We start from the raw sequence: 56459 nt of genomic DNA, 5'->3' as shown, positions 1-56459 counted from the left end.
CGCCCAGGGGTCCCTCCGGCCTCAGGGCCGAGGGTCGGGAACTGCTGCGGCCTGCGGACCGACCCCGGACCGGGCGCGGCGGTCGCCGGTGCGCAGTACCCCCGCGAAGACCGCGAGGCCGCTCGCCAGGACGGTCACCAGCACGAACGACACCACCAGGCTCGTCGCCTGCGCCACCCCGCCGATCAGGCTCGGCGCGATCAGGCCCGAGGTGTAGGTGATGGTCGCGACGCCCGCGATGGCCTGGCTCGGGTTCGGGCCGCTGTGGCCCGCCGCCGCGAAGCACAGCGGTACGACGACGGCGATGCCGAGACCGAGCAGCGCGAAGCCCGTCATGGCCACCGCCGGATGACCCGCGAGGACGATGAGCAGCCCGCCGAGCACGGCGAACCCGCCGCCCGCCCGCACCGTGCGGACCGCGCCGAAGCGGTTCACCACCGCGTCGCCCGCGATCCGGGCCAGGGCCATGGTGAGCATGAAACCGGTCGTGCACGCGGCCGCGAGGCCCGCCGAGGTGTCCAGCTGGTCGCGCAGGAAGACCGCCGACCAGTCGAGGCTGGCGCCCTCCGCGAACACCGCGCAGAAGCCGACGGTGCCGATCAGCAGCGCGGACTTCGGCGGCAGCGCGAACCTCGGCGGCGGCTCCTCGTCCTCGGCGGGCTGCAGGTCGAGCACCCAGGTGCAGGCCAGCAGGCCGAGGAGGGTGAGCGTCGCCGCTGCCAGCGCGAAGTGCAGACGCGCGTCCGAACCGAGGTGTGCGGCGAGCGTGCCGCCCGCCGAGCCGATCAGGGCGCCCGCACTCCACATGCCGTGCAGACCGGACATGATCGACTTGTTCAGCTGGTGCTCGATCTCGACGCCGAGCGCGTTCATCGCGACGTCGGCCATGCCCGCGCTCGCGCCGTACACGAACATCGCCAGGCACAGGGTGAGCATGTTCGGCGCGAGGGACGGCAGGACGAGAGCCAGCGTCCACAGCGCGATCAGTCCGCGCAGCGCCGTCCGGCTGCCGAAGCGGTGGCTGATCCGGCCGGCCAGCGGCATGGAGCAGGAGGCGCCGAACGCCGTGAAGGCGAGCGCGAAGCCCAGTTGGCCCGCGCTCAGCCCCGCGTGGTCCTGGATCCACGGCACACGCGTCGCGAAGGAGCCGGTGACCGCGCCGTGCACGGCGAACACGGCGGCCACGGCGTACCGTGCCCGCCTCACCTCGCGCAGGTCGTAGACCACGTCGCCCATTCTCGGCCCCCTCCGGTTCCCGCTCGAATGTCTCCGGTTCTCACTCGCGTCGCGTAAACTATCAGGGACCCTGCCTGATAGATAGAGGATTAATGGCCGCACGGCCGCGGGGGCCGGGCTACCGGTCACCCGCCGCGCGGCTCCGCCGATCTGGAAGGATCCCGGCATGCCCGCATCACCGAGCACCGCCCGGGCCATCAACGACCGGCTCGCCCTGCGTCTGCTCCAGCAGGAGGGCCCGTTGACGGCAGGACAGCTGAAGCAGCTGACCGGCCTGTCCCGGCCGACCGTGGCCGACCTCGTGGAACGCCTCACGGCGTCCGGTCTGATCACCGTGGTCGGCGAGGCGGGCGAGCAGCGGCGCGGGCCGAACGCCCGGCTGTACGGCATCGTCGCCGACCGCGCCCACCTCGCGGCGCTGGACGTACGCACCGAAGGCGTCTCCGTGGTCGTCTCCGACCTGGTCGGCGGGATGCTCGCCGAGGCGTCCGTGCCGATCGGCGGCGACATCGGGACCGGACCCGCGGTGGAGCAGGCGGTCGCGCTGGTCGAACGCGTGGTCAAGGAGGCCGGCGCCGACCGGCTGCACACCGTGGGCATCGGTGCCCCCGGCCTGATCGATCCGTCCACCGGTGAACTCCGCGACTCCTCGGGCCTGCCGGAATGGCACCGCCGCCTGTGCGCAGCCCTTCAGGAGCGCTTTCCCGAGACCCGCGTCAACGTCGAGAACGAGACCAACCTCGCGGCACTGGCCGAACAGCGCGACGGCGCGGCCCGCGACCGGGCCACGTTCGTGCTGCTGTGGCTCGGCCACGGCACGGGAGCCGCGGTGGTCCTCGACGGCGCGCTGCGGCGCGGCGCCTCCGGCGGCACCGGGGAGATCGGCTTCCTGCCGGTGCCGGGGTCGAGCGGACTGCCCTCGGCGACGGACTGCGAGGGTGGCTTCCACTCGCTGGCGGGTTCGGCGGCGATCGTGGAGCTGGCGGGGGAGCACGGGGTGGTGGCGGAGGGTGTGGAACGCGAGCCGGTCGCCGCAGCCGTCGTACAGGCGGCGGTGGCTGCTGTTTCGGCGGCCGATGCGGTGTCCGTTGTTCCGGGTTGGGATGCAGCGGGCGCTGTGCTCGTCCCCGGTGCCGGTTCCGCAGCCCGTTTCCTGGATGCCCTGGCCGACCGGCTCGCCGTGGGGGTCGCCTCCGTCGTGGCGATCCTCGACCCCGGATGCGTCGTCCTGGGCGGCGAGGTCGGACAGGCCGGCGGGGACGAACTCGCCGCACGCGTGGAGGAGCGGGTCCGACGGATGTCGCCCCTGCCCACCGAGGTCCGCACCGGCGACCTCGGCGGCGGCGCCGTACTGCGCGGAGCGCTCCTCACCGCACGGGACCGCGCTCAGGACGAGCTGTTCGCGCCTCCCGAACGCTGACCCGCCGCCTGAGGTGGCTCACCCCTGCCGCCTCGCCAGGTACTCCTCGAACGTCCCCTTCCCCACGGCGTGTTCGGGCGTCAGATGTCCGCCACCGCGGAATTCCCGGTACGCCCTGCCCCACAGCGGCACGTTCACCACCGCCCGCCGGCGGCCCGTCGCCTTGAGGTAGGCGCGGGCCAGCGACTCGAAGGTGCGGATCTCCGGCCCACCCATGTCCTCGACCCGCCCGGCGGGCTCGCCCACCGCCAACTCGGCCAGCCGGTCCGCGACTTCGGCCACCTCGATCGGCTGGTCCCGCACACCGGCCGGCAGCAGCACGACCGGCAGCTTCGCGAGCGCCTTGAACAGCATCACCGGCAGATCGTGGAACTGGGTCGTGCGCAGCACCGTCCAGCCCAGCCTCGACTCCTCGATCATCTTCTCGATGGCGAGCTTGGCCTTGTAGTAGCCGAACGGCACCCGGTCGACACCGACGATCGAGATGAAGACCAGATGGCCCACCCCGGCCCGGCGCGCCGCCGCGATCAGACGCGCGGCCGCCTTCTCGTCACCGCCGGTCTGCGTGGTCGCGCAGTGCACGATCGTGTCGACGCCCCCGACCGCCGCGTCCAGCTTGGCACCGCCCTCGCGCAGATCGACGGCGTACGGCTCACTGTGCCGGCTCAGCACCCGCACGTCGTGCCCGTCCGCCCGCAGCCGCGCGGTGACGAGCCGGCCGAGGGTTCCGGTACCGCCGGTCACCAGGATCGTGGTCATGCCGTTCAGCTCCTTCTGATGCGGGGTGCTCCCGGGTGGAGCGCCCTGCGTGAGCTGAGACCTTTCAGCCCGGGTCGAATGTGACAGGCCACTGCGGGTGGTATGTCACATATCACCCGCGTGTGGAATGTGACATACCACTACGACCGCGCGAGCTGACCGCGCACGTAGCCCAGCTTGTCCGGATTCACCACGGCCCGCACATGCGCGACAACACCGTCGCGAACCTCGAACGCGAGCACGGCGACGAGCGTGTCGCCCCGCCAAGCGGCCAGCCCGGGCCCGCCGTTGACTTCGGTCGTCGTGAAGTCCAGGCCCACGGCGAACTTCTCGGCACCGCCCACCGTGAGCCGGGCGACCTTGTCGCGCCCCTCGACCGGCCGCCGGGCCGCGCTGACCTTGCCGCCGCCGTCGCTCGTCCAGGTCACATCGGCCGCCAGCAGCTTCTCCAGACCGGCCAGATCACCGTCCCGGGCCGCCGTGAGGAACGACTCGACGAGCTCCTCCTGCAGCTCCGGCGCCGACTCGAACCGGGGCTGCGGCTCGCCCACCCGCTGCACCGCCCGCCGGTACAGCTGACGGCAGTTGGGCTCGGTCAGGTCCAGGACGCCGGCGATCTCGCGGTGCCCGTAGCCGAACGCCTCCCGCAGCACGTACACCGCGCGCTCGGTCGGGGTGAGCCGCTCCAGCAGCACCAGCATCGCCATCGACACGGCGTCGCGCTGCTCGGCCGACTCCAGCGGGCCGAGAGCACCGTCCGAGGTGATCACCGGCTCCGGCAGCCACGCCCCCACGTACTGCTCGCGTCGGGCCCGCGCCGAGGTGAGCCGGCTGAGGCAGAGGTTGGTGACGACCTTGGCGAGCCAGGCCCCCGGGTACTCGATGCCCGCGCGGTCGGCGCCGCTGAAACGCAGATACGCGTCCTGTACGGCGTCCTGCGCCTCGTCGGCCGATCCCAGCATGCGGTAGGCCAGGCCGAACAGGCGCGGGCGGTGACTCTCGAACTCCTCGGCGAGCGCAGTCGTCATACCCATCACCCTGCCAGAGCCCACCCGGACACGGATGATGAGGCCCGGCGGCGGGCAAGGGCCGTCGTCACCACCGCCGGGCCGGTCTGCGCAGCCCCCGAAAGGACTAGACCAAAGCGTCCACCAGGTGAGGCGGGTTGAGAAGTCCAGTGACGTCCCTTGTGAGCCACCCCACACAGTTCACCCGTATGGACGTCGATCAGGCGTGGCACACTGGCTCTGTACCAGAAGCAGCGCACTCCGGGGTCGGTGAAAGTCCGAACCGGCGGTTACAGTCCGCGACCCGGCCGCTTCCAGCGGCCGGTTGACCAGGTGAAATTCCTGGACCGACGGTTAAAGTCCGGATGGGAGGCAGTGCGCGGCGGGCGGGCATTCGTGCGCGCCGCCGTATCGGTCCGTCCTGCGGGACGGGTGCGTCCGGCGTCGCCCCCGGTGTCCCTGCTCGTACATTCTGTCGTCATCGACAGCCCCGGAGTCCGTGCCCCAATGAGGCAGGAGGACCCGGGAAGTGTTCACCGGAATCGTCGAAGAGCTGGGCGAGATCACCGCCGTCGAGAACCTCGGCGACGCCTGTCGCTTCCGAGTGCGCGGCCCCGTCGTCACCGAGGGCGCGAAGCACGGTGACTCCATCGCGGTGAACGGCGTCTGCCTCACCGTCGTCGAGCACGAGGGCGACGAGTTCACCGCCGACGTCATGGCGGAGACCCTCGACCGCTCCAGCCTCGGTGCCATCGCCGTCGGCTCCCGCGTCAACCTCGAGCGCCCCACCGCCGTGGGCGCACGCCTCGGCGGCCACATCGTGCAGGGCCACGTCGACGGCACCGGCCATGTCCTCGAGCGCAGGCCCTCCGACAACTGGGAGATCATCAAGATCGCCCTCCCCGCGGAGCTGACCCGCTACGTCGTCGAGAAGGGCTCCATCACCGTCGACGGCATCAGCCTCACCGTCGTCGACGCCGGCCCGGACTACTTCACGGTCAGCCTCATCCCGACCACCCTCGCTCTGACCACGCTCGGCATCAAGCAGCCCGGCGACCCGGTCAACCTCGAGGTGGACGTCGTCGCCAAGTACGTCGAGCGCCTGCTGACGAGCAGTCAGGGGGCGGCCAAGTGAACTGGCTGAACTCCGAGGCGTTCACCCTCCTCGACCAGCGCATCATCTGGTCGGACATGATCGGCAACATCCTCGGCCTGATCACCCTCGCCCTCGGCTGGCGCCGCTCCCTGCTGACCTGGCCGGTCCAGTTCCTCTCCGGCCTGGTCCTCTTCATCGCCTTCTACGGCCACTTGGCGGGCAGCGCCGGCAAGCAGGTCGTCGTCATGGTCGTCGCCCTGTACGGCTGGTGGCAGTGGAACCGCAACAAGGATCAGTCGGAGGACGGTCACATCGCCCCGCGGTTCGCCACCTGGCGCGAGCGCGGCGCGATGATCGCCGCCGCCGCGGTCGGCACGGTCGCGGTCGCCCTGCTCTTCAAGGCCTACCCGTCCCTGTCCTGGGACCCCTGGCCGGACGCCTACATCTTCGTCGGGACCATCGTCGCCATGTACGCCCAGGCGCGCGGCATGGTCGAGTTCTGGATCGCCTGGCTCCTCGTCGACCTGGTCGGCGTCCCCCTCAACTTCGCCAACGGCTACGCCTTCTCCGGCTTCGTCTACGTCATCTACGGCGCACTCGTCCTGTGGGGCATGCGCGACTGGTGGCTGCGCTCCCGCAGGACGTCGCAGCCCGTCCTGGAAGGAGCGCCGGCATGACCTCGGCACCGATTCTCTACAGCACCGACGGCATCGAGGACTGGTCGCTCGACCCGATCGAGCAGGCCATCGCCGACATCGCGGCCGGCCGCCCGATCGTCGTCGTCGACGACGAGGACCGCGAGAACGAGGGCGACCTCGTCGTCGCCGCCGAGAAGGTCACCCCCGAGATCGTGGCCTTCATGATGAGCGAGTGCCGCGGCCTGATCTGCGCCCCCATGGAGGGCGAGGAGCTGGACCGGCTCGAACTCCCGCAGATGGTCCAGGACAACACCGAGTCGATGAAGACCGCCTTCACGGTCTCCGTCGACGCCTCCGGCGCGCACGGCGTCACCACCGGGATCTCGGCCGCCGACCGCGCCACCACGCTCCAGCTCCTGGCGAGCGGCGACGCCGAGGCGACCGACTTCGTCCGCCCCGGCCACATCTTCCCGCTCCGTGCCCGGGCCGGCGGCGTCCTGACCCGCAACGGCCACACCGAGGCCGCCGTCGACCTCGCCCGCCTCGCGGGCCTGCGCCCGGCCGGCGCGATCGTCGAGATCGCCGGCGAGGACGGCCGGATGCTGCGCCTGCCCGAGCTGATCCCGTTCGCCCGCAAGCACGGCCTGACGATCATCTCCATCGAGGACCTGATCGCCTACCGCCGTACCAGCGAGCCCACCGTGCGCCGCGAGGCCGAGACCCATCTGCCCACCGCCCACGGCGAGTTCAAGGCCTACGGCTACCGCTCCACCGTCGACGGCGTCGAGCACGTCGCCCTCGTCCACGGCGAGATCGGCGACGGCGAGGACGTCCTGGTCCGGGTCCACTCCGAGTGCCTGACCGGCGACATCTTCTCCTCCCTGCGCTGCGACTGCGGCCCCCAGCTGGACGCCTCCCTGGAACGCATCCAGGCCGAGGGCAGGGGAGTGGTGGTCTACCTGCGCGGCCACGAGGGACGCGGCATCGGCCTGCTGTCCAAGCTGCGCGCCTACGAGCTCCAGGAGCGCGGCCGCGACACGCTCGACGCCAACCTCGAACTCGGCCTGCCCGCCGACGCCCGGGACTACGGCGCCGGCGCGCAGATCCTGGAGGACCTCGGCGTCCGCAGCGTGCGCCTGATGACCAACAACCCCGACAAGACCGATGCTCTTGTCCGCCACGGCCTCAAGGTCAGCGGCCGCGAGCCGATGCCCGTACAGGCGGGCGAGCACAACCTCCGCTACCTGCGCACCAAGCGGGACCGGATGGGACACGACCTGCCCTGGCTGGACGCCACCCCGGTGTCCACCTGCAGCAACCAATAACAGCACCTCGAGGAGAGAAGAGAACGTGAGCGGCAAGGGCGCACCGGAGCTGTCCGTACGCAACGTCGGAGACCTGCGGGTCGCCGTCATCGCGGCGCAGTGGCACGAAAAGGTGATGGACGGCCTGGTGGACGGCGCCCTGCGCGCCCTGCACGACCTCGGCATCGACGAGCCGACCCTCCTGCGGGTCCCCGGCAGCTGGGAACTCCCGGTCGTCGCCAAGGTCCTCGCGGGCCGCGGCTACGACGCGATCGTCGCCCTGGGCGTCGTCATCCGCGGCGGCACCCCCCACTTCGAGTACGTCTGCCAGGGCGTGACCCAGGGCCTCACCCAGGTGTCCGTCGAGACCGGCGTCCCCGTCGGCTTCGGCGTACTGACCTGCGACACCGAGGAGCAGGCCCTGGACCGGGCCGGCATCGAGGGCTCCAACGAGGACAAGGGGCACGAGGCGGTGACCGCTGCGGTGGCCACCGCAGCGACCCTCCGCTCAGTATCTGAACCGTGGCGCTGACGAAGGTGTCATTTGGCATAGGCTGAGCGACACCATGTCCAATAAGACGTTCGAGGAGCTCTTCACCGAGCTCCAGCACAAGGCCGCCCACGGCGATCCCGCCACTTCCCGCACCGCAGAACTGGTCGGCAAGGGCGTCCATGCCATCGGCAAGAAGGTCGTCGAAGAGGCCGCCGAGGTCTGGATGGCCGCCGAGTACGAGGGCAAGGAAGCGGCCGCCGAGGAGATCTCGCAGCTGCTGTACCACGTCCAGGTGATGATGGTCGCCCGCGGGATCTCCCTGGACGACGTCTACGCCCACCTCTGAGCCGTAACCCGCACACCAGCACCGTACGCACGAACAAAGGAAGCCGACCTCATGCTGCGCATCGCCGTCCCCAACAAGGGTTCCCTGTCAGGCCCTGCGGCGGAGATCCTGCATGAGGCCGGCTACCAGCAGCGCCGCGAGTCCAAGGAGCTGCGCATCGTCGACCCGGTCAACGACGTCGAGTTCTTCTACCTCCGGCCGCGCGACATCGCGATCTACGTCTCCTCCGGCCAGCTCGACATCGGCATCACCGGCCGCGACCTGCTGATCGACTCCGGAGCCAACGCCGAGGAGATCCTCCCGCTCGGCTTCGCCCGCTCCACCTTCCGCTTCGCGTCCAAGCCGGGCGCGGCGAGCGGCGTCGAGGACCTGAACGGCAAGACCGTGGCCACCTCGTACGAGGGGATCGTCGCCAAGCACCTGGCCGACAGCGGCATCGACGCCTCCGTGGTCCACCTCGACGGTGCCGTCGAGACCGCCATCGAGCTCGGTGTGGCCGAGGTCATCGCGGACGTCGTCGAGACCGGCACCTCGCTGCGCAACGCGGGCCTGGAGGTCTTCGGCGAGCCGATCATGAAGTCCGAGGCCGTCGTCATCCGCCGCACCGGGGCGGACGGCGAGGAGCCCAAGGTGCAGCAGTTCCTGCGCCGCCTCCAGGGCGTCCTCGTGGCCCGGACCTACGTGATGATGGACTACGACTGCCGGGTCGAGCAGCTCGAGAAGGCCGTCGCCCTGACCCCGGGTCTCGAGTCCCCGACCGTCTCCCCGCTGCACAACGAGGGCTGGGTCGCCGTCCGCGCGATGGTCCCGGCCAAGGAGGCCCAGCGGATCATGGACGATCTGTACGACCTCGGCGCCCGCGCCATCCTGACCACGGCCATCCACGCCTGCCGTCTCTGAGCGACACCGATCCGATAGACACCGAGAGATGTCCGATCTGCCCACCCTCCCCGTCACGTTCCGGCCGGGCCGCACCCGGGCCGTCCTGCTCACCGCCGGCGTCGCGATCTTCGTCGTCATCACGACGGTCGCGTTCCTGCTGGAGCAGCTCAGCCCGGGCGAGCGCCTGAGCTTCATCTTCACGGCGGCACTGCTCGCCGGGGTGCTGGCCCTGCTCGCCCGAGTCAAGGTCGTCGCCGACGAGTCCGGCGTCACCGTCGTCAACATCGCCAGCAAGCGGCGCCTGGACTGGGCCGAGATCATCCAGGTGAACCTCCGCCCCGGCGACCCCTGGGTGTTCCTCAACCTCAGCGACGGCACCAGCCTGCCCGCGCTCGGCATCCAGCCGGGCATCGCCAAGGAGCGTGCCATCGCCGACGCGCGCACCCTGCGCGCGCTCGCCGAGGCTCGCTCGACAAGGGATCTGCCGTAACGGCCCATGTCTTGATTAATCTGTTGGCGGAGGCGTTTTCGTCGCGCCTCCGCCGCTGATGTTCCCGCCGGGCCACAGCGGCCCCCTGCAACCCGAGGAGTGACTCCCTCCAGCGATGGACGGATCGTCCTGTAGTACCTGCGCCGCCCCCTCACGACATACCGAGGCGGCGGCATCATGACCACCCCCCTGCTGCTCCTCGGAGCGGCCTTCCTGCTGATCCTCGCCAACGGCTTCTTCGTGGCCGCCGAGTTCGGCCTGGTCACGGTCGAGTCGACGGACGCCGAGAAGGCCGCCGCCGAAGGCGACAAGCGAGCCCTCAGGGTCGCCGAGTCGCTCAGGGAGCTGTCCTTCCAGCTCTCCGGCACCCAGCTCGGCATCACCATCACCTCCCTCGTCGTCGGCATGCTCGCCGAGCCCGCGCTCGCGGAGCTGCTGCACGGCCCGTTCACCGCGATCGGCATCCCCGAGGGCGCCGTCTCCGGCGTCGCGGTGGTCGTCGGCATGCTCGCGGCCTCCGCCGTGCAGATGGTGATCGGCGAACTCGTGCCCAAGAACTGGGCGGTGTCCAAGCCCATGCAGGTCGCCCGCTTCGTCGCCGGTCCGCAGCACGCCTTCGCCCGGCTGTTCCGCCCGGTCATCGCCGCGCTGAACGCGGTCGCCAACCGCCTCGTCCGCGCCCTGGGCGTGGAGCCCGCCGAGGAGCTGGCCTCCGCCCGCACCCCCGGCGAACTGGTGTCCCTGGCCCGGCACTCCGCACAGGCCGGCGCCCTGGAACAGGACACCGCCGACCTCTTCGTACGGACCCTGTCGCTCGCCGAGCTGACCGCGCAGCATGTGATGACGCCGCGCGTGAAGGTCAGCGCGCTGCAGTCGTCGACGACCGCCGAGGACGTGGTCAACCTGACCCGCGCCACCGGCCTGTCCCGCTTCCCCGTCTACAAGGAGCGGATCGACGAGGTCGTCGGCATGGTCCACCTCAAGGACGCCCTCGCGGTCCCGGTGCACGAGCGCCTGCGTACCCCCGTCGGCCGTATCGCCCGCCCGGCGCTGCTGGTCCCCGAGACGCTGCCGGTGCAGCCCCTGTTGGCGCAGCTGCGCAGCGAGCAGCCCATCGCCGTCGTCGTCGACGAGTACGGCGGCACGGCCGGCGTCGTCACGCTGGAGGACATCGTCGAGGAGATCGTCGGCGAGGTCCGCGACGAGCACGACGGGCAGGACGTGCCCGAACTCGCCGCCGCCCCGCCGGAGGAGGGCAGGCCCGCCTGGGACGCCGACGGCAGCTGCCGTGTCGACATCCTGCAGCGCATAGGACTCGACGTGCCCGAGGGGCCGTACGAGACCGTCGCCGGGCTGGTCGCCGACCTGCTCGGGCGCATTCCGGCCGCCGGTGACCGCGCCGAACTGCCCGGCTGGCGGCTGACCGTGCGCCGCGTCGGCCACTACCGCGCCGAGCGGGTCCGGCTCGTGCGGACCGGGTCGGTCGTGGAGGTCGCCCGATGAGCCTGCTCCAACTCCTGTTCGCCGCTCTGCTCGTGCTCGCCAACGGCTTCTTCGTCGGCGCCGAGTTCGCCCTCGTCTCGGTACGCCGCAGCCAGATCGAACCCCTCGGCACGGCCCGCGCCCGCCAGGTCCTCTACGGCCTGGAGCGGCTGCCGCAGATGATGGCCGCGGCCCAGTTCGGCATCACCGTCTGCTCGCTGACCCTGGGCGCGGTCGCCGAACCGACCGTCGCACACCTGCTGGAACCGGTCTTCGAGTGGATCCACCTGCCGCACGGGATGATCCACCCACTCGGCTACGTCATCGCGCTCGCCGCCGTGGTCTTCTTCCACCTCGTCATCGGCGAGATGGTCCCGAAGAACCTCGCGATGGCGGCCCCGGAGAAGGCCGCACTGTGGCTCGCACCGGGCCTGGTCGCCTTCGCCCGTCTCTGCAAGCCGATCACCATCGCCCTGGGCGCCGTCGCCCAGGCGATCCTGCGGCTCTTCCGCGTCGAGCCGAAGGACGAGGTCGAGGCCGTCTTCACCAGCGAGCAGCTCAACCGCCTGGTGGAGGACTCCGGCCAGGCGGGCCTGCTGGACCCCGAGGAGCAGGAACGCCTCGAGGACGCGCTGGAGCTGGGCTCCCGCCCGGTGACGGACGTGCTCCTGAAGCGCGAGTCGCTGGTGACGGTCAGCCCGTCGGTCACCCCGGGCCGGATCGTCGAACTCACCGCGCGGACCGGGTACTCCCGCTTCCCGATCGCCGCGGAGAACGGTGCCTTCATGGGCTACCTGCACGTGAAGGACGTACTCGACCTGGAGGACTCGGACCGGGCGGTGCCGCAGCACCTGTGGCGGCCGATGACGACGCTGCGCTCCGAACTCCCCCTGGACGACGCCCTCACGGTCATGCGCCGCGCCGCCACGCACCTGGCCCAGGTGGCCGACGCGTCCGGCAAGGTGCTGGGTCTGGTCGCCCTGGAGGACGTACTGGAACTCCTGGTGGGCGAGGTCACGGACCCGGCGCACCGGGAGGTCGCGGAGGTGCGGGTGACGGAGCCGCGGGCCAGCGGGGAGCCGGAGGGGGCGCTGGCGACGTAGGTGGGGCGGGCGGGGGCAGTGCTATGTCACATACCGCGGCCAGTGCTGTGTGACATGTCGCCGGCCAGTGCCATGTGACATGCCACAACAACAGTGCCATGTCACATGGCAGACGGATCCTGCGGCCCCCGCCCCGACAACACCTCTCCATACGCCTGCATCAGATCCGGCAGTCGCAGAGTCGACAAGTCGTCCCGCGACAACACCCCCGGATACGTCGACAGCCGCAGATCCCGGTACGCGCAGCTCTTCTCGTACAGCGTCCGCAGGAAGCGCCCGTTGCCGAGCTCGTCGATCCAGCCCTGGTCCACCACGTGCCCGGCGATGGAGCGCAGTTCGTCGAGGGCCTCCTCGTCCCACACGTCACCGTTCTCCCCGGCCAGCACCTCGCCGATCGAGGTGAGTTCGAGGGGGCGGTAGGACGGGAAGTCGACGCGGGTCGTGAAGCGGGACGACAGGCCGGGGTTGGCGGCCAGGAGGCGGTCCATGCCCTCCGGGTAGCCGGCCAGGATGACCACCAGGTGGTCGCGGTTGTCCTCGGCCCGCTTCAGCAGGACCTGCAGCGCCTCGTCGCCGTACGCGTCGCCCTTGCCGTAACCGGAGTTGGAGAGCGAGTACGCCTCGTCGACGAAGAGCACGCCGCCGATCGCGGAGTCGATCAGTTCGTTGGCCTTCACGGCCGTCTGGCCCAGGTACTCGCCGACCAGATCGGCCCGCTGGGCCTCGACGAGGTGGTCGCCGCCGAGCAGGCCGAGGGCGTAGAAGACGCGGCCCAGGATGCGGGCCACCGTGGTCTTGCCGGTGCCGGAGGGGCCGGAGAAGACGAAGTGACGCTTGGGCGGCTGGACCGGCAGTCCCTGACCGGCCCGCAGCCTCGCCATGTTCAACTGGGCCGACAATGCCTTGACTTGGCGCTTGACCGGCTCCAGGCCCACCATCCGCTCCAGCTCGGCGAGCGCCTCCTCGAGCAGCGCGGGGTCGGTGGGCCCGGCGGGCAGCGGGGACCCGGTCGGTCCTAATGTCTTCTCGCGCACCGCCGGGTCGATCGCCGACGGCAGCGGGCCGACCGGGGGCAGGTCGGACTCGGTGAGCCTGAGGTCACGGCCCTCGGCGCCGAAGAGCGGGTCGAGGGCGTCGGGGCCCTCCAGGACGTCCTGGCTGCCGGAGAGCGTGATCGCCGCGAGGCCGGCCGCGTCGTCGTATCCGTCGCCCTCGGCGATCGCCGCGAGCCGGGCCGAGGTGTCCATGAACGCGGGGTCCACGCGGTGCACGGCCCGGTACAGGGGGAGCGCGGCCGCCGAGCGGCCCGTGCCCTCGTGGGCCCGCGCGAGCCAGTAGCGCAGTTCCTTGCGCTGCGGCTGTTCGCTGCGGCAGCGCATCAGGGCCGCCGAGAGCAGGGGTTCGGCCTGGCCGTACATCTCGAGCCGGACCCGGGCCATGCCACCGAAGAGGCCCGCCTCGATGCCGAGCAGGGCGTCGTCGATCAACGGGTCGGTGTGGCGGACCAGTTGCTCCCAGTCCTTGACGAGATAGGCACGGCAGGCGTGCAGAAAGCGGACCTGGGGGTCGGCGTCCACCGGCGGCAGCCCGGCGAGCGCCCGGTCCAGCTCCGGGACATGGCGGCCGTCCAGCCAGTGCGAGGCGTGCGCGAGCAGCAGATCGCGCGGGCTCTCCAGCACGGGCTGCACCCACCAGCCGAGCCAGTACCAGGAGTTGAGGGAGCGCCGGTGCCGGGCGCGCTGCTCGCCGAAGCGGTCGCGGTGGCGGAACATCCGTAGCAGCGCGGTCGTCGTGTCGACGCGCAGCGCGTGCAGTCCGAGCCAGCCGTCGGCCATCCCCGGGTCCATCCGGACCGCGGCCCGGAACTCCTCCTCCGCCTGCGGATAGGCGCCCATGGTGTAGGCATCCACACCTCGCATCCAGGCGAGGTCGGCCGGGGCCTCGGGGCCCTGCGTGCCGAAGTCCATCACGTCCCCCACAAACCGTGCCCCCGTCGGTTGTCCGCCCGGACCGGCGTCCGTCGGCCGCCTTGATCGAACCGCCGTGCCGCGGACCGGAGTTGCGGTGCGCGCAGCCGTCCGTCAGGTCGCACCGAGGGCATCGTACCTGCGGTGGCGGGGCCCGCCGAAGGGTGCCGCACAGGCCGTTTGGCGAGGTGGGAGCAGATAGGGCGTACTTCGGACGGTGACCGTGGGTGAGCGAAAAACGCCCCGCAGCGTCCGGAAAATGAGATCTGGGCAGAACGAAGCCCCCGATCACGGGGGAACAACCGGGGGCTTCGCGACATTGGGCGGCGTCGAATGGCCGCACATTGAGAACGTAAGTCCTGTACGGCCCCCCGGTCAAGCCGAGTTGAGGGACTCCGGAAAGTTCTCCGGCGGGGGTCTTCACAAGTTCAGCACACTGCCGATGGTCCGTCACCGTGTGTGAGCGTCTGGTCCGGTCCAACTCTCTTCGCGGGCCCCGGGAGTACCTCGTAACCCTTCTCCAACTGCCGTACCAGGAGATCGGCGTACGGCCTCGACGGATCCTCGGCGAAGTGCTGTCGCTCCGCGCTGACCCACCCGGCCCAGAACTCCCGCTGCTCCTCCCCGTCCCGGTGCCGGCCGCGCGCCCAGGAGTCCTCGTGCGGCAACTCCATCCACAGCAGATGGGCCAGATGCGGGCGCAGCGCGCGGCGGCCCGCGCCGACTCCCTCGACGAGGATCACCGGGGCCGGCGGCAGGACGCGGGGCGGTTCGAAGGTGCGGGTGCGCCAGTCGTAGGGGGCGTAGTGGGCGCTCTCGCCGCGGCCGAGCGGTTCGATCACCTGCGTGAGCAGCCGTCCCGTCCACTCGAACAGCTCGTCGTGGCTGGCGATGTCGTCGAGGTGCAGCACGGGAGCGTCGTCCAGCGCCCGGGCCAACTGCCCGGCGAACGTGGACTTTCCGGAGCCGGCGTGTCCGTCGACGCCGATCAGGCGGACCGGGCCGCAGGACGGGGGGAGACGACGGAGCCGGGAGGCGAGGTGGTGAATGGCGATTCCTTGACCTACGGGAGGTTGGGCATATTCGGCGGGAACATTCTAGTGGCGGGCGATATCGGGGCGAATGGACGGGGTGACGAACGGGGTGATGAGTAGTGCCGTATTGAACAAGTTGCAAGGGCCCCTGGTTGATTGGCCCGCAGCCAGTCTTATTCACGCCGCATAATCACGGGTAACATCTCGAAAATCGCGTTCCGGTTGCGCTCGTTGCTGAGTAGGGTGCCAGGTGCACAACTGCGAGGCGTCGTACGGGGAGACAGGAGCAGATGGCCGCTGGGTTATTCGAAGGGCAGTATGTGTGGCATCCGGCGGCCGACGACCGAGTGCTCGCGAGCGTATGCGTGGACATACGCGCCGGCCGATACCTGAGCACCCACGAAGCCCTCGCCGAAACACGCGGCGACTTCGGGCTGCGCGCCCACCGTTCCCTGGTCCTCGCCTCGGAGGCGGCCGACTCCGACCTCGCCGAGCGCTGGCTGGCCGAGGAGCCGACGCCCGAGGCCGCGCTGCTGTGGGCGCGGGTGGCCGTGCTGCGGGCGCTGCGCGCGGCCGACGCGCAGGACGAGCGGGCGGAGGCCCTGGAGCGCATAGCGCTGGCGGCCTGCGACCGGGCCTCGGCGACGGACCCGGCCGATCCCACGCCCTGGGTCGCACGGCTGGCCATGGCGCGGCTGCACCGGCTGACCGAACCCGCGCCGCGCGGGCTGCTCACCGCGCCGCCCGGACCGTGGCGGCTGTTCGCCCACGTGCTGTCCCTCGACCCGTGGCACCGCGAGGCCCACCACCGCTTCCTGGCCTGCTTCTTCGCCCGCCACGGCGGCTCCGTCAACGCCGCCTGGGACGTCGCCGCCTTCCTCGGCCAGCGCGCGCCCGTCGACTCCCCGCTGCGCCTGCTCCCGCTGGTCGCCCTCGTGGAGAGCTACAACCCGACCCAGCTGCTCGCCGACCGCGTCTGGGAACAGCCGCAGTGGCGCTCCACCGCGCTCGCGATCTACCAGAACTGGCTGCCCCGGGTGGCGGGTTACCGCTTCACCCCGGTCCTCGACCTGGCCTACCTCGCGCATGCGCTGGTCATGGGCAAGCGCGAGTTCGAGGCGCGGGCGGTCTTCGCGGCGATGGGGCCGTACGCCTCGCGCATGCCCTGGTCCGCCTTCGGCGACCCGGCCGACCAGCTCTCCCGCGCCCGCCGCGCCTGCGGGCTCCCCGTCCCCCCATAGAGAGAAAGGCCGGCAAGTGTCAGAACGAACAGCAGAACCGATTGCGCTCGACGACGACGCCACCCTGCATGCGATGGGCTATCCGAGAAAACTCACACGCCGCTTCAAGGCGTTCGACAATTTCGCCATATCGTTCACCATCATCAACATCATCTCGGGAATCTTCTCGGGATTCGGATTCGGTATGAATGCCGGCGGCCCTCGCATTCTCGTCTTCGGCTGGATCGGCGTCTCCGTCATGGTCCTCCTGGTCGGCGCCGCGATGGCGGAAGTCGCCTCCGCCTATCCGACGAGCGGGGCACTGTATTTCTCCGCCGGGAAACTCGCCAAACGGCACAAGGGCGCCTGGTCCTGGTACACGGGCTGGCTGAACTTCGTGGGCCAGGTCGGCGGCACGGCCGCCACCGGCTACGCCGCCGCCACCTTCATCCAGGCCTTCATCGCCCTGCAGTGGTCCTCGTACGTGCCGACCGCCCACCAGACGGTGCTGATCACGGCGCTGCTCATCGTGCTGCAGGGGCTCGCCAACACCTACACCGTCCAGCTGGTCGCCGTACTGAACCGGATCTCCGTGTGGTGGCTGCTGATCGGGCTCGTGGTGATCGTCGGCGCCCTGATCGTCGGGCCCGACCAGCACCAGTCGGCCTCGTTCGTCACGCATTTCGCGAACAACACCGGTTTCACGAGCGGCCTTTACGGCGGGATGCTCGGCCTGCTCGTCACCAGTTGGACGTTCACCGGCTTCGACGGCAGCTTCCACATGTCCGAGGAAACGGTTCGTGCCACGGTCAACGCACCGAAGGGGATCACCCGGGCCATCGGCTACTCGGCGATCACCGGTCTGATCCTCATGCTCGCGCTGGTTTACAGCATTCGCGATTACGACCATGTGGCGAGCGCTTCCGCACCGCCCGTCCAGATTCTCATCGACGGACTCGGCCTGGGCACCGCCAAGGTGCTCCTGCTGATCGTGATCGGCGCAATGCTCTTCTGCGGTCTCGCGAACCTCACCAGCAACACCCGGCAGATCTTCGCGTTCTCCCGCGACGGCGCGATGCCCGGCTCCCACCTGTGGCACTCGGTCTCGCCGCGCACCCGCACCCCCGTCAAGGCGGTCTGGCTCGCGGTCGGCTGCTCGCTCGCGCTCGTGCTGCCCGGCTGGTGGTCGCACACGGCGTTCACCGCCATCGTCAGCGTCAACGTCGTCGGGCTGTTCCTCGCCTACGCCGTACCGATCCTGCTCCGGCTGAACCTGGGCGCCGAGTTCGAGCCGGGGCCGTGGCACCTGGGCCGCTGGAGCCGGCCCGTCGGCGTGGTGGCGGTCGCCTGGATCCTGCTCAGCAGCGTCCTGTTCATGCTGCCGCAGGCCTCGCCGATCACCGGCGACTCCTTCAACTACGCACCGATCGCCCTCGCCGTGGTGCTGATCGTCGCCACGGTCTGGTGGTTCGCCACCGCCCGCCGCCGCTTCCAGGGCCCGGTCAGCTACGGCCGCCCCGACGAGGTCGCGGCGATGGACCTGATCTGAGCGGCGATGGACCTCGTCCGAGGCCGGGTCCCGGCGTATCCCGCGGGGCGGGTGCGCCGGGCCGGACGGTCCAGCAGGTCATGCCAGTGGTTTACGCCAATATTCGTGGGCGCGGCATGGGCCGAAGTGCTGGCAGGACGAACCGCCTGCGGCCATAGTTGGCGCACAACAGTGCAGCGCAACCCCGCAATTGGACCTGCCCCGACTCGGACACCTGGGGGTCTTTCCGCCCATGAGCAGAGCCGAACAGCCGTCCCGCAGAACCGTCCTCGCCGCCGCGGTGGCTGCCGCCGTGGTCGGCCCCGCGACCACCGCCGGCGTGGCCGACGCCGAGGAGCCGGCCGTGGCCCCGGCCCGACCCGTCGACTACCGCTCCTGGACCTCGTACACCGACTGGCGCAGCGGCGCCGCGAAGGGCACCCGCGCCGTCGCCGGCGCCCGCCCCGGCGTGGTGATCGCCGCCCCCGCCGGCACCACCGACTACACGGACCCGCACACCGGCACGACCGCCACCTGGGAGTACGCGACCTGGACCTCTCCGGTCCACAAGCTCCGCGTCCCCTCCACCGAGGCGATCGCCTCCTGGAACGCGCACACTCCGGCCGGCACCTGGCTCCAGGTCGAACTGCACGGCACCTACTCGGACGGCACCGAGACACCCTGGTACGTGATGGGCCGCTGGGCGGCCGGTGACCAGGACATCAAGCGGACCTCGGTGGACGACCAGACGGACAACAAGAGCACCATCTGGACGGACACCTTCGCCATCGACGACGCGACGACCGGCCTGCGCCTGGTGTCGTACCGCCTCCGGCTCACCCTCTACCGCAAGCCCGGCACCAAGCTCACCCCCACGGTCTGGCGGCTGGGTGCGATGGGCTCGGACATCCCCGACCGCTTCACCGTCCCGGCCTCCACGCCGGGCCTGGCCCAGGAGCTGATCGTCCCGCGCTACTCGCAGGAGATCCACAAGGGCCAGTACCCCGAGTACGACAACGGCGGCGAGGCCTGGTGCAGCCCCACCTCCTCGCAGATGATCATCGAGTACTGGGGCGGCCGGCTCACCCCCGAGCAACTGGCCTGGGTGGACCCGACGTTCGCCGACCCGCAGGTCTGTTACGCCGCGCGCTTCACCTTCGACTACCAGTACGAGGGCTGCGGCAACTGGCCGTTCAACGCGGCCTACGCGTCGACGTACAAGGGTCTGCAGGGCGTGGTCACCCGGCTCGGCTCGCTCACCGATCTGGAGACGCTGATCGCGGCCGGCATCCCGGCCATAACGTCCCAGTCCTTCCTCAAGGAGGAGCTGACGGGGGCGGGTTACGGCACCTCCGGGCACCTGATGACCGTCATCGGCTTCACCGCCGACGGCGACGTGATCGCCAACGACCCGGCCTCGCCGAGCGACGAGGCCGTGCGGCGGGTCTACAAGCGGCGCGAGTGGGAGAACATCTGGCTGCGCACCAAGCGGTACAACGCCTCCGGCAAGGTCGTCTCCGGCACCGGCGGCGTCTGCTACCTGTACTTCCCGGCGAGGCCGACGCCCCGCCAGCGCAAGGCGCTCGCGGCGGTCGGTGTGCGCTGAGCCGGCCGGGACATCGAGCGAGGCCCCGGGAAACCGGGGCCTTTCGCCTGTGACCAACATCTCTGCCGCAAAAGCCGTTCCGGGTGGCAAGGTGGACAGAACCCCAGGGGGAGTCCACCGCACCCGACCTCGACGAGACACCATGACCGCACACACAGCCGACGCCGCCCGCAGCCGCACCGGCGGCCCCAAGGACGACGGTCCGAAGATCCTCGAGCACGTCATGGGCTGGACCCTCGTCGTGGTCGTCGCGATGCTCGTCACCCAGCTCGGCCTGCTGTGATGTGAGCCGAGCAACCCCGCTTCCACCCGCCTCCGTTCGTTGATCGGACTCGAACGAGTGGGCGTTGTTGTTCTGACATACTGCGGATGTCCCGCCGCCTGCCCGAGACCAGGGTCGAAATTGAAGATCAGCCAACAGAGCGAGGACGTGCGCCCCCGTGCGCGCGGAACCGAGCGCTCGCTGGCGCGCCGCGCCGAACTCATCGCCATCGGGCGGAAGTTGTTCGCCGACACGTCGTACGACGCGCTCTCGATGGACGACATCGCCCGGCAGGCGCATGTGGCGAAGGGGCTGATCTACTACTACTTCCAGTCCAAGCGCGGCTACTACCTGGCGATCATCCACGACTCGGTCGCCGACCTGGTCAGCTTCGCGGCGAGCGGACTCGAACTGCAGCAGGTGGACCGGGTCCACCGGACCATGGAGAGCTATCTGCGCTGGGCCGAGCACAACCAGGCCGCCTTCCGCACGATCGTCAGCGGCGGCGTCGGCTTCGACGCCGAGGTGCACGCGGTCCGGGACGGGGTGCGCGAGGCGATCGTCGCGACCATCGCCGACGGGGCCTACGGCCGCACCGACATCTCCCCGCTGGCCCGCATGGGCCTGTTCGGCTGGGTCTGCAGTGTGGAGGGCGCCACCCTCGACTGGATCGACCGCCCCGAGCTGTCCCGCGACACCATGCGCGAGCTCCTGGTCAAGATGCTCGGCGGCGCCATGCGCGCCATCGAGGAGATGGACCCCGCCTACCCCACCCCGGAGCCCGCCCGCCGGGACGCCTGACAGCCCGCGAGGGGCGGAGGCCACCGCCCCCCCCGCCCCAACCGCCGTACTCCCGCGATCAGTTGATGGCCTTGATCAGCTCACCGTTCGCGGTGTCCCCGCTCAGCTCCCAGAAGAACGTGCCGCCCAGACCCTGCTGGTTCTTGTACGTCATCTTCGTGCCGATGGTCGCGGGCGTGTCGTAACTCCACCAGTTGTTCCCGCACTTGGCGTATGCGGTGCCGCCCACCGTGCCGGTCGCCGGGCACTTGCTCTTGAGTACCTTGTAGTCGTCGATGCCCTGCTCGTACGTCCCCGCCGCCGGGCCGGTCGCCGTGCCGCCGGGCGCCGCCTGGGTGACGCCGGTCCAGCCGCGGCCGTAGAAGCCGATCCCGAGCAGCAGCTTCGAGGCCGGGATGCCGAGGCCCTTGAGTTTGGCGATGGTCGCCGAGGTGTAGAAGTTCGCCTTCGGTATGCCGGAGTAGGAGTTGAGCGGCGAGTGCGGGGCCGTCGGGCCTCCGGCGTCCCAGGCGCCGAAGTAGTCGTACGTCATCGGGTTGTACCAGTTGACGTACTGCGCCGCATCCGCGTAGTTGGCGGCGTCGATCTTGCCGCCGCTGGTGGCGTCCGCAGTGATCGCGGCCGTGACCAGCGAGCTGCTCCCGAACTTCGAACGCAGCGCCGCCATCAGGTTCTTGAAGGCTTCCTTGCCGCTGGTGTCGCAGGTGTTGCCGCAGGCGTTCGGGTATTCCCAGTCGATGTCGATGCCGTCGAAGACGCCCGCCCACTTGGAGTTCTTCACCAGGTCGTAGCAGGACTGGGCGAACGCGGCCGGGTTCCTCGCCGCCTCTCCGAAGCCGCTGGACCAGGTCCAACCACCGAAGGACCAGAGCACCTTGAGCCCCGGGTGCTTCTTCTTCAGCTTCAGCAGCTGGTTGAAGTTGCCGCGCAGCGGCTGGTCCCAGGTGTCGGCGACGCCGTCCACCGACTCGGCCGCGGTGTAGGCCCGGTCGGTCGCCGCGTACGAGTCGCCCATCGCGCACTTGCCGCCGGTGACGTTGCCGAAGGCGTAGTTGATGTGCGTGAGCCTGGCCGCCGAACCCGACGTCTCGATGTTCTTGACGTAGTACTTGCGGTCGTAGGTGCCCCATTCGGTGAAGTAACCGACGACCTTCGAGCCCGCCGCTTCCTGGGCGGACGGTTTGGCGGAGGCGGTGCCCGCGCCGGCGAGCAGCCCTGCGCCGAGGACCGCGCAACACGCGGCCGAGACGAGCGCCCGGAAAGAGGCGCGGGGACGGTGCGGAATGTGCATCGGGTGTCTCCTCGTGGGGGAGAGGGAACGCGCGCCGATTGGCATGAACGCGGTAAAGCGTTGGTCATGGAGAGTAGGAGGACTAGACCAGTTCGGTCAATGGTGCGGACCAATTTCGAGAGCGCTGGACAGGACTTCAGGGCGGGTCGCGATATTCTTGAAGTAAGCGGTCGTTAACTGGTGACGGGATGCCTGCAATCGGGCATACTCACAGCGCACAGCCGCTGGTCAGCAGCTTCCGAGACCCGGGAGAGCGAGCATCGGCCAGGCCTCAGTACGACCCGGCGGAGCCGCCCCCACCCAGGGCGCACGTCCGCCGATGTGCCCGAAACAGGGAGGAGAGCGTCCCCATGCCCGACCGCGCCCCGCAGCCGGTGGACCGTCAACTGCCCACGGACGAGGCCCGGGATCTGATCTCGCTCGTCCGTGACATCGCCCAGCGCGAGATCGCCCCGAAGGCGGCCGAGGAGGAGGACGCCGGACGATTCCCGCGCGAGGTCTTCACCCTGCTGTCGGAGTCGGGACTGCTCGGCCTGCCGTACGACTCCGAATACGGCGGCGGCGACCAGCCGTACGAGGTCTATCTCCAGGTCCTCGAGGAGCTCGCCGCGGCCCGGCTCACCGTCGGCCTCGGCGTCAGCGTCCACACGCTCGCCTCCTACGCGCTCGCCGCCTACGGCTGCAAGGAACAGCAGGTCGAGCACCTGCCCGCCATGCTCGGCGGAGGGTTGCTGGGTGCCTACTGCCTGTCCGAGCCGGCGTCCGGCTCCGATGCCGCTTCCCTTCGTACGAAGGCGGTGCGGGAGGGTGACGACTGGGTGATCAGCGGTACCAAGGCCTGGATCACGCACGGCGGAATCGCCGACTTCTACACGGTCATGGCCCGGACGGGCGAAGACGGGCCGCGCGGCATCACCGCCTTCCTGGTCCCCGGTGACGCCGAGGGGCTGAGCGGTGCGATGCCCGAGAAGAAGATGGGCATGAAGGGCTCACCCACCGCCCAGGTCCACTTCGACGGGGTGCGCGTCCCGGACGAGCGGCGCGTCGGCGAGGAGGGCCAGGGCTTCGCGATCGCGCTGGCCTCGCTCGACTCGGGACGGCTCGGCATCGCCGCCTGCGCGATCGGCCTCGCCCAGGCGGCGCTCGACGAGGCGGTCGCGTACGCCACCGGGCGGCAGCAGTTCGGGCGGCCCATCGCCGACTTCCAGGGACTGCGTTTCATGATCGCCGACATGGCGACCCAGATCGAGGCGGGCCGCGCCCTCTACCTCGCGGCGGCCCGGCTGCGCGACGCGGGTCGCCCCTTCGCCAAGCAGGCGGCCATGGCCAAGCTGCACTGCACGGACACCGCGATGAAGGTCACCACGGACGCCGTGCAGGTCCTCGGCGGATACGGCTACACCGCGGACTTCCCGGTCGAGCGCTATATGCGCGAGGCCAAGGTCCTGCAGATCGTCGAGGGCACCAACCAGATCCAGCGGATGGTCATCGCCCGTCACCTCGCCGGTCCGGAGACCCGCTGAACTGCCCCGGTGCGACCTGAGGGGCCGCCAGCCTGACCCACTCCGGGTCGTGGCGGCCCGGCAGGGTGCGGCCCCGGTCGGCCCAGGTGCGCAGGAGATCGCGGTAGATCGGCGGGTCCTGGTGCTGCGGCGGCGCCGGCGGCGGAACCGTTCCTGCGGGCGGCGGGACGAAGATGCGGCGCTGACGCCCGATCGTTGGATAAGAGGGGGTCATACCAGGGCAACGCGGAGGTAGGCGGACAGGTCACCGCTCCGTGGAATCGGGCGTGAGTTCGCGGCCGTCCGGCTTCGCGTCTGGCCACCTGCGGCTGTCTGACGTACCGTCAGCCAGGCTCTCTCCAGGGAGGTTTGGCATGGCCGACGACCGTCCCGTACCGCTCGACGAGTACCCCGTGCACCAGGTCCCCCTCTCCATGAAGCACATGGCGACCGGGGACCGGAACGCCTACGACCGCTGCATCTTCCACGTCCTCGACCACGAGGGCCGCGCACTGCTCATCGTCGGCCTCGGCGTCTACCCGAACGTCGGCGTGATCGACGCGTACGCCACCCTGCGGACCGGCGACGCCCTGCACGCGGTGCGCGCCTCGGACGCCCTGGGCGAGGACCGCATGCGGCTCGCCGTCGGTCCGCTCCGGATCGAGGTGGAGGAGCCGCTGCGGCGACTGCGCCTCCGCAGCGACGACGAGTTGTTGTCGTACGACCTCATCTGGACCGCCGACTTCCCGGCCCTGTGGGAACCCCACCACCTGCAGCGCCGTGGCGACCGGCTCACCCTCGAAGGGCGCCGTTTTGTCCAGGCGGGCAGCGTGGAGGGCGTGATCCGCGCCGCCGGCGAGGAGTTCCGGGTCACCGCCACGCAGTGGACCGGCACCCGCGACCGCAGCTGGGGCGTGCGGCCGATACCGGGGGAGGAGGGCGGCCGTCTCGCCGAGGAGCACCCGACCGAGGGCTTCCACTGGCTGTGGTGCCCGGTCCGCTTCGAGGACCGGTTCCTGATGGTGATCGTCCAGGAGGACGCCGACGGATACCGCTCCCTGAACGACGCCACCCTCGTCCGCCCCGGCCACCGCGACCGCCAACTCGGCTGGCCCCAGCCGGAGATCACGTACCGCTCGGGCACCCGGGTCCCGGAACGTGCCCTCATCCACCTGGGCGACGTCCGCAAGCCACAGGAGCTGGAGGCCGAGATCCTCACCTCCTCCCCGCTCGCCATCGGCGCCGGCTACCCGCCCGCGGACGACTGGCAGCACGGCACCTGGCGCGGCCGCGGCTGGACCGACCGCCGGAGCTACGACCTCACCGAGCCGCACTCCCTGGCCGCCTACGGGGTCACCGACCATGCCGCCCGCTTCCGGCTGGACGGTCGGGTCGGCCACGGCATCTTCGAGCACGGCTCGTTCGGGCGGCACGACCCGAGCGGCTTCACGGACTTCAAATCGGTAGCTCCGTAAGGGGGATTGCGACATGGCGGCCACGGCACCCCGTCCCCGTACGACCACCCGCGACCCGGAGGAGATCGCCCACCGCCTCACCGCCTGGCTCGGCACCCGCCTGCCCGGCGCCAAGGCGGTCGGCGTCACCGTCCCCGCGTCCAACGGCATGTCCAGCGAGACCCTGCTCTTCGACATCGAGCACCCCGAACCACCGCTGCGATCCTGCGCGTTGCGACTCGCGGCGGACCCGGCCGCGTACACCGTCTTCCCCGTGTACGACATGCCGCGCCAGTACCGCACGATGCGCATCGTGGCGGAGCACTCGGATCTGCCCGTGCCCAAGGTGCTGTGGCTGGAGCAGGACCCGGGGCCGCTCGGGGCACCCTTCTTCGTGATGGAGCGCGTCGAGGGGCGCGTACCGCCCGACGTCATGCCCTATACGTACGAGGGCAATTGGCTGCACTCGGCGAGCGCCGCGGAACGCGAGCACCTGGAGGCGGCATCGATCGGGCTGCTGGCCCGACTGCACGACCAAGTACCCGTACACAAAGCCGAGTTCCTCGCACTCCCCGGCGAGGGCGACACACTGCGCCGCCACGTCACCGCCCAACGCGCCTACTACGACTGGGTCGTCGACGGACGCGCCCGCTCACCCCTCATCGAGGCCGCCTTCGACCGGCTGGAGGACCTCTGGCCGACCGATCCGGGCGCACCGGTGCTCAACTGGGGCGACGCACGCATCGGAAACATCGTCTACGAGGGCTTCGCACCCGCGGCCGTGCTCGACTGGGAGATGGCGGCCCTGGCCCCGCGCGAGGTCGACCTCGGCTGGACCGTCTATCTGCACCGCTTCTTCCAGGACCTGACGGTCGCCTTCGGCCAGCGCGGCCTGCCGGACTTCCTGCGCCGCGACCGCATCGAGGCCCGCTATGCCGAACTCACCGGCCACACACCGCGCGACATGGACTTCCACACCCTGTACGCCGCGCTGCGGCACGCGATCGTCATGCTGCGCGTCGCCTACCGGCAGGTGCACTTCGGGGAGGCCGTCCTCCCGGCGGACCCGGACACACTGATCCTGCACCACGGCAGTCTGCGGGCCATGGTGCAGGGCAGCTACTGGGATTGAGCCAGGCGGTTCAGGCAGCCTGACGGCGCATCACCGGCACACGCATCGGGCGCGAGCCCGGGCCGCCGACGTGCGAGAACGGCTGCGTCCGCCAGTCGAGCCCCTGAGGGAGCGTCAACAGCAGCGCCGTGTCCTGCTCCTGAGCCTTCGCCGACTCGTCCGCGGAGCGGGCCTCGGCGGCCCTGCGGCCGGTACCGGCGCACACCGTGAGACCGAACGGGTTCCACGGCGAGGCGCACAGCGCGTGCTCCGGCAGGACCTCCTCGTCCGCCAGCAGGGCGATGGGCTGCGCGCAGTCCGGGCAGATCACCCGGTACATCTCGAAGGTGTCGTACGCGTCGAGTTCGTCCTCGAAGGCGTCGGGTTCGACGCCCTCCGGCTCGGGCTCGGCGACCGCGTGGAGCCGCTTGGGCGCGGTGCGACCAGGGCGCTTAAGACTCTGCATGGGTTCTCCCCCTCGGGCTGGGCCGTTCAGGCTCTGCGGCCTCGACCACAGCAAGCACTTCCCGTCCCGTCTCGGCGGTAATCACGAGAGCATCACGGAGACGTCGCGGCGGCTGTGGCGTTCGTCACATGCCGCCCGCAGGTGCCCGTGGCGGACGTTTTGTCCCTCAGACGGCTCACAGGCTGCTCTCGGGCACATCACGAACCGGGCATGACCTGGGCACCTGAGGTATCCGAGGAGATCAAGCGCACTGTAGGTTCTTGCGCCATGGAGGAGCTGGACCGTCAAATCGTGCAGCTGCTCGTCAAGGACGGGCGGATGAGCTACACAGACCTGGGCAAGGCCACGGGCCTGTCCACGTCGGCCGTGCACCAGCGGGTGCGCCGGCTGGAGCAGCGTGGCGTCATCCGCGGCTATGCCGCGGTGGTCGACCCCGAGGCCGTCGGGTTGCCCATGACCGCGTTCATCTCGGTCAAACCGTTCGACCCCAGCGCCCCCGACGACATCGCGGACCGCCTGGCCGGCGTCCCCGAGATCGAGGCCTGCCACAGCGTCGCGGGCGACGAGAACTACATCCTCAAGGTCCGGGTGGCCACGCCGCACGAGCTGGAGGAGCTGTTGGCCCGGCTGCGGACGCTGGCGGGCGTCTCGACGCGGACGACGGTGGTCCTGTCGACGCCGTACGAGGCCCGGCCGCCGCGGATCTGAGGACCTGCGTACCGGCCGGTCCCGGCGAGGCGCGAGACTGTTCCCCATGAGTGAGCGCATCGCCGAGCCGACCACCGTCCTCCTCCGCCGAGGAGAAGTGCACAGCCCCGCCGACCCCTTCGCGACCGCGATGGTCGTGGAGCGCGGCCAGGTCGCCTGGGTCGGCTCCGAGGGCGCCGCCGACGCCTTCGCGGACGGTGTCGACGAGGTGGTCGACCTGGACGGCGCCCTCGTCACCCCGGCCTTCACCGACGCCCACGTGCACACCACCTCCACCGGTCTCGCGCTCACCGGCCTCGACCTGTCCGACGCGCCGTCCCTGGAGGCGGCCCTCGCCCTCGTACGGGACTTCGCCGCCGGCCGCCCGGACGACCGCGTCCTGCTCGGCCACGGCTGGGACGCGGCCCGCTGGCCGGGCGGCCGTCCGCCCACGCGCGCCGAACTCGACGAGGCCACCGGCGGCCGCCCGCTGTACCTCAGCCGGATCGACGTCCACTCGGCGGTCGTGACCACGGCCCTGCTCGACCTGGCCCCGGGCCTCGGCGCGGTCGACGGCCCGCTCACCCGCGACGCGCACCACGCCGTACGCGCCGCCGCGTTCGCCGCGATCACCCCGGCCCAGCGAGTCGAGGCGCAGCGCACCGCCCTCGCCCGTGCCGCCTCCCTCGGCATCGGAACCGTTCACGAATGCGCAGGACCGGACATCTCCTCCGAGGACGACTTCACCGGCCTGCTGGCGCTCGCCGCCGAGCAGGCGGGCCCGCGGGTGGTCGGCTACTGGGCCGAGCGGGACGTCGAGAAGGCGCGCGAGCTGGGTGCGGTCGGCGCGGCCGGCGACCTGTTCGTCGACGGCGCCCTCGGCTCCCACACCGCCTGCCTGCACACGCCGTACAGCGACGCCGACCACGCCGGCACCGCCTACCTGGACCCGGCCGCCGTGGCCGCCCACGTCGTCGCCTGCACCGAGGCGGGCCTCCAGGCGGGCTTCCACGCGATCGGCGACGCCGCCGTGACCACGGTCGTCGAGGGCGTGCGTGCCGCCGCCGAGAAGGTCGGCCTTGCCCACGTCCGCGCCGCCCGCCATCGCGTCGAACACGCCGAGATGCTGACCCCCGAGACCATCGCCGCCTTCGCCGAGCTGGGCCTGACCGCCTCCGTACAGCCCGCCTTCGACGCGCTGTGGGGCGGCGAGGACGGCATGTACGCCCAGCGCCTGGGCGCCGACCGGGCCCGCACCCTCAACCCCTTCGCGGCCCTGCTGCGGGCCGGTGTCCCGCTCGCCTTCGGCTCCGACAGCCCGGTCACGCCCCTCGACCCGTGGGGCACGGTTCGCGCCGCAGCCTTCCACCGCACACCGGAGCACCGCGTCTCCGTGCGCGCCGCCTTCACTGCCCACACCCGCGGTGGCTGGCGGGCGATCGGACGCGACGACGCGGGCGTCCTGGTGCCGGGCGCACCCGCGGACTACGCCGTGTGGCGCACCGACGAACTCGTGGTCCAGGCCCCCGACGACCGGGTCGCCCGCTGGTCCACCGACCCCCGCTCGGGCACCCCCGGCCTGCCCGACCTGACCCCCGGCCAGGACCTCCCGGTCTGTCTGCGGACCGTGGTGGGCGGACGGACGGTGTTCGTACGGCCGGGCGAGTGATCTGCCGGGGTGGCGCGGCGCCGATCGCCGCCGGCCGCCGCGTCGCGCGACCTGCGCGTCCTCTGCCCTGACCAGGGCATTGCCGAAAAACCCGCAGGTCAAACGGCTGTTGACAGCCGATGGCAGGGGGCCGGTAGGTTCGGCCGAGTCCACCACCGGACGCCCGACCGGGGAACTACCGCGCACTCGTCGCGGCGCCGCTGGGTCAGGGACGGTGTGCCGCACCGGGGCACCGTCACTGGGAGCCAGGCTCAGCGCCAGCGCGGCGACGAGGGAACGTTCCGGCCGGTCGGGGAGGTGTGACCCGGGTGGGGCCCGGACGCTCAGTAGACAACGGCTTTCGGTCGACCCGCAGCCAGCGGGTCCCAGGCCGGCCCGAAGGGCGCCGGGCCCCCATCCGCAGCACGCGAACACCGCGAACTCCGAAGAACCCCGAGCAAAAGCGCCGAAAAACGCGTTCTTACCCCGCTCTTGTGGAATCGACACCACCATACGAACGTCTGGTCACGTCATCGCAGGCGGCGGCCACTATGGTGGACGTCTGCGTACAGAAGTGAAGGGGCAGCAGTGAACGACGGCGACGGGACTCCCGCGGCACAGGCCCAGGCGAGGCAGTTCGGCCCGCTCGGCACGGCCTTGGTGATCATTCCGACCTACAACGAGGCGGAGAACATCAAGTCCATCGTCGGCCGGGTGCGCAAGGCCGTCCCCGAGGCGCACGTCCTCGTGGCCGACGACAACAGCCCCGACGGCACCGGCAAGCTCGCCGACGAGCTGGCCGTCGAGGACGACCACGTCCAGGTCCTGCACCGCAAGGGCAAGGAGGGGCTCGGCGCCGCCTACCTCGCGGGCTTCCGCTGGGGCCTGGACAAGGGCTACGGCGTTCTGATCGAGATGGACGCCGACGGCTCCCACCAGCCCGAGGAACTGCCCCGCCTGCTCACCGCACTCAAAGGCGCCGACCTGGTCCTGGGCTCGCGCTGGGTGCCCGGCGGCCGGGTCGTGAACTGGCCCAAGAGCCGCGAGGTCATCTCCCGCGGCGGCAGCCTCTACTCCCGCCTCGCCCTCGACCTGCCGCTGCGCGACATCACCGGCGGCTACCGCGCCTTCCGCCGCGAGACCCTCGAGGGCCTCGGCCTCGAGGAGGTCGCCTCCCAGGGTTACTGCTTCCAGGTCGACCTCGCCCGCCGCGCGGTCAAGGCCGGCTACCACGTCGTCGAGGTGCCCATCACCTTCGTGGAGCGCGAGCTGGGCGACTCCAAGATGAGCCGCGACATCCTCGTCGAGGCCCTCTGGCGCGTCACGGCATGGGGTGCCACGGAGCGGGTCGGCAAGGTGCTGGGCCGAGGCAAGAAGGCCTGATCGCCCTACGGCCTCGGCGGCCTGCGTGCGGTCTCACCGGCGGCCTCGCACGGTTTCACAGCCCCGGTTGATCATTCACTTATCCCGCACTGAGCCGGGCCCAGGCACACTGGGTGCATGACGACTGGTGCTCCGACCCCCACGTACCCCGCCCGGCCCCGGCGCTCCCGGCTGCGGACCTTCCTGCCGCTGAGCATCGCGGCCTGGCTGGTGCTGGAGATCTGGCTGCTGACCGTGGTCGCGGGCGCGTCGAGCGGGTTCACCGTGTTCCTGCTGCTGCTCGCGGGCTTCGTGCTCGGAGCGGCCGTGATCAAGAAGGCGGGCCGCCGCGCCTTCCAGAACCTGAACGAGGCGCTGCAGCGGGGCGGCACCCCGCAGAGCAGCGGTGGCAACGGCCTGTTGATGCTCGGCGGCCTGCTCCTGATGATCCCCGGCCTGATCTCGGACGCGCTGGGCCTGCTCCTGCTGATCCCCCCGGTCCAGAAGGCCCTGAGCCGGCTCACGGAGCGCACCCTCGACCGCAAGCTGCGCGAGGCCGTCCCGGGCTCCTTCGGCGACGCCTTCCAGCAGGCCCGCATCCACCGCCCCGACGGCAAGGTCGTCCAGGGCGAGGTCATCAGGGACGAGCCGGACGGCGACACCCCGCAGGACCCGCGGCCGCCGCTGACCCGGTGAGCCTGCCGCAGAGACGGCTGCCGACCGTCGGCGCGCGGTCGGCATGCCGTGGACATAGGACTGCGGGCGCCTACGTGAATCCACGTAGGCGCCCGCAGTCAATTGCGTGCGTTGGTTGTCCGCTCGACCCCGGCAGGGACTAAGCCGACTTCCGGCTGTCCCGCGGGTGGACGGCGATGTTCATCGCGCCCGAACGCAGAACGGCCAGGCGTTCCTCGAGGACCTCTTCGAGTTCCTCGCGGGTACGCCGCTCCATCAGCATGTCCCAGTGTGTACGCGCAGGCTTGGCCTTCTTTTCCTCAGGGCCGTCGCCGTCAACGAGGAGTGCCTGGGCCCCGCAGACCTTGCACTCCCACTCCGGCGGGATCTCCGCCTCGACCGAGAAGGGCATCTCGAAGCGGTGCCCCTTCTCGCATGCGTACTCCACGGCCTGGCGTGGGGCCAGGTCGATGCCGCGGTCCGTCTCGTAGCTGGTCACCACGAGGCGCGTGCCGCGAAGAGCTCGCTCACTCATGAATCGTGCCTCCCGGGCTTGTCGCCCACAGGACAGGTGTCGCTGTCGTCGTCATCCGGTCAACGTCCGGTCGGCGGTAAAGATTCCCGTTCCGTGTCCCGTTCCGGGTCATGCGTCGCCGTCGTAGCCGCCCCTTGTTGTACCCACCAGCGCCCGGTTTGTCACATCTGCTAGCAGATGTCACCCAGCGTTTCGGCACCTTTGACGCGCAGTAACGGTACGCCTGGCAGGCCAAACGCGTACACTACAGCCCTTTCGCCGCGAGTGCTAAATCCGCTCGGGAACCGGATTGCCCGCATCGAAGATCGCCTGCCGTACCGGAACCCTTGCGAGCAGGGCGAATCCGATGACGAAGAAGGCCACGAGCGAGATGATCGCGTCGCGATAACTTCCAGTCAGCTGGTAGGTGATCCCGAACAGAAGCGGACCGAGCCAGCTCATACCCCGGTCGCTCATCTCGTACGCCGAGAAGTACTCGGCCTCTTTGCCGGGCGGGACGAGATGGGAGAAGAGGGAGCGGGACAGCGCCTGGCTGCCGCCCAGCACGAGCCCGATCCCGGACGCCAGGACGAAGAACCACACCGGCGCCCCGGCCGGCAGGAAGTACCCGGCCCCCAGCGTCACCGTCCACGCCACCAGCGAGCCGAGGATCGTGCGCTTCGCCCCGTACGTCCGGGCCAGCCGTCCCATCCCCAGCGCACCCGCGACGGCCAGTACCTGAACCAGCAGGACGGCCGCGATGAGTGTGGACTGCCCGAGGCCCAGTTCCTCCGAGCCGTAGACCGAGGCCTGGGAGATCACCGTCTGGATGCCGTCGTTGTAGACGAGGTACGCCAGCAGGAAGGCGAGGGTCAGCGGGTGGCGGCGCATGTGGCGGACGGTGGCCGCGAGCTGGCGGAAGCCCGGAGCGGTCGGCTCCTTCGGGCCGTCGGACCGGCGGTCGCGCAGCCTGCTCAGCGGTACGAGCGTGAAGGCGCCCCACCACAGGCCGGCGGAGGCCAGGCAGATGCGCACGGCCGTGGTCTCGGAGACGCCGAAGCTGTCGTGGGCCAGATAGAGCACCAGATTCGCGACCAGGACCAGCGACCCGGCCGCATACCCGAAGGCCCAGCCGCGGGAGGAGACCGCGTCGCGTTCCTCGGGCGGGGCGATCTGGGGCAGGTAGGAGTTGTAGAGCATCATCCCCACGGACTGCGCCGCGTTCGCGACGATCAGCAGCACACCGCCGAGCAGATAGCGGTCGCCGTCGAGGAAGAAGAGCCCCGTCGTCGCCGCGGCCCCCACATAGGCGGCGGCCCCGAGCAGGGGCTTCTTGCGGCCGCTGCGGTCGGCCGCCGCGCCCACCAGTGGCATCACCAGCACGGCCACGATCACCGACAGGGACACCGAGTACGCGAAGAAGGACCCGGCGCGCACCGGGATCCCCAGCGGATGCACGAACCCGTCCGCGTCCGCCGCCGACTCGGCGACCGACGTCAGATAGGGGCCCAGGAACACGGTGAGCACGCTCGTGGAGTAGACGGAGCAGGCCCAGTCGTAGAAGTACCAGCCGCGTTGCTCGCGCTGCCGGTCGATGACGTCCGTACGCACGGTGTCGGCGCTCACCCGTGCCCTCGCTTCCCCGCTGAAGTGCCGTGCGAAGGCTCGGGGAGGGGCCGTCGGGCGCTCAGGCCCAGACGCCGCGTTCTTCCATGACCTTGCGCAACGTGTCGATGTGATCGGTCATGATGCCATCGACTCCCAGGTCCAGGAGCCGGTGCATGCGATCGGGTTCGTTGATGGTCCACACGTGCACATGCAGACCGCGCGCGTGGGCGGCGCGGACGAAGCGGTGGTCGACGACCTGGATGCCGGACTGGGACTCGGGCACCTGCGCGGCGACCGCGGACCGGCGCAGCGTGGCCGGCACGCCCCAGGAGCGCAGCCGCAGGTTGAGCACACCGCGGGTGCCGTACGACGTCGCCAGGCGAGGTCCGGCCAGCCGCTGGGCGCGGACCACACGCGCCTCGGAGAACGAGCCGGCACAGATCCGGTCCCACGCGCGCGTGCGCTCGATCAGGTCCAGGAAGGGGTGGAGCGAGGACTCCGCCTTGAGGTCGACGTTCCAGCGCACCTCGGGGAAGGTCTCGAGGAGTTCCTCGAACAGCGGCACCGGCTCCTTGCCCGCCACGCGCGCGTGGCTGACGTCCTTCCACGGCAGGTCCGCTATGCGCCCGGCGCCGTCCGTCACGCGGTCCAGGGTCGAGTCGTGGAAGGCGACCAACTTGCCGTCCGCCGTGGTGTGCACATCGGTCTCGATGTAGCGGTAGCCCGCCTCCACCGCCCGCCGGAACTGCAGCACGGTGTTCTCCAGACCGTCCGCGGCCCCGCCCCGGTGAGCGAAGGCGATCGGGCCGGGGTGGTCGAGATAGGGGTGGCGTATCGCTGTGGTCACCGTCGCAGTATTGCGCGCCGGGGTTGCCCTTCGGCAACGACCGTGCTGCCGTCGGATGCCGAGGGGACGTCGAACACCCGGAGGAAGAGCTGGGCGAGCGGGCCGATCGACACCGCGTACAGGACCGTGCCGATGCCGACGGTGCCGCCCAGGGCGAAACCGGTCGCCACGACCGCCACTTCGACCGCCGTCCGCATCAGCCGGATCGAGCGGCCGGTACGGCGGTGCAGTCCGGTCATCAGGCCGTCGCGCGGGCCCGGCCCGAAGCGGGCGGCGATGTAGAGGCCGGTGGCCACGCCGTTGAGCACGATGCCGGCCAGGAGGAGCGGGATGCGTACGGCCGGCAAGTGCACCTCGGGGACCAGGGCGAGCGTGCCGTCCATGGCGATGCCGACCACGAAGACGTTGGAGACCGTGCCGAGGCCCGGGCGCTGGCGCAGCGGGATCCACAGGAGCAGCACCGCCGCGCCCACGATGATCGACACGACGCCGATCGTCAGGCCGGTGAGCTCGGCCAGGCCCTGATGCAGCACGTTCCAGGGCTCGAGACCCAGGCCCGCCTCCACGAGGAGTGCGGAACTCGCGCCGTACAGCGCGAGCCCGATGTAGAGCTGGATCAACCGCCGCCCGAGACGGTCTTTCGTGGCCAAGGGATACCCCCCAGTGGTTGTAGTGGCCTGGTGCATGACACCCTGGGGCGTGGGTGGAAGCATCATCCATGGCCAATTCGCGGAAGGTGGACTGATTTTCATGGCCCAGTGGACCTCGGCGATGGGTGCCGCACAACTCGCCCGGCTGCTCAACTCCCAGCAGGACCGCCCGGCGGGCCCGGGCACCCGCCGTCCGCCCGCCTACCGCGCGCTGGCCGACGGCATTCGCCTGCTGGTGCTGGAGGGCCGCGTCCCGGTGGCCGCCCGGCTGCCCGCCGAACGCGAGCTGGCCCTGTCCCTGTCCGTCAGCCGTACGACGGTCGCGGCGGCCTACGAGGCGCTGCGCACCGAGGGCTTCCTGGAGTCCCGGCGCGGCGCCGGCAGCTGGACGGCCGTACCGGCCGGAAACCCGCTTCCCGCGCGCGGGCTGGAGCCCCTGCCGCCCGAGGCCCTGGGCTCGATGATCGACCTGGGCTGCGCTGCGCTTCCCGCGCCCGAGCCGTGGCTGACCCGCGCCGTCCAGGGCGCCCTGGAGGAACTGCCGCCGTACGCCCACACGCACGGCGACTATCCGGCCGGGCTGCCCGCGCTGCGCTCGATGATCGCCGACCGGTACACCGCGCGCGGGATCCCGACGATGCCCGAGCAGATCATGGTGACCACGGGGGCCATGGGCGCGATCGACGCGATCTGCCACCTCTTCGCCGGCCGCGGCGAGCGCATCGCCGTCGAGTCGCCGTCGTACGCCAACATCCTCCAGCTGATGCGGGAGGCGGGGGCGCGGCTCGTGCCCGTCGCGATGGCCGAGGGGTTGAGCGGCTGGGACATGGACCGCTGGCGGCAGGTGCTGAGGGATGCGGCGCCCCGGATCGCGTACATCGTCGCCGACTTCCACAACCCGACCGGCGCGCTCGCCGGTGAGGACCAGCGGCGGCAGCTCGTGGAGGCGGCCCGGTCGGCGGGGACGGTGCTGATCGCCGACGAGACGATGAGCGAGCTGTGGCTCGACGACACCGTCGAGATGCCGCGGGCGGTCTGCGCCTTCGACCCCGCCGGATCCACCGTCATCACCGTCGGGTCGGCCAGCAAGGCCTTCTGGGCCGGGATGCGCATCGGCTGGGTGCGCGCGGCACCGGACGTGATCCGCAGCCTGGTCGCCGCGCGCGCGTATGCCGATCTGGGCACCCCCGTGCTGGAACAGCTCGCCGTGAACTGGCTGTTCAGCACCGGCGGTTGGGAGCAGGCCGCGGATGTGCGGCGCGGACAGGCCCGGGAGAACCGGGACGCGCTGGTCGCGGCGGTGCGACGGGAGCTGCCCGACTGGGAGTTCGAGGTGCCCGGGGGCGGTCTCACGCTGTGGGTGCGGACCGGAGGGCTGTCGGGCTCGCGGCTCGCCGAGGCGGGGGAGCGGGTCGGGGTGCGGGTGCCTTCGGGGCCGCGGTTCGGGGTCGACGGAGCCTTCGAGGGATATGTACGGCTGCCGTTCACCGTCGGGGGTGCGGTGGCGGACGAGGCGGCGGTGCGGCTGGCCGCGGCGGCGCGATTGGTGGAGAGCGGGGCGTCCGGTGGCGGCGAGACGCCGCGTACGTTCGTGGCGTGACCGCGGGCCGGCGCCGGGGCGTGGGCTCGCTCAGCGGCGCCGACCGGCGGCTATGAGGTCTCGGCGACCGCGGCTTCCATCGGAACCGGCTCCGCCTTTTCCATCGGACCCGGCTCCGCTGCTTCCGGTTGGGCCTCGGTCGGCTCCGCGTCCGCCGGCGTCGTCCGCGGCGGCAGCAGGGCCAGCACCGCCTGGCGGTCGGCCTCGCTCGTGGCGTCGTCGTACGGGTCCGGTGTCGACGGTACCTGGAGCCGGTGGACCGGGCCCGCGCCGAGGCGCGCGTAGCCGCGGCCGGGCGGGACCTGGGGGACCGGCGTGGTGTGCGGGGGCGTTCCCAGGACGGTGGTGAGCTGCTCGTCCGTCGCGGGTCCGAGCACGACACGCGCGCGTGTGTGCTGCCGTACGGCATCGGTCAGGGCGTCCGCGCTGTCGAACTGGTCGGCCACCACCACGGTCACGTTCGCCGCGCGTCCGTGCCGCAGCGGTACCTGCAGCAGGGCCTGCGGGTCCTTGCGGCCGTCCGCGGCCGCGAGGTGGGAGAAGGAGCTCGGGCGGTCCAGGACGATCCACAGGGGCCGCTTGGTGTCCTCGGGCGGCGGATGGCCGGCCTGGCGGGCGCGGTTCATGGCGATCAGACGGCGCTCCGTCTCGGTCGCCGCCCACTCCAGGCTGGCCAGCGCGCCGGTCAGCCCGCATTCGACGGCCAGGACGCCGTCGCGGCCGGTCAGGCAGGCGTACTCGCCGGTGCTGCCGCCCTCGACGATCAGGACGTCGCCGTGCTGGAGCGCCTGCAGGACGACGGAGCGCAGCAGTGTCGAGGTGCCGCTGCCCGGCTGGCCCATGACCAGGAGGTGCGGCTCGGTGGAGCGGATGCCGGTGCGCCAGACGACCGGCGGGACGTCGCGCTGTTCCTCGCCGTGGGTGAGGGGAAGTGTGCGCTGGACCTGGGTGGGGTCGGTGAAGCCGAGGACCGTCTCGCCCGGCGCCGTGACGAAGCGCTGGGCGGCGATGTCCGTGGGCAGCGGGGGCAGCACCGTGACCGTGAGCTCGTTGCCCTCCTCGTCCCACGCGAAGTGGTACTCGCGGCCGCGGCCCGACTTGGCGTGCAGCAGCTGCTCGACCCGGGCACGGGAGTCGGCCTCGCCGTCCGTGAAGTAGGCCGGGTAGCGGATCACGAGGTGGGTGACGCGGCCCGTGGCATCGAACTCGTACGTCGGGAAGACCTTCTCCCACTCGCCGCCGTGTGCGAAGAGGGGTGAGGGGTCCTCGGTGGCCGAGAAGTACGGGACCAGGGCCTCGTACAACGACTGGAGGCGCTGTGTCTGGGATTCGTCGGGCCCCTCGGGTGCCGCGGGTTTGCGGTCCCGGCCGTGCCAGGCTGCCGCCGTCATCAGGGTGATGACGGCGAGCAGCGGTCCGTACGGCAGGAGCGCGACGACCAGGATCACCGAGGCCACCAGGAACAGCAGCGGCCCGCGCCGGTCCTTGGCGGTCTCGGCCCACTTGCGTCGCCCGGCCGCGGCCAGTCGGCGCAGACCACGGGTGACTGTGATCAGCGGGTGGAGGACGTCGGTGGCGCTGTCGGCCGCCGTCCGGGCCAGCTCCCGGCTCCGGGCGATCTGCGCGCTGCCTGTGCTCAGGATGCGGGGGAGGGGGCGCCGGGCCACTGCATTCTCCTGGTGGTGCGTACGGGCGGGAGGGGCGGCGTCAGAACTTGATGCCGCCGAGGAGGCTCGCGAGGCTCTCGCCGCCGGCCTTGATGCTCGGGGCGATGGCCGTGCTCGCCAGGTAGAAGCCGAACAGGGCCGAGACCAGCATGTGCGAGGCCTTCAGGCCGTCCTTGCGGAAGAAGAGGAAGACGATGATGCCGAGAAGGACCACGCCTGAGATGGACAAGATCATTTGAGTTCTCCTGGTTCACGGGGACAGTCACCATGAGTACTTCCAGGATCACAGCATGTATCCATACTATAAAAGGTGCAACTGGGTGAATTTGGGTGCATTTCCCTCGGGCGGTCGAGTGCTCTGGGCCGCCCGAGGCGGACTGTTGCGTCCGACCGGGTCTGTGCTGATCTTTACCTCGGGCGCATCGGGTCATGTGTGGCGCGAGCCAGTACCCTTGCGATTCACCTGAACGGTTGTATGGAGAGGCGGTCCGGCCGATGACTGAAGCCCCCGACCCCGAGGTCGTGGAGCTGGCGACCAAGATCTTCGATCTGGCCCGGCAGGGGCAGACCGAGGCGCTCGTGGCCTACGTCGACGCGGGTGTTCCGGCCGGCCTCACCAACGACCGCGGGGACACGCTCGTGATGCTCGCCGCGTACCACGGGCACGCCGACGCGGTGCGTGCGCTGCTCGCGCGGGGTGCCGAGGCGGGCCATGTCAACGACCGCGGGCAGACGCCGCTCGCCGGCGCCGTCTTCAAGGGTGAGACAGAAGTGATCAGGGCCCTCCTGGAGGGGGGTGCGGATCCGGCCGAGGGGACCCCCTCGGCGGTCGACACGGCCCGGATGTTCGGCAAGACCGAACTGCTCGAGTTGTTCGCAGCACACTGATCCGAATGTTCTGACCAGCAAAAACACGGAAAACGGGGGAGGCGGTACAGGGCCGCCGAAATTTCGGTCGCGGCAGGTCGAAGTGCCGGGTCATCATGACGTCGTGATTCACGGACGCGATGGCTGGGCAGGTGTTGCCGCACCGCGCGGGCCGTGATGCGGTCCGCATGGGCCAATGACGAGAGGCAGAGGAAGATGGCTTACAGCAAGCAGGAAACGGCGGGCGCCCCGACGTGTTGTCACGCGGCCAGGTAATGCACGTCCCCGGTTGCGTCGACGCTTGATGTGAGGCTGTTTCCCATGTTCGATCCGGTCATAGCGCCCAGCGGTACGCTGCTCGGCCTGCTTCAGCGGGGCCGCGGCGACGGCACGCTGCACGCGCTCACCGCCCCGCGCCCCGAGGCGCTCGCGGCGCTGAACCACTGTGTGCTGCGCGACCCCCGCCACGACTGGCAGGTGGAGAACCGCTCGCTGTACTACGCCCGTCTCTACCTCGACCTGAACGGCGAGCTGGACGCGATCGAGGCGCACCTCTTCGACGTCGAGGACGTCTTCGACACCGAGGAGTCGCGCACGGGGCTGGCCCTGGCCGTCCTCGGCCACCTCGCCTCGTACGGCAGGCGGGATGCGCTCGAACTGCTGCGCAGGTACGCCGCGTCCGGCGCCAACTGGGCCTGGGCGCTGGACGAACTGGCGCTGCGCGACGACGACGCCGGCCTGCGGGCCCTCGCGGCCCCCGTGCTGGCTCGTTTCGCCACCGACGCCGAGGGCGAGGCCGAGCTGGCCACCGTCGTCCGTGATTCCTTCGAGCCCCGGCCGTGGCGGCTGTGGGCCGAGGATCCGCGCGAATCGATCGCCACGCGTGTGCGTGCCGCTCAGGAGGCCGGCTGTTTCGACCGCTGGCAGCGGCAGATGCGACCATCCGGGCCCCGTCCGGGGTGGAGCGTGCAGGCCGTGTTCGAGTGGGCCCAACAGGGCGTCGAACGAGGCGCCGCGCTGCACGTCCCGGCCGCCCGCTGCCTCACGGCCGTGGCCGGCCCCGAGGACCGGCCCGAGATCGTGCGGGCCGCCAAGGACGGCACCGACGGAGCCCGCTGCACCGCGCTGCGCTATCTCGCCGACAGCAATGATCCCGATGCCCTCGGCCTGATCGAGGGCGCCGTGGCCACCGGCACACCGGCCGTCGTGGAGGCCGCCGTCGACGCATTCGAACGGATGCGCAGTATCGCCGCCGTCGACCGGGCCCGCGGCTGGGCCCATCGGCCCGATCCGCTGGGCGCCGCCGCCGGCCGCATGCTCGCCTGCCGGGGCGGTGTCGAGGACAAGGACCTGGTCCTGGGCGCATTGCGCGAGGCCGTACGAGGCGAGGGGCCCGACGCCCCGACCCTGTGGACCCTCGTCGACGGCACCGGCCGGCTCGGCATCGCCTGCGCCGCCCCCGTGCTCCGCCATATCTACCGCGAGACCGCCTCCTCCCATCTCCGCGGCCGGGCCGCCCGCGCTCTCGCCGCCACCGATCCCTCCTTCCCCGCAGGCTTCGCCGTCGAGTGCCTCTGGGACTGCGAGGAGACCACCCGCGAGATCGCCGCCCGGCACGCCGAGACCGGTGACGCCCGGGTCGTCGAACAGCTCCGCAGGCTCGCCGCCGATCCGGCCGAGGAAGCCGAGGTGCAGACGGCCGTACGGAGTCGGATCGCACCCGACGGACCAGCCGTTTGAGCCAGCCACGCACGCGTGTACCGGGCGCCGTCACGGCCGCCGGGTGAACAAGGGGTGACCCGCGGGTCAGGCGGTCATGGACACGGTCTGACCTGCTCGGGTGTGCGAAGGAACGCTCACGGGACGTTCATCGTGCGCAAAGATCGACGTTGACGCGGGCACGTCCGGCACGGCGAGAACACCGGTATGCGTGTCGTCATCGTGACCGAATCCTTTCCCCCCGACGTGAACGGCGTGGCCCACTGCGCGCTTCAGACCGCCCGGCACCTCGTAGATCGCGGTCACTCTCCGCTCGTCGTCGCGCCGGCCCCGCCTCCCACCGCCGGCAAACGGCCCGACGCCTCGGCGCCGTGCCCCGTCGTCCGTGTCCCCTCCCTCCCGCTCCCGGGCTACCCCCAGGTCCGCGTCGCGCTGCCCAGCCGGCGCCTCGCCGCGGCGATCGTCGAGCACCGTGCCGACATCGTGCACCTGGCCAGCCCCTTCGTCCTCGGCGTCCGCGGCATGGCCGCCGCCGCCCGGCTCGGCATCCCCGCCGTGGCCGTCTACCAGACCGACCTGGCCGGATACGCCCGCACCTACATGGGCGCCGGCGAGGCAGCCGCCTGGCGGCGCATCCGCTCCGTCCACTCCGCCGCCGACCTCACCCTCGTGCCGTCCAGTGCCTCCATGCGCGACCTGGAGGCCCACGACGTCCCCCGCCTCAAACTGTGGCCGCGCGGCGTCGACACCGTCCGTTTCCGCCCCGACCTGCGCGCCGAGGCACTGCGCCGCGAACTCGCCCCGAACGGCGAGGTGATCGTCGGCTACGTGGGGCGCCTCGCTCCCGAGAAGCACATCGAACTCCTGGCCGGAGTGTGCGGTCTGGAGGGCGTGAAGGTCGTGGTCGTGGGCGACGGCCCGAGCCAGCCGAGCCTGGCCGAGGCGCTGCCCGGCGCGGTCTTCCTCGGCCGCCGCACCGGTGACGACCTGGCCCGGATCTACGCCTCGCTGGACGTCTTCGCCCACACCGGTCCCTTCGAGACCTTCTGCCAGACCGTGCAGGAGGCCATGGCGAGCGGCGTCCCCGTCGTGGCGCCCGCCACCGGAGGCCCTCTCGACCTGGTCGCCCACGGGCGCACCGGGCTGCTGGTCCCGCCGCGGGACGCGGAGGCCGTACGGGACGCCGTGGGTTCCCTAGCCGCCGGCCCCGCGCTGCGGGCCGCCTTCGGCACCGCCGCACGCGCCATGGTCGAGGGCCGCACCTGGGCGGCCGTCGGCGACCAGCTGATCGGGCACTACGGCGACGTGCTCGCCGCGCGCAAGAAGACGGCGGTGGCGGCATGACCTCGCTGCGGATCGTGCGGCTGGCCAACTTCGTCGCGCCCGCGTCCGGCGGCCTGCGCACCGCACTGCGCGAGCTCGGCAAGGGCTACAAGGCGGCCGGACACGACCCGGTGCTGATCGTGCCGGGCGAGCGTGTGGACGACCGCGAGACCGAGCAGGGGCGCGTCATCACCCTGCCCGGGCCGCTGCTGCCCGGCACGGGCGGGTATCGCGTGCTCACCGACAAGCGGCGCGTGTCCCGGCTCCTGGAGGAGCTGGCGCCCGACCGCCTGGAGGTCTCCGACCGCACGACCCTGCGCTGGACCGGCAAGTGGGCACGGCGGGCCCGCGTACCCGCCGTGATGGTCTCCCACGAGACCGCCGACGGCGTCCTGCGCACCTGGGGTCTGTCCGAGGGCATGGCCCGTCGCGCCTCCGACGCCCTCAACGTCCGTACGGCGCACACGTACGCGCGCGTGGTGTGCACCACCGAGTTCGCCGAGCGGGAGTTCGTCCGGATCGGCGCCCGCAATGTCGTACGGGCTCCGCTCGGTGTCGACCTCGTGGAGCGGCACCCCGCGCTGCACGACCCCGGGGTGCGTGCCCGGTACGCGCGCGTGGACGAGGCGCTGCTCGTGACGTGCACCCGGCTGTCCGTGGAGAAGCGGCCCGGCACGGCGCTGGACGCCCTGGAGGCGCTGCTGCGGCGCGGCAGGCGGGCGGTGCTGGTGGTGGCCGGGGACGGGCCGCTGCGCCCGCGGCTGGAGCAGCGGGCGCGCGAGCGCCGGTTGCCGGTCACCTTCCTCGGGCACGTCGCCGACCGCGGCGCGCTCGGTGCGCTCCAGGCCTCCGCCGACGTGTGCCTGGCCCCCGGGCCCGCCGAGACGTTCGGGCTCGCCGCGCTGGAGGCGATGGCCTGCGCGACGCCCGTGGTGGTGAGCACCTCGTCCGCCCTGCCGGAGGTGATCGGGTCCGCCGGGGCCGTCGCGGCGGACCACGGGGACGCCTTCGCGGACGCCGTCGACCTGCTGCTCGCACTCCCCGAGCAGCAGCGGCGCGAGGCGGCACGCGCGCGTGCGGAGTGCTTCGGATGGAGCACGGCCGTCGAGGCGTTCCTCGCCGCGCACGACGCGACGGTACCGGTGCGTCGTTTCGTGCCCGGGGGCGTCGCATGAGATCGGTGCGTTTCGTGGCGCTCGGCGACTCGCTCACCCAGGGCGTGGGCGATCCCGTCGGCGACGGGTGGCGCGGCTGGGCCGCGCTGCTCGCCGACGGGATCGCCGGGCCCGAGGAGTCCGTGGAGTTCACCAACCTCGCCGTCAGCGGGGCGCAGACCCGGGAGGTACTGGAGCTGCAGACGCCGGCCGCGCTCGCCCTGCGGCCGGACGCCGTCTCCGTCGTCATCGGCGTGAACGACACCCTGCGCTGCACCTTCGACATCCACGCCGTGGCCGAACGGCTCGACAAGGTGTACGCCGCCTTCACCGAGCAGGGCGCGGTCCTGCTCACGGCGTGTCTGCCCGACCCCGGCGCGATGCTCGGACTGCCGGGGGCGCTGGCCCGCCCGCTGGCCCGGCGGCAGCGGGCGGTCAACCGGGTGGTCCACGCGCTCTCCGACCGGTACGGGGCCGTCCATCTGCACGCGGCCGAGGGCGGCTGGATCATGGACCGTGCGATGTGGAGCGCGGACCGGCTGCACCCCGGCGAGCGGGGCCACCGGCAGCTTGCGGTGCGCTTCCACGCGCTGCTGGCGGAAGCGGGCCTCGCGAGGGGCACCGCGCCCTCGCCGGAGCCCGAGTTCCCCGTGCCCACCAACTCGGCAAGCCTGTTGTGGCTGGCAACCGCGGGCACCGGCTGGGTGGCCAGGCGCTGCACCGATCTGCTGCCGCAGCTCCTGACGCTCGCCGCCGACGAGATGCGGCACCGCGCGCGGGGCACCAGCGCGCGGCTGGATCTGCGGGCGTCGGCGGCGGTTTCTGCTGCGCTGGCGGCGTTGTCGGTGGGTGAGCAGGCGGACGTGGCGTAGGGGGTGGTGAGGGCTGTTCGGTCGCTGTCGGTGCGCCGTGGTTGATCGCGCAGTTCCCCGCGCCCCTTCAAGGGGCGTCAGGGCCTGCGTACCTCGAGAAAGCGGACCGGCGTGCCCGGTGCCGCCTGGGCGGCGGCCGGGAGGTCCTGTGCGCGGACGACCGCGATCACCGGGTAGCCCCCGGTGGTCGGGTGGTCGGCGAGAAAGACCACTGGTTTGCCGTCCGGGGGGACCTGGACGGCGCCAAGCACCATGCCTTCGCTGGGGAGTTCACCGGGCAGGGCCCTTTCCAGGGAGGGTCCCTCCGTGCGCAGGCCGATGCGGTTGCTCGCGGGTGACACCCGGTACGCGCGCGTGGTGAAGGCGCGCAAGGCCTCCGGCGTGAACCAGTCGTCGCGCGGTCCGAGTGTCACCCGAAGGACCAGCTCGGCCGGTGGCGCCGGCTGCGGGGCGACGTCCACGCTCGCGCGGAGGCTTTCCGGCGTGCCCAGGGGCAGCACCGTGCCGTCCGTCAGCGGGGGAGGGCCGAGGCCGGACAGAAGGTCCGTGGAGCGGCTGCCCAACACCGGGTCGACGGCGACCCCGCCGGAGACGGCCACGTAGCTGCGTACTCCCGAGACGACCGTTCCGACCTCCAGGAGCGCACCGGCGGGCACATGCACCGACGCTCCCCAGGCGACCGGCCGGCCGTCCACCGTGACCGCGCAGGGGGCGCCCCCCACGGCCACCGTGACGGCTGAACGCGGCCGTACGGCACAGCCGTTGACCGTGGTCTCCAGGACGGCCGCCTCGGGCGGGTTGCCGACCAGCCGGTTGACGAGGGCCGCCGCGGGGCCGTCCAGCGCGCCGGAGCGGGGCACGCCCAGGTGCGCGTGCCCGGGGCGTCCGCGGTCCTGCACGGTGGTCAGCGCTCCGGACCGTACGACGACGAGCGCCCGGTCCGTCATGAGAGACCCACCGGGACGAAGCGCACGCGCGTGCCGGGCGACAGCAGCGCGGCCGGCACGCGTGCGTGGTCCCACAGCACGGCGTCCGTGCGCCCGATCAGCTGCCAGCCGCCCGGCGACGAGCGCGGATACACGCCCGTGTACGGCCCCGCCAGCGCAACCGAGCCCGCCGGGACGGCCGTGCGCGGGGTGGCCCGGCGCGGGACGTCGTAGCGGGACGGCAGGCCGGTGAGGTAGCCGAAGCCGGGGGCGAACCCGCAGAAGGCGACGCCGAATTCGGTGTCCGCATGGATGCCCGCCGCCTCGCTTTCGGTCACGCCCCAGTGCGCGGCGACGTCCGCCAGGTCCGGGCCGTCGTAGTGCACCGGGATCTCGATCACGTCACGCGCGCGTGGAGGGGCGGGCGGTACCTCGGAGGCGGTCAGTTCGCCGGCCAGGCGGGCCGGGTCGGCGAGGCCGTCGAGGAGGACGGTGCGGGCCGCGGGGACGATCTCGCGGACCGACAGCTCGCCCTCCGCGCGGCGGCGCAGCAGCTCCGCGTGCAGCGCCTGCGCCTCCTCGCCGGAGGACACCTCGATGAGCAGGGCACCGTCGCCGACGGGCAACGCCCTCATGCGAAGGCCTCCACCCGGACCCCGGACTGCTGCAGGCGTTCCCGCACCAGCCGGGCCAGTTCGACGGCACCCGGTGTGTCCCCGTGCAGGCACAGGGAACGCGCGCGTACCTCGACTCGCTCCCCGGAGTGCGAGTCGACCACTCCGTCGCGGGCCAGGCCCACCGAGCGCTCCACTACCGCCTCCGGGTCGGTGACCACGGCACCGTCGTGGCCACGCGGCACGAGTGTGCCCTCCGGCGTGTACGCGCGGTCCGCGAACGCCTCGGTGACGGGCTGGAGTCCGGCCTTCTCGGCGTACTCCAGCAGCCGTGAGCCGGGCAGACCGAGCACGGGCAGCGTGGCGTCGGCGAGCCGCACACCGTCCACGACCGCGCCGGCCTGCTCCTCGTCGTGCACCACACGGTTGTAGAGCGCGCCGTGCGGCTTGACGTACGACACGCGTGTGCCCGCCGCGCGCGCGAAGACCTCCAACGCGCCGATCTGGTACGCCACTTCGGCGGCGAGCTCGGTGGGCGGCACGTCCATCGCGCGCCGCCCGAACCCCGCCAGGTCCCGGTAGGAGACCTGGGCGCCGATCCGGACGCCGCGCTCGGCCGCGAGCTCGCACACCCGCCGCATCGTGGCCGCGTCCCCGGCGTGGAAGCCGCAGGCCACGTTGGCGCTGGTGACGACGGACAGCAGCCGCTCGTCGTCGGTCAGCCGCCAGCGGCCGAAGCCCTCGCCGAGGTCGGCGTTCAGATCGATCGAGGTCATGGATCCTTCGTTTTCCTCTCAGGCCACGCGGTACTGCTCGTCGCGGGCGTCGGTCAGGAACATCTGCCCCGGTGCGTGCGTGATGGCGAACGGCGGGAGCGAGGCCATCACCGCGGCCTGCGGGGTCACTCCGCAGGCCCAGAACACCGGGATGTCGTCCGGCTCGGCGTCCACCGGATCGCCGAAGTCGGGACGGCCGAGGTCCTCGATGCCGAGCCCCGCGGGATCGCCGCAGTGTACGGGGCTGCCGTGCACCGCCGGGAGCAGGCTGCTCTCCCGGATCGCCGCCGCCAGGTGCTCCGGTGGCACCGGCCGCATGGACACCACCATCGGACCGTGCAGCCGCCCCGCGGGGCGGCACTGACGGCTGGTCACGTACATCGGGACGTTGCGGCCCTGCTCGACGTGGCGGATCGGGACGCCCGCCCCGGCCAGCGCCCACTCGAAGGTGAAGCTGCAGCCGATCAGGAACGACACCAGGTCCTCGCGCCAGTGCGCGCGTACGTCCGTCGGTTCGTCCACCAACTCGCCGTCCTGCCACACCCGGTAGCGCGGCAGGTCGGTGCGCAGGTCCGCGCCGTCGGCGAGGACCGTCGTGACGGAGCCGGCGTCCGTGACGTCGAGCACCGGACAGGGCTTGGGGTTGCGCTGGCAGAACAGCAGCATGTCGTACGCCCAGTCGGCGGGCACCGAGATCAGGTTGACCTGGGTGTGGCCGGCCGCGACCCCGGCGGTGGGCCCGGCGAGCCCGTCCCGGAAGCGGGCCCGGGCGGTTTTCGGGCTCCACGCGTGCGCGTGCTCGTCGACGACGGTCAGGGGGCGGTCCTCCGTACGGTTCACGCGAGTTCCTTCCCGCGCGTCTCCGGCAGCCCCAGCAGCGCCAGGGCCGCGATGCCGTAGCCGATCGCGCCGAACACCAGCGCTCCGCCCACGCCCCAGCTGTCGGCCAGGAAGCCGACCGTCGTGGGGAAGACGGCGCCCACGGCGCGCCCGGTGTTGTAGGTGAAGCCCTGGCCCGTGCCCCGCACGGCCGTCGGGTACAGCTCGCTCAGGAAGGAGCCGAAGCCGCTGAAGATCGCCGACATGCAGAAGCCCAGCGGGAAACCGAGCACCAGGAGCAGGGTGTTGGCGCCGCTCGGGATGTTCGCGTACGCCAGGATGCATGCCGCCGACAGCAGGGCGAACAGCCAGATGTTGCGCTTGCGGCCGAGCCGGTCGGTGAGATAGCCGCCGGTGAGATAGCCGAGGAAGGCGCCGGAGATCAGGAACGTCAGGTAGGCGCCGGTGCCGACGACCGACAGGCCGCGCTCGGTCTTCAGGTACGTCGGCACCCAGGTGGCGAGCGTGTAGTAGCCGCCCTGGACGCCGGTGGACAGCAGTCCGGCGAAGATCGTCGTACGCAGCAGGCCGGGCTTGAAGATCGCCGTGAACGAGCCCTTCTGCGTGCTCTGTTCGCGTACGGCGGCCGCCTCCGGTGCGTCCTGCACCCGGCGTCGCATCCAGACCACCAGCAGGGCCGGCAGCGCGCCGGTCCAGAACATGATGCGCCAGGCCAGGTCGTCGCCGGCGAAGGAGAAGACCAGGGTGTAGACGATCGCGGCCAGGGCCCAGCCCACCGCCCACGAACTCTGGATCGCGCCGAGGGTACGGCCCCGGTGCTTGGCGCTCGCGTACTCGGCGACCAGGATCGCGCCGACCGCCCACTCGCCGCCGAAACCGAGGCCCTGGAGGGCCCGGAAGACCAGCAGGGTCTCGTAGTTGGGCGCGAAGCCGCAGGCCACGGTGAAGACCGCGTAGGTGATCACCGTGATCATCAGCGCCCTGACGCGGCCGAACCGGTCCGCCACAACTCCCGCCAGGGCGCCGCCGATCGCGGAGACCACGAGCGTGACGGTCGTGAAGAGGCCGGTCTGGCCGCTGTCCAGGCCGAAGTACGCGGCCAGCGCGACCATGCTCAGGGGCAGTGTGAAGTAGTCGTACGAGTCCAGGGCATAGCCGCCGAACGCGCCGGCGAAGGCGCGGCGGCCACGCGGGCCGAGGGCGCGCAGCCAGCCCAACGCGCCGTCGTGGTCGGTGAGTTCACCTGTTCGTGGGTCGGCGGTCAGGGCCTGCGGCTGAGGGGTCGTGCTCATGGGCACCTCGCAGAGGGAGGACGGAGGGTGCTTGAGAAGTGAGCCGTGCCGTGCGGGAGCGGTACGGCACCGCGGTGAGTGAGGCGGTGCCGTGCGTAGCAAGGTAGAGGATCGTTGAACGATCCTTCAATACCCATGTTGATGTGTTCTTGTATCTGCGATTGAATTCCGGGCATGGCAGAGCAGCTGACAGGACTGGCCGACGACCGTGCTCTCCTGGGGCGCACCAGCACCGCGGAACGCGTCTCGGACATCCTCAGGGGCCGGATCGCCGAGGGCTTCTTCCCACCCGGCACGCGGCTGTCGGAGGACAGCATCGGCGGTGCTCTCGGGGTCTCCCGCAACACGCTGCGCGAGGCGTTCCGGCTGCTCACGCACGAACGTCTGCTCGTCCACGAGCTGAACCGGGGCGTGTTCGTCCGGGTCCTGACCGTCGAGGACGTCGAGGACATCTACCGCACCCGCGGCCTCGTCGAGTGCGCCGTCGTACGGGGCCTCGGCGAGCCGCCGTACGGCCTGGACGCGCTCGCCGGGGTCGTCGAGGAGGGGCAGCGGGCCGCGCACGAAGGTGACTGGAAAGCAGTGGGTACCGCCAACATCCACTTCCACCGGGAACTGGTGGCCCTCGCCGGCAGCGCCCGCACCGACGAACTGATGCGCAGCGTCTTCGCCGAACTCCGCCTGGCCTTCCACGTCGTGGACGACCCACGCCGCCTGCACGAGCCGTACCTCGCCCGCAACCGGCAGATCCTGCAGGCGCTGGAGGCGGGCGACCGGACCGAGGCCGAGAAGCTGCTCGAGGTCTACCTCGAGGACTCGCTGGAGCGGGTCGTCGAGGTGTACCGGCGGCGGGTCGGCGAGGACGGGTAGCGGGACGGAGGAGTGCCGGCTCCATCGGTGTGACAACTGTGACGCCTGTGCCCATCTCCGTCGTTTGGGTCGTTGTCAGACCGAGGACCTAGTCTGTGCACCGTGACTTCGCCTGCATCGACGGACCGTGTTCCGCCCCAGCTCAGCGCGGGGCCGCGCCCCGCACCGGGCCCGGCCGCCGACGAGGGGCTGGCGCGGCGCCTGCGCGCGCTCGCCTGCACGGCGCCGCTGCACGACCTCGATGCCCGCAAGGCCAACCTCGCGGGCGAGTACTCGGTCTACGGCATGGCGGAGGTGGCCCTCTCGGCCATCGACCTGGTCACCCTGAACATGGACTTCGACACGGGCGCCGACCACGACCAGATAGTCGCCCGGCTCATCCCGCGCATCGCCGCCCAGGCCCCGCAGCGGCCCGTCTCCGAGCACGAGCGCGTGGCCCGCTGGGTGCTGGAGAACCTGATCAACGTCGGCAGCGTCGACCGCGGCTTCCGGGCCGTGTACGGCACGTTCACGACCGACGGCAGCTACGTTCGCCGTGACTACGACTTCAAGCTGATCGAGGAGGTGCCGGGCCCCGGCGGCACCGTCTACCTCCGTACGACGGACGAGGCGGTCAACGTCCTGGTCGGCGCGCTGGACACGGACGTCACCAGCGCGCAGATCGCCGCCGAGGTCAAGCTGGAGGTCCTGATCAACCGGGGCCGCCTCGCCGACGCCCAGCTCGCGGCCGAGCAGGCCCGCTACCGCACCGTGCAGTACTCGGAGACCCTGCGCAGAGCCCTGGACGCGACCCGGCGCAACGTCCGGGCGGTGGACTGGCTCAACTCCGTGCCCGACATGATCGCCGAGGCGCTGGACCACGTGGCCGACCGCTACCGCCACGAGAACGCGATCCTCACCAACATCCGCAAGGCGCGCGACGAGACCGAGGACGCCGAGCACAAGCGGCGCGCCGCCGAGCTGGTGGACATCGTCAAGGACTGCATCCGCAGGCACACGCAGTTGCAGTCCCGGCTGCTGGAGGCCGGGCCGCTGTTCCGCGCCGAGCAGGACCGGCAGGCCTTCGCCACGCCCATGGCGTCGTCGGGGATAGACCTGTACGGGCATCTGGTCGCCCCTGTGCTGCCGCTGCCACTGGAGCAGGCCGTCCGCGTCACGGACGCCTTCTTCGCGCGCGGGACCGGGTTGCGTACGCCGGTGTCGGTGCGGGTGAGCGACCTGGTCGACGTCCTGCTGACGCCGCCCGTGGAGCGGGAGCACCTGGGCGCGGAGATGCCGGAGCCGGATCTGATCGCGACGCCGGACGACAGCCGGTTCAGCGAGGAGCAGTTGGCGGCGGCGACGGAGTTGCTCGATCTGCCGGCCGATGCGCCGCGGCGGTTGTCGGGCCTGTTGGCGGAGGCTCGGCGTCAGGACCCCGATCTGCCTTACCTGGTGGCCCTGTTGGCGGTCCACGCCGCAAGTCCGGCCGTCGGAACCGCCTACCGCCAGGGCGAGGAGAAGCTGCTGTTCGCCGTGGACGACGGGACGGAGCTGGACGACCCGGAGTTCGGCGGGGCCGACCTGATCGTGGGGACCGCGCTGCTGGATGCGGCGGGGATGGCAGCGGATCGGACGGAAGCAGCATGAGCAGGCAGCAGCGCGACAAGGAGCCCAAGCCGTGACCGAGCACGTCGAGTGGAGTGAGCCGGAGACCGCAGCCGCGCCCGTCACCGCCGCCGTCACGCCCGCCGACGCCGCCGACGCGGCGCGGCTCGTCGCGTTCGGGCTGCAGCCCAAGCTGCAGCCCGCGCGCGACCAGGAGTACGCGGAACTGCTGCGCCGCTACCGCGAGGACCCGCCGTTTGCGCGACTCGCGGACGCCGTGGCCGCCGGGCTCGGGCTGGTCGTGCTGGAGGTGTCCCCGCGCGCGGGGATGGCCGTGACGGCCGCCGAGGACTCCGTGTTCGCCGTCCGCATGGGCGACTACGCGCGTCGTACGTCCGCCGACGGCGGCGACCGGTTCCTGCACGGACTGGCCCATCTCGCCGTCGCCGCCATGGCGTTCCCGCGCCCCGAGGACCTGGCCGACGACGGCTACATCGGGCGCGTGACGGTCAACGGCGTCGACGCCTTCGTACGGCAGGCCTGCCGACGCCTGGAGGAGCGCGCCGAGGCGCACGGCGACAACACCGACCCGGCCACCGAGGCACCCGGCCTGGAGGCCGCCTGGCGGATCTGGGCCAGACGCAGCGCGACCGGTGCCACCAAGGACGCGCGCAGACTCGCCGGTTCGACGACGGGCATCGTCGGCAAGGCCGCCGTGTTCCTCACCGACTCCGGGTTCCTGCAGCGCACCGGCGACGACAACGGCGGCACTTACCGGACGACGGCCCGCTACCAGCTCCAGGTGCGGGACATGGCGGGCAGCGCCGCGATGGCCGAACTGCTGGAGCTCGGCGTCGTCCCGATGACCGACGGGACGCCGACGCTGGTGCCCGCCGAGGACACCGACGACCTGGAGCTGGCCGCCGACGCCGGGTTGCCGTTCCACTCGCCGTCCCGCCCCTGAACTTCCCCGACCTGTCGAAGACTTACGAGAGTCCGCCATGTACGAGCTGTCCCGGGTCCGCCTCTACTCCATCGGTCCCGCCGGTGCACGCTACGCCGACACCGTGCTTGACCTGCGGGGTGTCGGCGAGCCCGTGCCCGACCCCGCGCCCACCCAGGCGGAGTTCTTCGAGGAGGAGCCCGTCGGCCCGCCGCGCCGCCCCGCGCCCGCCGGCGTGCTCTTCCTGGAGAACGGCGGCGGCAAGTCGGTTCTGCTGAAGCTCATCTTCTCGGTGATGCTGCCGGGCCACCGCAACACCCTCGGCGGCGCCAGCTCCGGCGTGCTGCGCAAGTTCCTGCTCGCGGACGACTGCGGGCACGTCGCCCTGGAGTGGCAGCACACGCTGACCGGCGAATGCGTCGTGGTCGGCAAGGTCAGCGAGTGGCGGGGGCGTCAAGTCTCCAACGACCCGCGGAAGTTCGCCGAGGCCTGGTACTCCTTCCGGCCCGGGCCGGGGCTGTCCCTCGACAACTTGCCCGTCGCCGAGGCCACTTCCGTACGGCCGCCCGTCGAGGGCCAGTCCGGCGCGCAGGGCCGCCGTCGCACCATGAAGGGTTTCCGGGACGCCATCACCGAGGCGGGCAAGGCCTATCCGCACCTGGAGGTGCACTGGGAGGAGATCCACGACCGCTGGATCGAGCACCTCGGCGACCTCGGCCTCGACCCCGAACTCTTCCGCTACCAGCGGGAGATGAACGCCGACGAGGGCGAGGCCGCCGGCCTCTTCGCGGTCAAGAAGGACTCCGACTTCACCGACCTGCTGCTGCGCGCCGTGACCGACACCCGGGACACCGACGGGCTCGCGGACCTGGTCAGCGGCTTCGGCAACAAGCTGGGGCGCCGGGCCGAGCTCATCGCCGAACGGGACTTCACCGCCGGGTCGGTGGACCTGCTCGGGCGCATCGTCGAGGCCGCCGAGGCACGCGCGCGTGCGCGTGACATCCACGCCGGCGCCGAGCGCCGTACCCGCACGCTGGCCCGCCGGCTGTCCGCACGGGGCGTGCAGGAGCGGGTACGGGCCGCCGACCTCGCCCAGCGTGTCACCGCGGCCGCCTACGCGGTCACCCACTCCGAGGCCGGACGTGAGCGCAGTGCACTGATCGCGGCCGAACTCGCCTACCGGAACGCCTCGTTGGCGCTCGCCGTGACCGAGAAGTCCGCAGCAGCCCAGAAGCGCGAACTCGCGGACGCGCGCACCCTGCACTCCGCCTGGCAGGCGGCCGAGGCCGTACTGCGCCACCGCGCCGCCGCCGACCGCGTCGCGCGCGTGGCCGCCGCGATCCAGGTGGCCGAACGGGACGCGGCTCCCGCGCTCGCCGCCCGGGCCAAGGCCGCCGTGGATCTCGTACGGGCGCTGCACGCGGCCGCGGGGAGTGCGGAGGCCCTCGCCAACGAGGAGGAGGAGCGGTCCGCAGCGCTCCAGGAGGTCGGCGAGGCCGCCTACCGGGACTCGACCGCCGCCGCCACGGAGGCGCAGCGGGCCCGCAGCGAGGTCGGCCATCTGCGGCAGCGCCTCACCGAGGTCGAGCAGGAGACCGCCGAGGCGGTACGGGCCGGCTGGCTCGACGACAGCGCGCCCGACGCCGACCCGGCCCGCGCCGCCCTCGCGGCCAGCGACGCCGAGAAGACGGCGGTCGCCGCCTGGGACACGGCGCGCGAGGCCTCGCGCAAGGCCACGGAGCACGCGCGCGAGGCTGCCTCGACGGAGGCCCGCGCGGAGCTGACGGCGGCCCGCGCGGCGGACGCGGCGACGGCGACCCAGCGGTCCTACGAGGCCGAGCACCGCATCGCCGAGGCGCTGGCGGGGGAGGAGCGGCTGGCGGAACTGCTGAGCGTCTCCGGCAGTGACACCCGGCCCGCGGTGCCGCACCCCCGGCACGAGGAAGGCACCGACCAAGCCGCCCTCACTCCGGAGGAACTCGACCGCTTCGCCGACGAACTGCGCGAGCTCCTCGACGACTGCGTCTCCTCCGCCGAGCGGCAGCTCTTCGAACTGCGCACGGATGCGGCCGACGACGCCCGGATCCTCGGCGCGCTCGGTGACGGCGGACTGCTGCCCCCCGGCCCGGACGTGCTGGCCACCGTGGAGTTCCTGGGCGAGCACGGCATCCCGGCGCTGCCCGGCTGGCGCTACCTCGCCCAGGCCGTCGACCCGGCCGACCACGCGCGCGTGCTGGCCGCCCGCCCGGAGCTGGTCGACGGCGTGATCATCACCGACCCCGAGACGCACGCGCGGGCCCGCGACGCGCTCAGCGACGCCGCCCTCCTGCCGCGGTCCGCCGTGGCCGTCGGGACGGCCGCCGCCCTGCTCGCACCCACTCCTGCCGACGACCCGGGCGACGGCAACGTCTTCCTCGTGCCGCCCAACCCCGCCATGCACGACGAGCACGCCGCCGACGAGGAACGCCAGGCGCTGCGCGCGCGGGCGACCGAGCGCGACGAGGAGATCCGGACGCTCGCCGCACGCCTCGGCAAGGACCGGGAGCTCGCGGCGCGCCTCGCCTCCTGGCGCACCGGCTGCCCCGCGGGGCGGCTCGTCGAGCTCGCCCAGGCCGCCCACGACAGCCAGGCCTTCGCCGAGGAGTCGGAGGCCGAGCTGGCCGAGGCGCGTGCGGTGCGGGCCGAGGCCGACGAGGCCGCCGCCGAGGCGTCGCAGGTGCGCGAGGAGCGACAGGAAGCGGCGCAGAAGGCCCGGCGCGCGGCCGACGCCCTCGCCGGGCTCGCCTTCCGGCTGCGCGAGCGGGCCGGCTGGCAGGTCAAACTGCGCGAACTGGCCGACGAGGGCGCCGAGTCGGAGGCCCGCGCCCAGGCCTGTCTGGAGCGCGCCCGCGCCGCAGACGAGGACCGGCGCGCCGCCCAGCGCGCCGCCGACGACGCCCGGCGCACCGCCCGGGCGCTGCGCGCCGAACGCGCGGAGATCGCGGGCGCCCCCGACGACGTACCGGAGGACGACACGACGGCTTCGAAGTCGTCGCTGCCCGCCCTCCGCGAGGCCTACCGCGCTGCCTCCCAGGTGTACGAGAAGGTCGGTGTCGGCGCCGACCTGCGCGCCGAGCAGGCCCGAGCGGAGAGCGACGAGAGCGCCGCCCGCGCCGAGCTGGACCGGCTCAGCAACAAGGTCCGCACCCGTGCGGAGCAGCTGCTGCAGTCGCCGGACGGCTCCGACGGGCCGTCCCGGCAGGCGGCCGCCGCCCGGGCCGAGGAGCTGGTGCAGCTCCTGGAGACCCGGATGTCGACCGCGAGTGAGCAACTCGGGCGGTTGCGCGGCGAGGCCGAGCGACACGCCCCCGATGACGGCGAGGCGCACACCGAACTGCCCGAGGAACTCGAACCGCGCGACGCCGAGCACGCCCAGGCGCTGCTGCGCACCGCGACGGCCGAACTGGCCTCCCGCACCGAGGCGTTGAACCAGGCCCGGGAGGCGCACGCCGAGCTCCTCGACGCCCACCGCGCGGCCGAGGACGCGGCCGGTGGCTTCGACGAGATCGCCGCGATGCTGCGCGACCTGCTGCGCGAACACGCCATGGAGGAGGAGCCGGAGGAGCCGGAGCCGTACCCCGGCAGCCTTGAGGAGGCCCGGCAGTCCGCCGCGGAGGCCCGCCGGTCACTGCGCGGCTGCGCCGCCGACCTGTCCGCCGCCGAGGCCGCCGTGCGCGAGGCGAGCGACGTGCTCGTACGGCACGCCAACTCCACGCGCTACGAGCAGGTCCGCACCCCCGCACGTCAGCAGATCCGCGAACTGCCCGCCTCCGCCCTGCCCGAGCACGCACAGAAGTGGGCCGACGCGTTCGCGCCCCGACTCCGCGTTCTCACTGATGAGTTGGCACAGCTGGAGCGGAACAGGGACTCCATCGTGGACCGGCTGCGCGGACTGGTGGAGTCGGCGCTGGCGACCCTGCGGTCCGCCCAGCGGCTGTCCCGGCTGCCCGAGGGGCTCGGCGAGTGGTCCGGGCAGGAGTTCCTGCGCATCCGCTTCGACGAGCCCGACCAGGCCACGCTCACCGAGCGGCTCGGCGAGGTCATCGACGAGGCCACCAGGGCGGCCGTGAAGAAGAACTCCGACCTGCGACGTGACGGCATGTCCCTGCTGCTGCGGGGCGTGGGCGCGGCACTGCAGCCCAAGGGCGTCGCCGTCGAGATCCTCAAGCCGGACGCCGTGCTGCGCGCCGAGCGCGTGCCCGTCGGACAGATGGGCGACGTGTTCTCCGGTGGCCAGCTGCTCACCGCCGCCATCGCCCTGTACTGCACGATGGCCGCGCTGCGCTCGAACGACCGCGGCCGCGACAAGCACCGGCACGCCGGCACGCTGTTCCTCGACAACCCCATCGGCCGCGCCAACGCCACCTACCTGCTGGAGCTGCAGCGCGCCGTGTCCGACGCGCTCGGCGTCCAACTCCTGTACACCACCGGCCTGTTCGATACGACCGCACTGGCCGAGTTCCCGCTGGTCATCCGGCTGCGCAACGACGCCGACCTGCGGGCCGGGCTGAAGTACATCAGCGTCGAGGAACACCTGCGTCCGGGTCTGCCGCGGGAGGCCGCTGTCGCGGAGGCCGGGCACAGCGAGATCACTGCAACTCGGATGTTCAAGCGCCCGGCGCCCAGCACTCCGTAGCCCGCCCGCAGCGCCGCAACTGTCGCAGTCCGGCGCCCCCTTGGGGCGCCGGCACTCAGGAGTGCGACAACCGGCCGGTTCCGCCCTGCCGGCGTATCCGCTCCTGGGCCCGCTCGGTGGCCCTCGCCTGACGTCGGGCCCTGCGCCGCTCGCGGGGCCGGGGCCGGGCGGGGGGGGGCGGGGCCCCCACCCCCCCCGGGGGCGGGGGGGCAACCACGGGGGGGGACCCCCCCACCAAGGGGCCC

General features: G+C 71.8%; 51 protein-coding genes and 1 riboswitch. Of the genes, 32 read left to right on the top strand and 19 right to left on the bottom strand.

Translation table 11 applies throughout. From position 1 onward, the window contains the following. Nucleotides 1-21: 21 nt before the first annotated feature. The gene (locus tag ABZ880_RS09260; RefSeq protein ID WP_361259385.1) at nucleotides 22-1236 is read right to left on the bottom strand and encodes an MFS transporter; all 1215 of its coding nucleotides are present in this window, start codon (nucleotides 1234-1236) and stop codon (nucleotides 22-24) included. A 166-nt stretch (nucleotides 1237-1402) separates the two neighbouring features. On the opposite strand from ABZ880_RS09260, the gene ABZ880_RS09255 reads away from it, so the two are divergent. Then, a complete protein-coding gene (locus ABZ880_RS09255) occupies nucleotides 1403-2656 on the top strand; it encodes an ROK family transcriptional regulator (protein WP_361259382.1) in 1254 nt (417 codons plus the stop codon). Nucleotides 2657-2674: 18 nt separating this feature from the next. On the opposite strand, the gene ABZ880_RS09250 is transcribed toward ABZ880_RS09255, so the two are convergent. Beyond that, a complete protein-coding gene (locus tag ABZ880_RS09250; RefSeq protein WP_361259379.1) occupies nucleotides 2675-3415 on the bottom strand; it encodes an SDR family oxidoreductase in 741 nt (246 codons plus the stop codon). A gap of 140 nt (nucleotides 3416-3555) precedes the next feature. Next, complete coding sequence (locus ABZ880_RS09245) at nucleotides 3556-4443, bottom strand: RNA polymerase sigma-70 factor (RefSeq protein ID WP_361259376.1); 888 nt, start codon at nucleotides 4441-4443, stop codon at nucleotides 3556-3558. A 231-nt stretch (nucleotides 4444-4674) separates the two neighbouring features. Further along, nucleotides 4675-4805: riboswitch (FMN riboswitch) on the top strand. Between the two features lie 146 nt (nucleotides 4806-4951). Here ABZ880_RS09245 and ABZ880_RS09240 point away from each other — a divergent pair. The 9 genes from ABZ880_RS09240 (at nucleotide 4952) to ABZ880_RS09200 (ending at nucleotide 12256) form a co-directional block, all read left to right on the top strand. After that, nucleotides 4952-5557, top strand: a complete 606-nt coding sequence (locus tag ABZ880_RS09240; RefSeq protein WP_361259373.1) for a riboflavin synthase — start codon at nucleotides 4952-4954, stop codon at nucleotides 5555-5557. After that, nucleotides 5554-6195, top strand: coding sequence for a nicotinamide riboside transporter PnuC (pnuC, locus tag ABZ880_RS09235; RefSeq protein ID WP_361259370.1), 642 nt, complete (start codon nucleotides 5554-5556; stop codon nucleotides 6193-6195). Before ABZ880_RS09240 ends, pnuC begins: the two co-directional genes overlap by 4 nt. After that, the gene (locus ABZ880_RS09230; protein WP_361259367.1) at nucleotides 6192-7481 is read left to right on the top strand and encodes a bifunctional 3,4-dihydroxy-2-butanone-4-phosphate synthase/GTP cyclohydrolase II; all 1290 of its coding nucleotides are present in this window, start codon (nucleotides 6192-6194) and stop codon (nucleotides 7479-7481) included. Before pnuC ends, ABZ880_RS09230 begins: the two co-directional genes overlap by 4 nt. A 25-nt stretch (nucleotides 7482-7506) precedes the next feature. Further along, entirely contained in the window at nucleotides 7507-7992 is a 486-nt protein-coding gene (ribH, locus tag ABZ880_RS09225) for a 6,7-dimethyl-8-ribityllumazine synthase (RefSeq protein WP_003988915.1), read from the top strand. A gap of 34 nt (nucleotides 7993-8026) precedes the next feature. Continuing rightward, nucleotides 8027-8299 carry a phosphoribosyl-ATP diphosphatase gene (locus ABZ880_RS09220; RefSeq protein ID WP_030946750.1) on the top strand — a complete coding sequence of 91 codons (273 nt, stop codon included), beginning with the start codon at nucleotides 8027-8029 and terminating at the stop codon, nucleotides 8297-8299. Between the two features lie 51 nt (nucleotides 8300-8350). Beyond that, nucleotides 8351-9199, top strand: coding sequence for an ATP phosphoribosyltransferase (hisG, locus tag ABZ880_RS09215; protein WP_361259364.1), 849 nt, complete (start codon nucleotides 8351-8353; stop codon nucleotides 9197-9199). Between the two features lie 28 nt (nucleotides 9200-9227). Further along, on the top strand, nucleotides 9228-9671 hold the full coding sequence (locus ABZ880_RS09210; RefSeq protein WP_361259361.1) for a PH domain-containing protein: 444 nt from the start codon (nucleotides 9228-9230) through the stop codon (nucleotides 9669-9671). A 177-nt stretch (nucleotides 9672-9848) separates the two neighbouring features. Then, the gene (locus tag ABZ880_RS09205; RefSeq protein ID WP_361259358.1) at nucleotides 9849-11174 is read left to right on the top strand and encodes a hemolysin family protein; all 1326 of its coding nucleotides are present in this window, start codon (nucleotides 9849-9851) and stop codon (nucleotides 11172-11174) included. Next, complete coding sequence (locus tag ABZ880_RS09200; protein ID WP_361259355.1) at nucleotides 11171-12256, top strand: hemolysin family protein; 1086 nt, start codon at nucleotides 11171-11173, stop codon at nucleotides 12254-12256. The genes ABZ880_RS09205 and ABZ880_RS09200 overlap by 4 nt, the downstream gene beginning before the upstream one ends. 101 nt (nucleotides 12257-12357) lie before the next feature. Here the strand turns inward: ABZ880_RS09200 and ABZ880_RS09195 are convergent, their stop codons facing one another. Next, entirely contained in the window at nucleotides 12358-14223 is a 1866-nt protein-coding gene (locus ABZ880_RS09195; RefSeq protein WP_361259352.1) for an AAA family ATPase, read from the bottom strand. A 428-nt stretch (nucleotides 14224-14651) separates the two neighbouring features. Further along, nucleotides 14652-15272: a hypothetical protein gene (locus ABZ880_RS09190; protein WP_361259933.1), complete on the bottom strand. Its 621-nt coding sequence runs from the start codon at nucleotides 15270-15272 to the stop codon at nucleotides 14652-14654. Between the two features lie 275 nt (nucleotides 15273-15547). Between ABZ880_RS09190 and ABZ880_RS09185 the strand changes: the two genes are divergently transcribed. The 5 genes from ABZ880_RS09185 (at nucleotide 15548) to ABZ880_RS09165 (ending at nucleotide 20674) form a co-directional block, all read left to right on the top strand. After that, complete coding sequence (locus tag ABZ880_RS09185) at nucleotides 15548-16498, top strand: hypothetical protein (RefSeq protein WP_361259349.1); 951 nt, start codon at nucleotides 15548-15550, stop codon at nucleotides 16496-16498. A gap of 73 nt (nucleotides 16499-16571) precedes the next feature. After that, a complete protein-coding gene (locus ABZ880_RS09180; protein WP_361259346.1) occupies nucleotides 16572-18026 on the top strand; it encodes an amino acid permease in 1455 nt (484 codons plus the stop codon). A gap of 232 nt (nucleotides 18027-18258) precedes the next feature. Then, nucleotides 18259-19611 (top strand): peptidase C39 family protein, encoded by a 1353-nt coding sequence (locus tag ABZ880_RS09175; RefSeq protein WP_361259343.1) that lies wholly within the window; start codon nucleotides 18259-18261, stop codon nucleotides 19609-19611. A 142-nt stretch (nucleotides 19612-19753) separates the two neighbouring features. Continuing rightward, complete coding sequence (locus tag ABZ880_RS09170; RefSeq protein ID WP_361259340.1) at nucleotides 19754-19894, top strand: SCO1431 family membrane protein; 141 nt, start codon at nucleotides 19754-19756, stop codon at nucleotides 19892-19894. Between the two features lie 120 nt (nucleotides 19895-20014). Then, nucleotides 20015-20674, top strand: a complete 660-nt coding sequence (locus tag ABZ880_RS09165; RefSeq protein ID WP_361259338.1) for a helix-turn-helix domain-containing protein — start codon at nucleotides 20015-20017, stop codon at nucleotides 20672-20674. 58 nt (nucleotides 20675-20732) lie between these two features. Here the strand turns inward: ABZ880_RS09165 and ABZ880_RS09160 are convergent, their stop codons facing one another. Beyond that, complete coding sequence (locus ABZ880_RS09160; protein WP_361259335.1) at nucleotides 20733-21965, bottom strand: glycoside hydrolase family 18 protein; 1233 nt, start codon at nucleotides 21963-21965, stop codon at nucleotides 20733-20735. A gap of 350 nt (nucleotides 21966-22315) precedes the next feature. Here ABZ880_RS09160 and ABZ880_RS09155 point away from each other — a divergent pair, with 350 nt between their 5' ends. Next, nucleotides 22316-23488, top strand: coding sequence for an acyl-CoA dehydrogenase family protein (locus ABZ880_RS09155; RefSeq protein WP_361259332.1), 1173 nt, complete (start codon nucleotides 22316-22318; stop codon nucleotides 23486-23488). Here ABZ880_RS09155 and ABZ880_RS09150 read toward each other — a convergent pair. Beyond that, nucleotides 23451-23702 (bottom strand): hypothetical protein, encoded by a 252-nt coding sequence (locus tag ABZ880_RS09150; RefSeq protein WP_361259329.1) that lies wholly within the window; start codon nucleotides 23700-23702, stop codon nucleotides 23451-23453. The genes ABZ880_RS09155 and ABZ880_RS09150 overlap by 38 nt on opposite strands. A 139-nt stretch (nucleotides 23703-23841) precedes the next feature. On the opposite strand from ABZ880_RS09150, the gene ABZ880_RS09145 reads away from it, so the two are divergent. Together ABZ880_RS09145 and ABZ880_RS09140 are read left to right on the top strand one after the other, a co-directional pair. Beyond that, nucleotides 23842-24942 (top strand): hypothetical protein, encoded by a 1101-nt coding sequence (locus ABZ880_RS09145; RefSeq protein ID WP_361259326.1) that lies wholly within the window; start codon nucleotides 23842-23844, stop codon nucleotides 24940-24942. Between the two features lie 13 nt (nucleotides 24943-24955). After that, nucleotides 24956-26053 carry a phosphotransferase family protein gene (locus ABZ880_RS09140; protein WP_361259323.1) on the top strand — a complete coding sequence of 366 codons (1098 nt, stop codon included), beginning with the start codon at nucleotides 24956-24958 and terminating at the stop codon, nucleotides 26051-26053. 10 nt (nucleotides 26054-26063) lie between these two features. Here the strand turns inward: ABZ880_RS09140 and ABZ880_RS09135 are convergent, their stop codons facing one another. Beyond that, nucleotides 26064-26498 carry a hypothetical protein gene (locus ABZ880_RS09135; protein ID WP_361259320.1) on the bottom strand — a complete coding sequence of 145 codons (435 nt, stop codon included), beginning with the start codon at nucleotides 26496-26498 and terminating at the stop codon, nucleotides 26064-26066. A gap of 267 nt (nucleotides 26499-26765) precedes the next feature. Here ABZ880_RS09135 and ABZ880_RS09130 point away from each other — a divergent pair, with 267 nt between their 5' ends. From ABZ880_RS09130 to fxsA, 4 genes are all read left to right on the top strand, one after another. Next, nucleotides 26766-27206, top strand: a complete 441-nt coding sequence (locus tag ABZ880_RS09130; protein WP_121888443.1) for an Lrp/AsnC family transcriptional regulator — start codon at nucleotides 26766-26768, stop codon at nucleotides 27204-27206. 46 nt (nucleotides 27207-27252) lie between these two features. Beyond that, on the top strand, nucleotides 27253-28854 hold the full coding sequence (locus ABZ880_RS09125) for an amidohydrolase (RefSeq protein WP_361259317.1): 1602 nt from the start codon (nucleotides 27253-27255) through the stop codon (nucleotides 28852-28854). Nucleotides 28855-29421: 567 nt separating this feature from the next. Continuing rightward, nucleotides 29422-30216, top strand: coding sequence for a polyprenol monophosphomannose synthase (locus ABZ880_RS09120; protein WP_361259314.1), 795 nt, complete (start codon nucleotides 29422-29424; stop codon nucleotides 30214-30216). A 117-nt stretch (nucleotides 30217-30333) separates the two neighbouring features. Beyond that, nucleotides 30334-30891, top strand: a complete 558-nt coding sequence (gene fxsA / locus ABZ880_RS09115; protein ID WP_361259311.1) for an FxsA family membrane protein — start codon at nucleotides 30334-30336, stop codon at nucleotides 30889-30891. A 139-nt stretch (nucleotides 30892-31030) separates the two neighbouring features. Here the strand turns inward: fxsA and ABZ880_RS09110 are convergent, their stop codons facing one another. From ABZ880_RS09110 to ABZ880_RS09095, 4 genes are all read right to left on the bottom strand, one after another. Continuing rightward, on the bottom strand, nucleotides 31031-31405 hold the full coding sequence (locus ABZ880_RS09110) for an RNA polymerase-binding protein RbpA (RefSeq protein WP_003977404.1): 375 nt from the start codon (nucleotides 31403-31405) through the stop codon (nucleotides 31031-31033). Nucleotides 31406-31672: 267 nt separating this feature from the next. Beyond that, the gene (locus ABZ880_RS09105) at nucleotides 31673-33010 is read right to left on the bottom strand and encodes an MFS transporter (RefSeq protein WP_361259308.1); all 1338 of its coding nucleotides are present in this window, start codon (nucleotides 33008-33010) and stop codon (nucleotides 31673-31675) included. A gap of 61 nt (nucleotides 33011-33071) precedes the next feature. After that, nucleotides 33072-33839: a glycerophosphodiester phosphodiesterase gene (locus tag ABZ880_RS09100; RefSeq protein ID WP_361259305.1), complete on the bottom strand. Its 768-nt coding sequence runs from the start codon at nucleotides 33837-33839 to the stop codon at nucleotides 33072-33074. Beyond that, nucleotides 33836-34525: a hypothetical protein gene (locus ABZ880_RS09095; protein WP_361259302.1), complete on the bottom strand. Its 690-nt coding sequence runs from the start codon at nucleotides 34523-34525 to the stop codon at nucleotides 33836-33838. Before ABZ880_RS09095 ends, ABZ880_RS09100 begins: the two co-directional genes overlap by 4 nt. A 64-nt stretch (nucleotides 34526-34589) precedes the next feature. On the opposite strand from ABZ880_RS09095, the gene ABZ880_RS09090 reads away from it, so the two are divergent. Continuing rightward, nucleotides 34590-36089, top strand: coding sequence for a PLP-dependent aminotransferase family protein (locus ABZ880_RS09090; protein WP_361259299.1), 1500 nt, complete (start codon nucleotides 34590-34592; stop codon nucleotides 36087-36089). Nucleotides 36090-36139: 50 nt separating this feature from the next. On the opposite strand, the gene ABZ880_RS09085 is transcribed toward ABZ880_RS09090, so the two are convergent. Both ABZ880_RS09085 and ABZ880_RS09080 read right to left on the bottom strand, forming a co-directional pair. Next, nucleotides 36140-37756 (bottom strand): hypothetical protein, encoded by a 1617-nt coding sequence (locus ABZ880_RS09085; RefSeq protein WP_361259296.1) that lies wholly within the window; start codon nucleotides 37754-37756, stop codon nucleotides 36140-36142. Nucleotides 37757-37796: 40 nt separating this feature from the next. Continuing rightward, nucleotides 37797-37991, bottom strand: coding sequence for a hypothetical protein (locus tag ABZ880_RS09080; RefSeq protein WP_099934012.1), 195 nt, complete (start codon nucleotides 37989-37991; stop codon nucleotides 37797-37799). A gap of 260 nt (nucleotides 37992-38251) precedes the next feature. On the opposite strand from ABZ880_RS09080, the gene ABZ880_RS09075 reads away from it, so the two are divergent. From ABZ880_RS09075 to ABZ880_RS09055, 5 genes are all read left to right on the top strand, one after another. Beyond that, nucleotides 38252-38644 carry an ankyrin repeat domain-containing protein gene (locus tag ABZ880_RS09075; RefSeq protein WP_361259292.1) on the top strand — a complete coding sequence of 131 codons (393 nt, stop codon included), beginning with the start codon at nucleotides 38252-38254 and terminating at the stop codon, nucleotides 38642-38644. A gap of 300 nt (nucleotides 38645-38944) precedes the next feature. Beyond that, entirely contained in the window at nucleotides 38945-40363 is a 1419-nt protein-coding gene (locus ABZ880_RS09070) for a HEAT repeat domain-containing protein (protein ID WP_361259289.1), read from the top strand. Between the two features lie 186 nt (nucleotides 40364-40549). After that, nucleotides 40550-41686: a glycosyltransferase family 1 protein gene (locus ABZ880_RS09065; RefSeq protein WP_361259286.1), complete on the top strand. Its 1137-nt coding sequence runs from the start codon at nucleotides 40550-40552 to the stop codon at nucleotides 41684-41686. Next, the gene (locus tag ABZ880_RS09060; RefSeq protein ID WP_361259283.1) at nucleotides 41683-42840 is read left to right on the top strand and encodes a glycosyltransferase; all 1158 of its coding nucleotides are present in this window, start codon (nucleotides 41683-41685) and stop codon (nucleotides 42838-42840) included. Before ABZ880_RS09065 ends, ABZ880_RS09060 begins: the two co-directional genes overlap by 4 nt. Further along, nucleotides 42837-43691, top strand: a complete 855-nt coding sequence (locus tag ABZ880_RS09055) for an SGNH/GDSL hydrolase family protein (RefSeq protein ID WP_361259280.1) — start codon at nucleotides 42837-42839, stop codon at nucleotides 43689-43691. Before ABZ880_RS09060 ends, ABZ880_RS09055 begins: the two co-directional genes overlap by 4 nt. Nucleotides 43692-43768: 77 nt before the next feature. On the opposite strand, the gene ABZ880_RS09050 is transcribed toward ABZ880_RS09055, so the two are convergent. From ABZ880_RS09050 to ABZ880_RS09030, 5 genes are read right to left on the bottom strand one after another with little or no spacing between them, the layout of a single operon-like run. Beyond that, nucleotides 43769-44638 (bottom strand): biotin-dependent carboxyltransferase family protein, encoded by an 870-nt coding sequence (locus ABZ880_RS09050; protein ID WP_361259277.1) that lies wholly within the window; start codon nucleotides 44636-44638, stop codon nucleotides 43769-43771. After that, the gene (pxpB, locus tag ABZ880_RS09045) at nucleotides 44635-45252 is read right to left on the bottom strand and encodes a 5-oxoprolinase subunit PxpB (protein WP_361259274.1); all 618 of its coding nucleotides are present in this window, start codon (nucleotides 45250-45252) and stop codon (nucleotides 44635-44637) included. The genes ABZ880_RS09050 and pxpB overlap by 4 nt, the downstream gene beginning before the upstream one ends. Then, nucleotides 45249-46007, bottom strand: a complete 759-nt coding sequence (locus tag ABZ880_RS09040) for a 5-oxoprolinase subunit PxpA (RefSeq protein WP_361259271.1) — start codon at nucleotides 46005-46007, stop codon at nucleotides 45249-45251. Before ABZ880_RS09040 ends, pxpB begins: the two co-directional genes overlap by 4 nt. Before the next feature lie 18 nt (nucleotides 46008-46025). Continuing rightward, nucleotides 46026-46847 carry a putative hydro-lyase gene (locus tag ABZ880_RS09035; protein ID WP_361259268.1) on the bottom strand — a complete coding sequence of 274 codons (822 nt, stop codon included), beginning with the start codon at nucleotides 46845-46847 and terminating at the stop codon, nucleotides 46026-46028. Continuing rightward, complete coding sequence (locus ABZ880_RS09030) at nucleotides 46844-48139, bottom strand: MFS transporter (protein WP_361259265.1); 1296 nt, start codon at nucleotides 48137-48139, stop codon at nucleotides 46844-46846. The genes ABZ880_RS09035 and ABZ880_RS09030 overlap by 4 nt, the downstream gene beginning before the upstream one ends. Before the next feature lie 174 nt (nucleotides 48140-48313). On the opposite strand from ABZ880_RS09030, the gene ABZ880_RS09025 reads away from it, so the two are divergent. From ABZ880_RS09025 to ABZ880_RS09010, 4 genes are all read left to right on the top strand, one after another. Continuing rightward, entirely contained in the window at nucleotides 48314-49009 is a 696-nt protein-coding gene (locus ABZ880_RS09025) for a GntR family transcriptional regulator (protein WP_361259262.1), read from the top strand. A 102-nt stretch (nucleotides 49010-49111) separates the two neighbouring features. Next, nucleotides 49112-50638: a hypothetical protein gene (locus ABZ880_RS09020; RefSeq protein ID WP_361259259.1), complete on the top strand. Its 1527-nt coding sequence runs from the start codon at nucleotides 49112-49114 to the stop codon at nucleotides 50636-50638. A gap of 31 nt (nucleotides 50639-50669) precedes the next feature. Beyond that, nucleotides 50670-51560 (top strand): hypothetical protein, encoded by an 891-nt coding sequence (locus tag ABZ880_RS09015; protein WP_361259256.1) that lies wholly within the window; start codon nucleotides 50670-50672, stop codon nucleotides 51558-51560. A 37-nt stretch (nucleotides 51561-51597) separates the two neighbouring features. Next, nucleotides 51598-56214 (top strand): hypothetical protein, encoded by a 4617-nt coding sequence (locus tag ABZ880_RS09010; RefSeq protein WP_361259253.1) that lies wholly within the window; start codon nucleotides 51598-51600, stop codon nucleotides 56212-56214. The last annotated feature ends 245 nt before the right edge of the window (nucleotides 56215-56459 follow it).

Origin of the sequence: Streptomyces sp. NPDC047043 (assembly GCF_040644055.1) — a bacterium.
In the GTDB taxonomy this organism is placed as follows: Bacteria; Actinomycetota; Actinomycetes; order Streptomycetales; family Streptomycetaceae; genus Streptomyces.
The sequence above is the reverse complement of the archived record's forward strand: the minus strand, read 5'-3'. Positions and strand labels throughout refer to the sequence as shown.

Excerpts from the sequence above, each read along its gene's own strand:
- ABZ880_RS09260 (WP_361259385.1), bottom strand. The coding sequence starts at position 1,236 with ATGGGCGACGTGGTCTACGACCTGCGCGAGGTGAGGCGGGCACGGTAC.
- ABZ880_RS09255 (WP_361259382.1), top strand. The coding sequence starts at position 1,403 with ATGCCCGCATCACCGAGCACCGCCCGGGCCATCAACGACCGGCTCGCC.
- ABZ880_RS09250 (WP_361259379.1), bottom strand. The coding sequence starts at position 3,415 with ATGACCACGATCCTGGTGACCGGCGGTACCGGAACCCTCGGCCGGCTC.
- ABZ880_RS09245 (WP_361259376.1), bottom strand. The coding sequence starts at position 4,443 with ATGACGACTGCGCTCGCCGAGGAGTTCGAGAGTCACCGCCCGCGCCTG.
- ABZ880_RS09230 (WP_361259367.1), top strand. The coding sequence starts at position 6,192 with ATGACCTCGGCACCGATTCTCTACAGCACCGACGGCATCGAGGACTGG.
- ABZ880_RS09220 (WP_030946750.1), top strand. The coding sequence starts at position 8,027 with ATGTCCAATAAGACGTTCGAGGAGCTCTTCACCGAGCTCCAGCACAAG.
- hisG (WP_361259364.1), top strand. The coding sequence starts at position 8,351 with ATGCTGCGCATCGCCGTCCCCAACAAGGGTTCCCTGTCAGGCCCTGCG.
- ABZ880_RS09210 (WP_361259361.1), top strand. The coding sequence starts at position 9,228 with ATGTCCGATCTGCCCACCCTCCCCGTCACGTTCCGGCCGGGCCGCACC.
- ABZ880_RS09205 (WP_361259358.1), top strand. The coding sequence starts at position 9,849 with ATGACCACCCCCCTGCTGCTCCTCGGAGCGGCCTTCCTGCTGATCCTC.
- ABZ880_RS09200 (WP_361259355.1), top strand. The coding sequence starts at position 11,171 with ATGAGCCTGCTCCAACTCCTGTTCGCCGCTCTGCTCGTGCTCGCCAAC.
- ABZ880_RS09195 (WP_361259352.1), bottom strand. The coding sequence starts at position 14,223 with ATGGACTTCGGCACGCAGGGCCCCGAGGCCCCGGCCGACCTCGCCTGG.
- ABZ880_RS09185 (WP_361259349.1), top strand. The coding sequence starts at position 15,548 with ATGGCCGCTGGGTTATTCGAAGGGCAGTATGTGTGGCATCCGGCGGCC.
- ABZ880_RS09180 (WP_361259346.1), top strand. The coding sequence starts at position 16,572 with ATGGGCTATCCGAGAAAACTCACACGCCGCTTCAAGGCGTTCGACAAT.
- ABZ880_RS09175 (WP_361259343.1), top strand. The coding sequence starts at position 18,259 with ATGAGCAGAGCCGAACAGCCGTCCCGCAGAACCGTCCTCGCCGCCGCG.
- ABZ880_RS09170 (WP_361259340.1), top strand. The coding sequence starts at position 19,754 with ATGACCGCACACACAGCCGACGCCGCCCGCAGCCGCACCGGCGGCCCC.
- ABZ880_RS09160 (WP_361259335.1), bottom strand. The coding sequence starts at position 21,965 with ATGCACATTCCGCACCGTCCCCGCGCCTCTTTCCGGGCGCTCGTCTCG.
- ABZ880_RS09155 (WP_361259332.1), top strand. The coding sequence starts at position 22,316 with ATGCCCGACCGCGCCCCGCAGCCGGTGGACCGTCAACTGCCCACGGAC.
- ABZ880_RS09150 (WP_361259329.1), bottom strand. The coding sequence starts at position 23,702 with ATGACCCCCTCTTATCCAACGATCGGGCGTCAGCGCCGCATCTTCGTC.
- ABZ880_RS09145 (WP_361259326.1), top strand. The coding sequence starts at position 23,842 with ATGGCCGACGACCGTCCCGTACCGCTCGACGAGTACCCCGTGCACCAG.
- ABZ880_RS09140 (WP_361259323.1), top strand. The coding sequence starts at position 24,956 with ATGGCGGCCACGGCACCCCGTCCCCGTACGACCACCCGCGACCCGGAG.
- ABZ880_RS09135 (WP_361259320.1), bottom strand. The coding sequence starts at position 26,498 with ATGCAGAGTCTTAAGCGCCCTGGTCGCACCGCGCCCAAGCGGCTCCAC.
- ABZ880_RS09130 (WP_121888443.1), top strand. The coding sequence starts at position 26,766 with ATGGAGGAGCTGGACCGTCAAATCGTGCAGCTGCTCGTCAAGGACGGG.
- ABZ880_RS09125 (WP_361259317.1), top strand. The coding sequence starts at position 27,253 with ATGAGTGAGCGCATCGCCGAGCCGACCACCGTCCTCCTCCGCCGAGGA.
- fxsA (WP_361259311.1), top strand. The coding sequence starts at position 30,334 with ATGACGACTGGTGCTCCGACCCCCACGTACCCCGCCCGGCCCCGGCGC.
- ABZ880_RS09110 (WP_003977404.1), bottom strand. The coding sequence starts at position 31,405 with ATGAGTGAGCGAGCTCTTCGCGGCACGCGCCTCGTGGTGACCAGCTAC.
- ABZ880_RS09095 (WP_361259302.1), bottom strand. The coding sequence starts at position 34,525 with ATGCACCAGGCCACTACAACCACTGGGGGGTATCCCTTGGCCACGAAA.
- ABZ880_RS09090 (WP_361259299.1), top strand. The coding sequence starts at position 34,590 with ATGGCCCAGTGGACCTCGGCGATGGGTGCCGCACAACTCGCCCGGCTG.
- ABZ880_RS09080 (WP_099934012.1), bottom strand. The coding sequence starts at position 37,991 with ATGATCTTGTCCATCTCAGGCGTGGTCCTTCTCGGCATCATCGTCTTC.
- ABZ880_RS09075 (WP_361259292.1), top strand. The coding sequence starts at position 38,252 with ATGACTGAAGCCCCCGACCCCGAGGTCGTGGAGCTGGCGACCAAGATC.
- ABZ880_RS09070 (WP_361259289.1), top strand. The coding sequence starts at position 38,945 with ATGTTCGATCCGGTCATAGCGCCCAGCGGTACGCTGCTCGGCCTGCTT.
- ABZ880_RS09065 (WP_361259286.1), top strand. The coding sequence starts at position 40,550 with ATGCGTGTCGTCATCGTGACCGAATCCTTTCCCCCCGACGTGAACGGC.
- ABZ880_RS09060 (WP_361259283.1), top strand. The coding sequence starts at position 41,683 with ATGACCTCGCTGCGGATCGTGCGGCTGGCCAACTTCGTCGCGCCCGCG.
- ABZ880_RS09055 (WP_361259280.1), top strand. The coding sequence starts at position 42,837 with ATGAGATCGGTGCGTTTCGTGGCGCTCGGCGACTCGCTCACCCAGGGC.
- ABZ880_RS09050 (WP_361259277.1), bottom strand. The coding sequence starts at position 44,638 with ATGACGGACCGGGCGCTCGTCGTCGTACGGTCCGGAGCGCTGACCACC.
- pxpB (WP_361259274.1), bottom strand. The coding sequence starts at position 45,252 with ATGAGGGCGTTGCCCGTCGGCGACGGTGCCCTGCTCATCGAGGTGTCC.
- ABZ880_RS09040 (WP_361259271.1), bottom strand. The coding sequence starts at position 46,007 with ATGACCTCGATCGATCTGAACGCCGACCTCGGCGAGGGCTTCGGCCGC.
- ABZ880_RS09030 (WP_361259265.1), bottom strand. The coding sequence starts at position 48,139 with ATGAGCACGACCCCTCAGCCGCAGGCCCTGACCGCCGACCCACGAACA.
- ABZ880_RS09025 (WP_361259262.1), top strand. The coding sequence starts at position 48,314 with ATGGCAGAGCAGCTGACAGGACTGGCCGACGACCGTGCTCTCCTGGGG.
- ABZ880_RS09010 (WP_361259253.1), top strand. The coding sequence starts at position 51,598 with ATGTACGAGCTGTCCCGGGTCCGCCTCTACTCCATCGGTCCCGCCGGT.